Source organism: Leucobacter weissii, assembly GCF_017565745.1.
GTDB lineage: Bacteria > Actinomycetota > Actinomycetes > Actinomycetales > Microbacteriaceae > Leucobacter > Leucobacter weissii.
In genome coordinates this window covers 1-57671 of the sequence record NZ_JAGDYM010000003.1, presented here as the reverse complement: position 1 = coordinate 57671, position 57671 = coordinate 1, and the positions used below count along the sequence as shown (strand labels likewise).

Here is a 57671-nt window from a genome sequence, read left to right as displayed (position 1 = left end):
GGCGCCGGTCTGCTCCTCGCGTTCCGCAGGCACCGCTGGCTGCTCGGCTCGTACGCGATCCTCCTCGTGCTCTACGCGGCGGCGACGGGCCTGAGCGGGCCGGTCCGCGACTTCCTCACGGGCGGCTGGTACAGCGACGCGGCGCGGCTCGCGGCGCTGCTGCCCGTGATCGCGCTCCCGCTCGCCGGGGTCGCGGCCGCACTGCTGTTCGACCTCGTGGTGGACGGCCTCCGCGCGCTCGTGGGCACCTCCGGGGACGCCGTCCGCGGGGGGCGCCGCGACCTCGGCGGACCGAGCAGCGCCGCGCGGCGGATCCTGCCCGCCGCCGGGGGCGTGGCCGTGATCGCCCTGCTGCTCTTCGGGGGGCGCGGCGACGCCCTCGCGGAGCAGAGCGGCTGGATCTCGGATCAGCACGCGATCTCGGAGGAGTCGCCCCTGCTCGACCCCGACGAGTACGCCCTGCTGCAGCGGCTCGACCAGCAGGTGCCCGACGGGGCGCTGATCGCGGGGGATCCGTGGACGGGCACGGCCTTCGCCTCCTCCTTGGCGGGCCGCGACGTGCTGTTCCCCCACCTCTCCGGCAACTTCGGCGACGCGGCCGAGGCGCTCGCCGCCGACTTGCGCGACCTCGACGGCCCGGCGGCCTGCGCCCTGCTCGGCGAACTCGACGTGGCGTTCGTGCTGGACTTCCGCGGCCCCGTCCTGGTCAGCGACAAACCCGAGGTGGCGGCGCGCTTCGCGGGCCTCCGCGACGTGGGCGCCTCGCCGGCGCTCGAACCGGTGGACCGCGAGGGCGACGCGACCCTCTACCGCGTCGCCTGCTGATCCCCGCTCCCGGCCCTCTCCTTCCCTGAGCCCCCTCCCCCCACTCCCCCGTGCCCGGCACGCCGCCCCCCTGGTCTCTTTCCCGCGCCCGCGGCCGCGAGTGGACCCGAAGTGCCCTTTCGCACGTGGGGAAGGGGCACTTCGAGCCCACTCGCCGGCGGGATCATGCCCAGTAGCATGGATGCACGCGCGGAGTCCCGTGCGAACACGCACGCGGAGGGTCCATGGTGACAAAGACGCAGGCACCGGCACCGGCACAAGCGCGAACACGAGCGAGGCCGCTCAGACTCGGCCTGATCGGGCTCGGGATGATGGGGCGGCACCACGCGAGGGTCGCGCGTGAGACCGAGGGCGTGGAACTGGTGGCGCTCGCCGACGCGCTGGGCGATCCGCACGGGCTGGCCGGCGCGCTGCCGCTCTACGACTCCGTCGACGGCCTCATCTCCCACGGCGTGGACGCCGTCGTCGTGGCGGTGCCGACGCGCTTCCACGAGGAGGTCGGCCTCACCCTCGCCGCGGCGGGGGTGCACGCGCTGATCGAGAAGCCGGTGGCGCACTCGATCGAGGCCGGGCGCAAGCTGGTCGACGCCTTCGAGTCGCGCGGGCTCGTGGGGGCGGTCGGCCACATCGAGCGCTTCAACCCCGCGCTGATCGAGCTGCGGCGCCGGCTGCGGGCCGGCGAGCTCGGCGAGGTCTACCAGATCCACACCCGCCGCCAGGGGCCGTTCCCGTCCCGGATCGCCGACGTCGGCGTGGTCAAGGATCTCGGCAGCCACGACTTCGACCTCACGGCCTGGCTCGCCGGCGCGGACTACGTCGAGGTCGGCGCGCAGACGGCGTTCCGCAGCGGGCGGGAGCACGAGGACATGGTCGCCGTCTCGGCCAAGCTCGCCGACGGCACCATCACGAGCCACCTGGTCAACTGGCTCACCCCGTTCAAGGAGCGGGTCACGGTCGTGACCGGCGAGCGCGGCGCCTTCGTCGCCGACACGCTCACCGCGGATCTCACCTTCTACGAGAACGGCACCGTGGCGAGCGACTGGGACGCGGTCGCGAGCTTCCGCGGGGTCAGCGAGGGCACCATGACCCGCTTCGCCTTCGAGAAGCGGGAGCCGCTGAAGAACGAGCACGAGGCCTTCCGGGACCGCGTGCTCGGGCGCACCAGCGAGGCCGTGACCCTGCGCGAGGGGCTGCGCGTGCTCAGCGTCTGCGAGGCGTCGGTCGAGTCGGCGCGGAGCGGCCGCACGATCGCGCTGGGGCCCGACGATGGCTGAGCCGACGACGGCCGAGCCGCACGACGGCACCGGACCCGGGCGGGGCGCGCCAGGAGGAGACCAGGGCGGGTGCCGGATCAGCCCGCACGCCGTGATCGGCGCCGGAGTGGAGCTCGGCGCGCGCGTGCGGATCGGCCCCGGTGCCGTGCTGCTCGGCCCGTGCGTGGTCGAGGACGACGTCTTCATCGGCGCGGGCGCGCAGCTGGGCGCGCCGCCGGAGCTGAGCGATCGGCCGCAGAACGCCGCTTGGGAGGATCGCGACGGCCGCCCGGGCGACCTCCTCCACGCGGGCGTGCGCGTCGAGACCGGTGCCGTGATCCGCGAGGGCGCGGTGATCCATCAGGGGAGCCATCGCCCCACCACGGTCGGTGCGGGCGCCTGGATCCTGAACCGCGCCTACCTCGCCCACGACGTGAGGCTCGGGCCGGGCGCCACCGTCTCGGCCGGGGTGAGCATCGGCGGCCACTGCGTGATCGGCGCGCGCGCCAACCTCGGTCTGAACGCCGCGATCCACCAGCGCGTCTTCGTGGGCGCCGGCAGCATGGTGGGCATGGGGACGCCGCTGGCCAGGGATCTGCCGCCGCACGTCACCGCCTACGGCTCGCCCGCGCGCATCCACGGTGTGAACGCGGTCGGTCTGCGCCGTCAGGGCATCGACGAAGCGGAGATCGCGGCGCTGCGAGACGCCTACGAGGCCGGCGACCTGCTGCTCGAGCGCGCCGACCCCGGCCGGTGGAGCGGATCCCTCGCCGAGGATCTGGCCCAGTGGCGCGAGCGGGAGGATCGCCGCCCGGCCGCAGCCGCGCGGCCCTGAGCCCCGACCCGTCGCGCCGCGGACCCTCCGCGTGGCCTCAGCGCCCGTCGAAGGTCTTCCACCACTCCTCGGGCGAGACGATGCGCGGCAGCGCACTGCGGTACCGGGCCGCGAGGTCGTTCCACTCGCGCTCGATCCGCCGCGACGCGCGCCGGCTCTGCCGCCAGAGACGCCGGAACTTCGCGCGGTCGTGCCGGAACCACGTCTTGCCCGCACCGTCCGCCGTGCCGACGATCACGCTGCGGTGCCGCGGGACGACCCACCAGAAGGCGTCCCGCTTGGCGTATTCGACCTCGGGCGGAGCCGGGCGCGTCTCGTCGTCCCGGCGCAGCGCCTGGGCGAGCGCGGTGCGCAGTGTGAAGAGCGCGAGCCGCCAGCCCGCGGGGCCGGCCGGCTTCGGGCCGCGATGCGGCAGCGCACGGCCCTGCTCCGCGGCGGGCAGCCCGGGATCGTCCGGAAGGTAGACCCTCGTCTCGGGGTACTCGGCGGCGAGCTCCCTGGCTCGGGGCATCGCCGTCGCGAGGCTGCGGTGCAGCGCGTCGGGGCCCTCGAGCACCGCCTCCAGCCCGTCGACCGAGAGGCGCACCGCGTAGTACTGCATGTTGAACAGCTTCTTGATGTCCTGCCGTCCGTTGAACTGCACCAGCGCGCCGCCGCGGGGCTCCTGCGAGTGGAGCAGGCCGACCACCACGCGATTGCGCGCGTGGAAGAACGCCTGCCAGTCCTGGGTGTCGTCCTTGTCCTGCCAGGCGACGTGCCACAGCGCCACGCCGGGCAGCGACACCGTGCGGAAGCCGTACTCGCGCGCGCGCAGCCCGTACTCCGCGTCGTCCCACTTGATGAACAGCGGCAGCGCGAGGCCGATCGTCTGGATGATCCGCTTGGGGATCAGGCACATCCACCAGCCGTTGTAGTCGGCGTCGAGGCGCGCGTGCATCCAGCCCGTCTCGCGCAGCGCGCCGCGCCGGAAGTCGTGCCGACGCTGCTCGGGGAACGACGGCTGCCACATGAAGTCCCGCTGGCGCACGACCTCCGCCCAGGCGTGCATGACCGGCTTGTCGAGGAGATCGAACATGTGCCCGCCGACGATGGTGGGCTCGCGGCTGAAGCGCCCGAACTGCAGCGCCCGCAGCGCGCTCTCGGTCTCGAGCTCGATGTCGTCGTCGAGCAGGAGGAGGAAGTCGGTGTCGTCGAGGCGCAGGGTTTCCGCCATGGCGCGCGCGAACCCGCCCGAACCGCCGAGGTTGCCCTGCTCGATCACGGCGAGCTTCGCCCCGAGCTCCGCGGCGGCCGCGTCGAAGCCGGGCTCGTCGCGCACCTTGCGCGTGCCCTGGTCGATGAGCAGGACGCGGTCGACGACCTCGGCCAGAGCGGGATCGTCCGCGAGGCCGCGCAGCGTCGCCACGCAGTAGTCGGGCTTGTTGTAGGTGGTCATGCCGATGCTGAGCTTGCCATCGGTCACCGGCGGGGCGTCCGTGCGCCACTCGCCGCCCTCGAGGGCGAGCCCCTCGTCTCCCGCGATCAGCTCGAACCAGAGCCAGCCGCCATCGCCGAAGCGCGTCAGCGGCACCTCGAAGCGCGTCACCGCCTCGCCGTCGAGCGTGCGCGAGGCGACCCGCTGCTGCACGCCGTCCGCGGTGCTGCGGTAGAGGACGGCGCTGCCCGCGCCGCGCGTGCGCAGCTCGAGCGACACCTGCTCCACGACGGTCCAGCGCTGCCAGTAGGAGGCCGGGAAGGCGTTGAAGTAGCTGGCGAACGAGACGCGATCGCCCGCGCCGAGCACGGTGCCCCGCCGCGAGAACGAGCGATCCGCACGGGGCGTCGGCTCCGTCTCCTCGTACAGGGGCAGAACCTCGGGATCCGCGGACGCGGGGAAGACGACGTTCTGCAGCGTGGTGGACACGGCTCACGACCTTTCACAGCGGCCCCTCACGGCGTCAGGGTCGAGCCAAGCCTACCGGGTGACGGGGCGGGAACCCCGCCACCCGGCTCAGCTCGCTGGGGCTACCGGACGCGGAGGGTGAGCCGCTTCGACTGCGCCTGGGCCTGCGTGGCGGTCGCCGGGACGACCACGCGCAGCTTGTGGCTGCCCTTCTTCAGCTTCGGCAGGGCGATCGAGATCTTGCCCTTGCGCGACGCCTTCAGGGTCACCGTCTTCACGGTCCTCTTCCCGTCGAGCACCCGCACCTTGCCCGCCGCATGCACGCCACCGGCGCCCGGCAGCTTCACGGTCACGGCGACCCTGGCCTTCTGAGACCGCTTCACCGACTTCTTCGCGAGCTTCGCCGAGACGGCGGGCGCCGCCTTCGCGATCCGCACCGTCGTCTGCGCCCGGCCCGCGGCGACCGTGTCGCTGCCCAGGTACTCCGCCGTCAGCGCACGGGCCCCCGGCTTCACCGTCTTCGGCAGCGCCACACGGGCCGCTCCGGCGGCGGAGAGGTCCACGGTCGCGACGCTCGTGCCCGCGAAGAGGACCCGCACCTTGCCGGCGGCCGCCGCGCCGTCGGCGCGCACGGTCACGGAGGCGGTGTTCGCCTGACCGTACCTGAGCGACGTCTTCGCCGCGGTCACCGACACCTGCGGAGTCGCCTTCTCGGGCTCCGGCCCCACCGGCTTCTCGGCCACCGTCACGCTCACGACGGAGGAGGTCGAGCCGGTGAAGGCCGCGGGGTTCGCCGGCTCGAACACGGCGCGCAACTGATGCGTGCCCGCGGGCAGCGTCGCCGTGGCCGATGCGACGCCGGCGCTCGTCCCCGACGAGCCCAGCAGCGCGGAGCCGTTGAAGAACTCCACGGAGCCCGGGGCGGCCGGCGTGACCGTCGCGGTCAGCGACAGCGTCTCGCCCTCCACGCGGTCACCGCTCACCGCGAGCTGCGTGACCGTGTCCACCGCGGGCTTGGCGGCGATCGCCACGGACACCGGATCCGAGGTGGAGGCGGTGAACGCTCCCGGATCCGCCGGCGTGAACACCGCGGTCAGCGTGTGGCCCCCGGCCGTCAGCGAGGTCGTCGTCACCGACGCCGCGCCTCCGCTCACCGTCTCCGTGCCCAGCACCGCGGCGCCGTCGCGGAACTCCACGGCGCCGGCCGCGTCAGCGGGGGCGACCGTCGCCGTCAACGTCAGCGGCTCCCCCTCGACCCGCTCGCCGCTCGCCTCGAGCACCGTGGCCGTCGACACCGCCGGGCACTGGTTCGCGGCGCCCGGGGTCGCCACAGCGGAGAGCACCCACTCCCCCGTGCCCGCGGGGCACCGCTGCCACGACGGATTGCGGTGGCTGGTCCACGAGTACTCGTCGACCAGCGTCGTGCCGTCAGGCAGGTAGATCTTCACCGCATCATTCGCGCCCAGACCGAAGCCGCCCGGAATCGCATCGGGGTTGAACTGGTAGAACCCGCCCGGCTCGATGATCGTCGACACCGTCGCGATCGGCGTGGGCGTGTGGTCCGAGTCGTTCACGCGCCAGCCGTTGATGTCGATCGGCTGGTCGCCGATGTTGATCAGCTCCACGAAGTCGGGATTCGGGTTCGTCTTCACCTCGTTCAGCCGGATCGTGAACGGGTCCTGGCCGATCGTGAGCGCCACGGGCTCCGATGCGGAGCCCAGGTAGGCCGCCTCGTCGGAGGACGTGAACACGGCGGTGAGCGAGTGCTCCCCGGCCGCGAGCGCGCTCGTCCTCAGCGTCGCGGCGCCTCCGGCGACCTCCTGGCTGCCGATGACGTGGTCGCCGTCGCGGAACTCGACCGACCCCGCAGCGGCCGCGGGGCTCACGCTGGCCGTGAGGGTCAGCTCCTGTCCGGCGAAGCGATTGCCGGAGACCGCGAGACCGGTCGTGGTCTGCACCGTCTGCGCCTCTTCGAAGGCGCCCCCGAAGTCGAGCGTGTAGGCGTGCACGGGGAACTTCTGCACGTTCTTCGGCGAGAGATCCTGCGCCTCGGTGCCGTCGCCGTAGAGGTCGACGGTTCCCACGTCCTGCAGCACCCTGATCTGCGTGCCGTCGCTCAGGCCGGACGCGCCGGGCAGCGCCTCGTAGGATCCCGCCCAGCCGGCCAGATCCGGGGTCTGGGCCGAACGGACCAGGTTGGTGGCCCGTCCGTTCGCGTCGACCGAGCCGTCCCAGCCGTAGATCGCGAAGTCGCGGTCGTTGCCGTAGGATCCGGCCGCGATGAGGTACTTGCCGTCGTCGGTGTGCGTGAGGTCGCGGATCGCGCGGCCGCCGAGGTCGAGCAGGATCGGCTTCGGCGCGACGGACGCCGCGGTCGTGCGACCGCTGGCGACGAGTCCGGCGACATCGGTCACGGCCGCGATCACGGCCAGATTGTTCTGCAGGTTCCAGCTCGGCGCGTCCTGCGGGCGCACGACCGGGGAGCGGAACCCGAGCCACAGCGTCTGCCCGTCCGGGGCGATCGCCGCGCCCTCGACGTTCAGCGCGCGCGGGTTGTTCGTGACGCTCACGCCGGACTGGGTGCCCGCCTGGAGTGCGAAGAAGTTCGCGCCGTAGCCGTGGGCGTCGCTCGTGTCCCAGCCGATCAGCGACTGGCGGATGTTCTGGTTGTGCGCGACGTACTCCAGGACGGTGTCGGCGCCGGAGCCGGTGATCCTGGTCGCGATGACCGAATCCCGATCCGCCCGGATGTTGCCCTTGCGGGTGTTGCCGATCGAGCCGACCCAGTAGATGGTGTCGCCGATGCGGGCCGAGCTCTCGAGATCCCACTCCTCGCCCGACTTCAGCGCGGGCACCTGATTGGTGCCGGAGGCCGAGAAGTCGAAGGTCTTCACGGGCAGTCCGCCGTCCGGGCCGTAGAGCCGGATCCCGTTGGTGTCGTCGTCGGCGACGAGGAGGTAGCCGTCTCCCACCTCCTGCGCCGCGGAGGCGTCCGCGAGTCCGTGGTAGGCCGTGGCGCCCGCGGGCAGCGCGGCCGAGACCCGGTAGGTGAGGATCCCCGTCGTCGTGCGTCCGTCGGAGGCGGTGAAGGTCAGCGTCACCGAGGACGTGCCGACGCCGTGGGGCACGACCCTCACCGCGAAGCCGCCGTCGGCGTCGATCTGCCCCGTCACGTCGCTCGTCGCGATGACCTGGGCGTTGCCGACCGCGGTGGCCTCGACCGTCGTGGCCGAGGCGTCGCCGAGTCCGGCGACCCGCCCGGTGACGACCGGGTTGTTCGCTGCTCCGACGACGGCGCCGAAGACGGTCGCGTTGTCCCACTGCAGCGTGAGGTTCGGCAGCGCGGTCACCTGCAGCGGGGCGCTCGCGCTGCCGCTCGCGGCGACCGCCTCGACGGTCTTCGCTCCTCCTGCGGTGGATCCGGGAATGGTGGCCTGTCCGGTGAAGCCTCCCGCGCCGTCGGCGGTGAACTGTCCGAGCCCGATGACCGGGTCACCGGCCAGCCGAAGCTCGAACGACTCGTTCGGGGAGAAGCCGGCGACCGTGAAATCGAATGCGCTGCCGGCCGTGACGGGCTGCGCGGTGACGATCTGGATGGTGCGGTCACCGGGCTGCTCGCCGGTGTCCTCGATCTCGACCGTCTGCGCCGCCGAGGCCGAGGCGCTGAAGTCGCCGGCGAACATCGGGGTGAACTCGGCGGTGATCGAGTGCGTCCCGGCCGTCAGCGTCGTCTCGAGGCTGCCGTGTCCCGCGGTCGAGTGCGCGGTGCCGAGCACGGTGTCGCCGTCCTTGAAGGCGACCGTGCCGAGCGCGGTGCTCGGAGCCAGCGATGCGGTGAGCGTGATCGGCTTGCCGGTCTCGAGCTCGCCGCTCACCGCGAGCGCCGTCGACGACGCGGTCTGCGCGCAGGAGTTGGCCGCGCCGGGGGTGGAGGCGGAGGCGAGCGCCCAGGCGCCCGTGCCGTTCGCGCAGCGCTGCCAGGAGGGGTTGCGGTGCGAGGTCCAGGAGTAGCTGTCGACCGGATCGATGCCGCTCGGGGAGTAGATGCTCACCAGATCGCTGCTGCCCAGGCCGAAACCGCCGGGGATGCCGTCCGGATTGAACTGGTAGAACCCGCCGGGCTCGATCACCTGCGTCGCGGTGACGATGGGGGTCGCCGCGTGATCGGTGTCGGCGACGCGCCAGCCGTTGAGGTCGATCGGCTGGTCGCCGATGTTCACGAGCTCGACGAAGTCGGGGTTCGGATTCGAGCGGACCTCGTTGATCCGGATCGAGTCGCGGTCCGACTCGGTGACGTTCTGCGGCACGACTCCGGAGGCCGGCGCCGGCGTGACGGCCGAGGCCGCGGAGGCGCCCGCGAAGCCCGAGGCGATGAGCGCGAGTCCGGTCACCCCCGCCACGAGACTGCGGGCGAAGCGGGTCGTCCGTCCGTGGACGCGGAGTCCGGCTTCCGGGGTTCTGGGCGTCATTGGCATTCCTCGCTGTGAACGGGTGCTGGTCGGGAGCTTGCAGTGGAGCGCCGCGGACCGTTCCGGAGACGGGGCGCACCTGGTGACGACGCTAGTTCGCACGCGCCCGCCGCGGGGACTCGGGCGGCACCCTTCGCCCACTGTTCACCTATGGGCAACCTGCGGTTCGTCTTCCTTTTTCCTACGATTCAGAAACACGAGAACGGGGCCGGTTGCGATCTCACGATCGCACCGACCCCGTCCCGCGCGGCAGGTCTACTTCTTCTTCGAGACCTTCACCGTCTTCGTCTTCGCCGTCGCCGTGGCATAGCCGCTCTTGGTGCCGGTCACGGTCACCGTGATCCTCTTGCCCCGGTCCTTGGCCTTCACCTTGTAGCCGGACTTGGTGCCGTTGGAGACCGTCTTGCCGCCGACGACCCAGCGATAGCGGTTCTTGACGCCGCCGACCGTCCAGGAGGCGCTCGCCTTCAGCGTCTTGCCCGCGCGGGCCGTCCCCTTCAGCGACACCGAGCGCGCCGCGAAGGTCCCCGCGGCGACCGTGCGCGGGGCGACGTTCACGCCCGCGGCGACGTGGCCGTCCTTGCTCGCGGTCACCCGCAGCGACAGCTGCTTGCCGCGCGCGGAGGCGGGCACCTGGTAGCTCGCCGAGGTGGCTCCGGCGATGGCGCTGCCGCCCAGCAGCCACTGGTAGGAGACCTCGACCCCGCTCACGGCGACGCCGTTCGCGGCCCAGGACCCGGGGTTCGCCGTCACGGTGCCGCCGACGACGGCACGGCCGCCGATGCTCGGCCGCGTGCTGACAGCCAGCTCGGCCGCGCGCGGCGCCTCGCCCAGCTCGACGGTGACGGAGATCGAGCGGTAGCCCGCGGCGCTGCCCGTGAGGGTCACGGCGAGATCCCGGCCGACGTCGTCGGGGCGGATCGTGTAGGTCGCCTCGGTCGCTCCGTCCACCGGGCGGCCGTCGCGCAGCCACTGGTAGGCGGTGGCGACACCGGCGCGATCCCAGCGACCGGGCGCGACCGTGACCTCGGACCCGACCACCGGATCGCCGCTCAGCACGGGATCCGCGGCGAGCGAGAGCGTGCCGGGGCTCACGACGCCCGCGATCGTCACCGTCTCGGTGGCGTCGGCGTAGCCGATCTTGCTCGCGGTCACGGTGAGGGTGACGCGCCGGCCCTCGTCCGCGGGCCGCAGCACGTACTCGCGTCCGCGATGGGTCGCGGAGCTGCCCTCGACGGACCAGAGGTAGCTGACGCTCACGCCGTGCCGCGACCAGGAGCCCGGCTCGGCGGTGAGCGTGCCGCCCACCTCGAGCTCGCCCGCGACCGCGGGCGCGGTCTCGTTCTCGATGACGCCCTCGGTGACCTGCGCGGGGACCGACGCGGTCACGACGGTGTCCGCGTAGCCCTTGGCCGTGGCGACGACCCGCACCGTGAGGGTCTGACCGCGATCCTCGGCAGTGGGCTCGTAGACCGAGTCGACGGCCCCGGCGATCGCATCGTCTCCGCGATACCACTGGAAGGCGAGCGTCGGCGAGATCCCGCCCCACTCCCCGGCATCGACGCTGAGCGGCTCGCCCACGCGACCGGAGCCGCTGACGGCCGGGAGCACCGTGTTGGCGAAGGACCCGTTCGCGACCGGGTCGCTGGCCGCCGAGGTGGCGCGCGCCGAGAGGTAGCCGGCCTTGGTCGCGGTGACCGTGGCGGTGATGGCCGCCGTGTGGTCGCGGTCGGTCAGCAGATAGCTCGACCCCGTGGCCCCCGCGATCGGGACGCCGTTGCGCAGCCACTGCACGCTGTGGTCGGTGCCGGGCACCTGCCACTCGCCCGCGCTGACGGTGAGCGTCTCGCCGACGATCGCGGCGCCGCTCAGCTGCGGCAGCGCGGTGTTGGCGAAGCTGCCCTTGCCGATCTCCTCGGTCGCGGCCGACTCCGCCGGCTCCGGCCGGTAGCCGGTGGCGATCGCGGTCACCCGCACGGTGATCGTCTTGCCCAGATCGGCGGCGGTCAGGGCGTAGGCCGCGGCCGTCGCCCCCTCGATCTCCTCGCCGCCCGCGAGCCACTGGTACTGGTACGCGGTGCCGGGCACCGACCAGGTGCCCGTGGTGGCGTGCAGCGACTCGCCGACCCGGGCCGTGCCGCTGATGCTCGGGGCGTCCACTCCGGCGATATGACCGGCCTCGACGGCCGCCGTATCGGAGGACTCCGCCTGCGCGTCGGCGTACCCGTGGACGGTCGCGGTGACCCGGACGCCGATCCGCTGCTCGAAGTCGAGCGGCGTCAGCAGGTAGTCGCGGCCGGTCGCACCGTCGATCTCCGCGCCGTTCCGCAGCCACTGGTAGCTCGCCGCGGTCCCGTCGACGCTCCACTCGCCCGCCGAGGCGGAGAGGGTCTCGCCCACGCGGACGGTGCCGGTGATCTCCGGTTCGGCGGTGTGCTCGAACGCTCCCGCACTCACGGCCTCCGTGGCGTCGCTCAGCACGGCGACGGAGTAGTATCCCTCTCGCTCGGCCGCGACGCGCGCCGTGATCCTGGCCGCGTACTGGGCCGGGCGCAGCGTCAGCTCCGCGGAGTCGGCGCCGTCGATCCTGACGCCGTCGGCGAACCAGGCGTAGCTCAGCTCGACGTCGTCGATGCTCCAGGCCCCGGGGTCGACCGTCAGGTCGTGCCCCACCGTGGCCGTTCCGCTGATGGCGGGCGGCTCGGTGCTGGTGAAGTGATCCATCACGGGACCGGTCGGGCCGACGACCACCACGAGGGGATCGACTCCGCTGCGCGCGGCCGTGACGCGGACGGAGATCTCCGACCGGTGATCGTCCGCGCTCAGGGTGTACCCGATCGCGTCGGCCCCGGCGATCTCCTCGCCGTCGCGCAGCCACTGGTACTCGAGCGAGATGCCGGCATCGGCGCCCCAGAGATCGGTCTCGGGGTCTCCGAGCCCTGCGATGCTCAGCTCATCGCCGACATCGGCCGTGCCCCGCACGGAGAGCTCGGGCAGCACCGCGATCGGGACCTCGTCGGTGAACACCGCGGAACCGACCTCGTTGCGGTACTCCGCGCGCACCGTGGCCCCGTGCCAGGCGGCCCCGGCGGTCAGCTCGAGGCGACCGGTCGACGCGGAGGCGTGCTCCGCCGGGTCGATGGCGGTCCACTCCGAGGAGCCCGGTGCGCGGACCTGCCACGCGACGGACGGTGCGGGATTGCCGGCGGCCTCCGAGACGATCTGGACGGCGCTGCCGTCCGCCACGAGCACGGCGCCCGGCTGACGCGTGATCTCGGGCTGGAACCTCACGGAGAGGCCCGCGGGCTGCGAGGACACGGCGGAGGCGGCGTTGCTGACCCTCGCCCGGAACTCGGAGCCGTGATCCGCCGAGGTCGCGGCGAAGGAGAGCTGGGCGCCCGTCTCGCCGGCGATGTCCTCCCAGCCCTCGGAGGTGCGGCGCTGCCACTGGATGTCCGGGGTGGGACGGCCGGCCGCCTGCACCGTGAAGACCGCGGACTCGCCCGCCGTCACGGACGCGTCGCCCGGCTGCTCCACGATGCTGGGCGGAATCTGCACGAAGATCTCGGTCTCGGTGCTCGAGGCGCTGCCCTCGGAGTTGCTCGCGACCGCGCGCAGGCGGGCGCCGTGATCCTCCTCCTCCAGACCGAAGCGGTAGCCGGCGGCGGTCTCGTCCGGGATGTCCTCCCAGCCCTGCTCGCCGAGCCGCTGCCACTGGATGTCCGCGTCGGGCACCCCATCGGCCGCCACGTTGAGCGTGACGTTCTGCCCGGCGCGACCCGTGACCGTGGCCTCGGGTTGCAGCGTGAAGACGGGAGCGCCCCTGAACGCGAGCGTGCGCGCGTTGGAGTCGCCGCCCGTGTTGCGCACGGTCGCCGCGTAGTACCCGGTGCCGAGGTCGGGCACCGTGAAGGCGAGCTGGGTGCCGTTCGACGAGATCGAATCCGGTGCGATGCTCTGACCGCCGAGGCGCACGACGCTGTCTGCGCTGAAGCCGCGGCCCTGCAGCGAGACCTGCGTGCCGGCCTCGATGTCGGAGGGCGTCGCGCTCGTGATCGCCGGAGCGACGGCGGCCGGTGTCGTCGCCCGCACCTCGCCCACCTTGGCGTCGAGAAAGGTGACGCGCTGGCCGTCTCGGCTGTTGCCTGAGCCGTGACGCGCGCGGGTCGAGAGGAAGCCGCCGTTCTCGCCGTTGTAGCGGTACTGGATCTCGGCGGTGACCTCGAAGGCCGCCGTGGAGGCGACGCCGCCCGAGGCCGTCTCGGCGGCCGGGCGCACCGTCACCCAGAGGGTGCCGTAGGTCTCCGACTTGAGGCGGTCGTAACCGCCTCCGGCCGCCGACCAGAACACGCCGTTCATCGCCTGGCGGTTCTTCAGGTCGTTGGAGTCGTACCGCACCTCGTAGGTGTGGGCCTGCGTCAGCTTGCCGTCGACGAGCGGCACCTGATTGCCGAGCACGGTGAGGTTGTCGAGCGCCACCTGGTTGCTGAGGCCGCCGTCCGTGCGCGCGGTCGAGGAGGCGGAGACGCTGTTCGCCCGCACGACGGAGCCCGCCGGAGAGAAGAACGAGTTCCAGGGCGCCGGGAGATCGAGCTTGAAGTCGTCGCTGCGCACTTCGGACTTCAGCGCGTCGAGCGTGCGGGTGACCGTGCCGGTGTAGCCGCCCTCGGTTCCGCTGTTGCTGCCGTGGCCGGTGGTGTCGACGCCGCCCTGCGAGACGTTCAGCACGCTGTAGGGCCCGGCCTCACCGGCCGGGTTGATGACCGTCGGCGCGGTCCAGGTCATCGCCGAGGAGTTGTCGACGGTCAGCGAGACCTTCTGCTGGTTGCCCTGCAGCCCCTTCGCCCAGGCGTCCCCGCTCGCGGGAACGTCGGAGAGCTCGTACGGCGTCACGGTCACGTTCACCGGATCGGCCGTCTGGCCGGGCACCGAGACGACGACGCTCGCCTGGCCGGTCGCCGCCGCGTCGGGCAGCAGGAAGGTGGCGGAGACGCGGCTCTCCGCGACGCTGACGCGCGAGGCGCCGATCCGGTGGACCGTGCCGTCGGCGTCGGTGAGACGCACGGAGGTGGCGCCGGGGACGAGACCGGAACCGGTGATCGTCACCTGGGATCCGCCGATGCCGCTGCCCGGCGTGATGCCCGTGATGCTGAGAGGCACCGTGTCGTCGGCGTCGACCGTCAGCTCGCCCGCGTCGACGGAGCCTCCGACGGTCTCGACCAGGACGGGGTAGCGTCCTCCGCTGAGCCCCTCGGGCAGGCGGAACTCGACGCTCCGGCCCTCGGGATCGACGCGCAGCACCTCGGTGTCGGTGCCGGCGACGGTCACGCGCGTGCCGCCGACGACGAAGCCGGTGCCGTGCACGGTGACGGCCTCGCCGGGCTCAGCGGTGTCGGGGTCCAGGCTCTCCGCGACGGGCTGGAGGGCGCTCGGGGCCGACACCTCTGCGGCGGCGAACGTGGCGTCGAGGATGCGATCGTTGGCTCCCGTGCGCAGATCGGCGCTGCCGAGCCCGAGGATCGCCGAGGCCTTGGCCGTACCGCTGATGTTCGCGGTGACCAGCAGGCCGCCGGCCGCCGGGGTGCTCACCGTGACGGCCAGCGTGAGATTGAGGGTCGCGGAGCTGATGAGGCCCTCGTACTCGCTCACGTCCTCGGGATCGATGCCGAGGGCGGCTGCGATCCGAACGAAGTCGTTCTTGGTGAGGTTCACGGTGTGCGTGCGCGTGACGGGCGACGGCAGCCGGCCCTCGACGAGGGCGACGCCCTGGCCGAGCAGGGTCAGGCCCGCGACCTCGGTCTTCACGGAGGTGCCCCCGCCGACGCCCGCGACGGCCACGGTGTCCACGCGATCCGCGCGGACGATCTCGCCCACCTCGAGGACCGTTCCGGCCTTGTCGTTGAGCCCGTTCACGTCGACCACGACATCGCGGAGCTCGGTGCGCGCCTCGAGCCCGCTGGGGGTGCGCACGATGCGGTCGGTGCTGTCGCCGATGTCGATGCCGCGACCGGGCTCTTCGTCGACCTCGCCGTCCTCGGGATCGGTGAGCACGCCGTCGATCGGTCCGGCCGGGTAGCTCTTCTCGACCGTGGCGTTGCCGCTCGCGTCGGGCTGGGGAGCCGTGATGCCCGGCAGCTCGTACTCTCCGATATCGCCGAGCGGCACGGGCAGGTCGATCCTGCCGTTCAGCTGGCCGCTCGTCGTGCCGTCGAGCAGGATGGGATCCAGTCGCGCGGTGACGGGCTTGGTGGTGGCCGTGCCGCCGGTGGAGGCCTGGCTGCTGTCGGCCGTCACCGGGCTGAACGCCACCAGGGAGCCGAGGGAGAGCGCGCCGACCAGCGCGGCGGCCAGCGATCGCCGACCAGCGCGGCGCGCCGGGGGAAGCTGCGTGTGCGCGGCCTGCTCGGCGGCGGATCGCGCGGGGGTTTCGAACGTCATGTCCACTCTTTCGTCGTGACGGTGGGTCGATCCTGGGTGGTTTCGGCGCGCCGGGCGAGCGGCCGGGAGCCGAGGCTCCCGGCCGCTCGCGGATCAGCGCCTGGCGATCTTCTTGCTCGCGGTCTTGCTCGCGGCGGCGAACCCGGTCTTGGCGCCCTTCACGGTCACCGTGATGCGCTTGCCCGCGTCCTTCGCCTTGATCCTGTAGCCGACCTTGCTGCCGCGCTGCACGGTCTTGCCGCCGACCTTCCACACGTAGGTGGCGCGCACGCCGGAGGTCGACCACTTGACGGCGGCCTTCACGGTACGGCCCTGAGCGGCCTTGCCCGTGATCTTCAGGGACTTCGCCCTGAAGCTGCCCTTCTGCACGGTCTTGGTGGCCGGGCTCGTCGCCGTCGCCGTCTCGTACCCCGCGGTCGTCGCGGTCACGCGGACCGAGATCCGCTTGCCCGCATCGGCGCCGGTGGCGACGTAGCGCGCGCCGGTCGCCTTGGCGATGGCCTTGCCGTTCCGCAGCCACTGGTAGCGCACCGCGGAGGGGGAGACCGACCACTCGCCCGCGGTCGCCCGCAGCGCGCTGCCGACCCGCGCCGTCCCGGAGACGGTGGGCTGACGGTTCAGCTCGACGCCGCCGCGCACCGCCAGGTCCGCGCTGCGCAGCGTCACGATGCGATCCGCGTAGCCCTGTGCCGAGGCGGTCACCCGCACACCGATCAGGGTGCCGAGATCCTCCGCGGTCAGCGCGTAGCGCGCCTCGGTGGCCGTCGCGATCGGCTGGCCGTCGCGCAGCCACTGGTAGGCGACCTCCGCACCGGCGACGTTCCAGACGCCGGGGGTGGCGGTCAGCTCGGCGCCCACGCGCGCCGTTCCGGCCAGCTGCGGGGTCACGAGGCTGCTCAGCGCACCCGCGACGACCGGCCCGCTGTGCGCGGACTCGGCCTCGAGCGCGGGGTATCCCTCGACCGTGGCCGTGACCAGCACCGTGATCTCGGCTCCCAGGTGCGCGGGGGTCAGCGTCAGGGTCTCCCCGGTGGCCCCGGCGATCGGCGCGCCGTCGGCGAGCCACTGGTAGCCGAGCTCGGCCTCCTGGCTCCAGGTGCCTCCGTTGCTCCGCAGCGTCTGCCCCACGCTCACGGTGCCGCGCAGGGTCGGGAGCGTGAGGTTGGTGAAGGTGCCCGGACGCACCGGCTCGGTGCCGGCGGACTCCGCGCTGACCTCGGCGCCGTCCTTGCTCGCGGTGACCCGCACGCTCAGCACGGAGCCCTGATCGGCCGGCTGCACCTCGTAGGAGCGACCGGTGGCGCCCTGGATCTCGGCGCCGTCGCGCAGCCACTGGTACGCGAAGCTCAGACCGGACTCGTTCCAGGCGCCGCGATCGGCCTGGAGCGCGGCGCCGACCTTGGCGGAGCCGAGCACCTCCGGCAGATCGGTGTTGGCGAGGCTGACCGGGTCGTCGCAGCCCTCGGGCAGGTCGGAGGCGCCGGTCTTCGTGGCGACCTTCGCGCCCTCGGGGGTCTTGCAGATCTCGAACGAGTCGACGACCTTGCCCGACTCCCACTCGTAGGCCTGGTACTCGAGGCGGTTCCCCGCGACGGAGATGTTCTGGTAGGTGCGGACCCCCTCGTAGGCGGTCACGCGCTCCGCGCCGTTCTCGGTCCAGTCGTTGTTCTCGGAGGTGTCGAGCTTGTACGACTTGGGGCCGAGCACCGAGACCACGTAGACCGGGCCGTCCTGCAGGCCCTTCTTGCCCTCGACGTTGTTGCTGGCGAGATGCCCGCGGCCGTAGGTGTGGTCGTGGCCCTGCAGCACCAGGTCGACGTTGTGCTTCTCGATCGTGGGCAGCAGCAGGTTGCGCAGGTGCGTGTTGTCGCGGCCCTCGGAGGTCGAGAAGATCGGCTGGTGGATCGAGACGACCGACCACCGGCCGGGGTTCTCCTCGAGCACCCCGTCCAGCCACTCGGCCTGGATCTGGAACCAGTAGTCGAGGAAGTTGAAGTCCTCGGAGCAGGTGACGCCGGCGAGGTCGCCCGAGGAGGGCAGCAGATCGCCCGCCTGGGTGGTGCCGCCCAGGGTGACGAAGCGCACGCCCTGGTAGTCGGTGTAGTAGACGATGTCCTTCATCGACGCGGTCATCTTGCGCTGGTAGACGTACTCGCAGGTGCCCGGCTCAGCCGTGACGACGGGGCCGTTCTGCGGCACCGTGTAGCTCTGGCGCCAGGTCTTGCCGAGGTTGCCGTTGTGGTACTCGTGGTTGCCCGCGACCACCACCTGGTTCACCTGGGCGCCGGTCTCGGCGAGGCCGTTGAACCACTCGCCCCACTCGTCGTCCTTGTCGGCGTTGTTGATCTGGTCTCCGGCGTGGAGCACCAGCTCGGCGTCCTCCAGCCGTTCGAAGGCCTTCTTCACCGCGGGCTCCCAGCGGCGCCGCAGGTCGTTCTGGGCGTCGCCCAGGTAGACGAAGTCGAAGGCCTCGGCCTGGGCGGCTCCGGTGCGGAAGGTGTACTCGGGGCTCCAGCGATCGCCCGCCTCGGACTCGGTGCCGACGCGGTAGGTGTACGAGGTGGCCGGGGCGAGCCCCTCGAGCGTCGCGGAGTGCTTGCGCGAGTCGTACTCGCCCTCCTCCTTGCTCGTCGTGGTGTACACGTCACCGGTCGTCGCCTGGACGGTCGCCTTCTGAGCGCTGCCCGCCTCGGTCGGCCAGTACTCGACCGTGCCCGAGGTGACGGTGTCGATCGTGCGCCAGGTGATGTTCTGCGAGGTGGACGGCGTCGCCGTCGGGTTGAGGATCACGCGGTCGGGTGCGGCCTCCGGCTTGTAGGAGAGGAAGGGCAGGGGCTCTTCCGGCTCCTCCGGTTCGGGGTCGACCGGGCCCGGGCCGTTGCCGTCGCCCGGCTCGGGCAGTTTGGCGCCGTTGCGAGCCACCGCCGTGGCCGCGAGCTCCGTGTTGAAGGCCTCGCCGAGTCCGTCGGAGGCGATCTCCACGCGCTTGACGAACGCGGCCGCGGTGCCGATCGGCTCGAGCAGCAGATCGAGCTCGACCTTGCCGGTGACCACCAGTCCGCTGGCAGCGGCGGTGTCCGTCTCGGTCTCCGTCTTCTGCTCGACGGTGATCTCGACGACCACGCGCGCGTTGCCGACGAGCTCGGAGGGATCCTCGAAGTAGTCGCTGATCGAGACGTCGAGCCCCTCGAGCACGGCGGGGATGTCGGTGATCTCCTTGGCGTAGGTCTTGGTGATCGGCTCCGCGATGACGCCGTCCACGAGGCCGTCGGCCTCGGTGACGGGCTCGCCGAGGATCTTGAGCGAGCCGATGCGCGCCTCGGCCGTGGTGGGGGCGCTCTCATCGACCGGCGCGGTGACCGTGGTGGTGACCTGGGTCGCCTCGATCAGGTCGGTGACCTCGGCGACGGAGCCGATGCGGCCCTTGTCGTCGAGCGCCTTGTCGGTCAGCAGGAACGATTCGACGGTGGCCGTCGAGGTGATCCGCTCGGCGCCGTGCACGTTCTCGACCGTGACCGGTCCGAACCGGGTTCCGGAGGCGAGGTCGCCGATGCCGGAGCCGGTCGCGCTGCTGTCGGCCGGGTAGGTGGCGCGCAGGGTCCGGCCCGGAGCCGGAGTGCCCGTCTCGGTGAGGACGAAGCGGCCCGGCTCGCCGAGCTCGACGCCCTTGCTCAGCTCGCCGTTGATGAGACCCGCGAAGGTGCCCCCGCTGGCCTGCCCGGTGAGGATCAGGGCCACGGCGCCGACCTTGACCGGCGAGGCGAGCGCTGCGAGATCGCTGTCGACGGGCACGGTGGGCTGGTTCACGGTGAGCGTCGCGGAGTTGCTGGCGACCTCCTGGCCCGCGCCGTTGCTGAAGAGCGCGCGCACCTGGAGTCCGGTCCAGGCCGCCTCGGCGGGCAGTTCCAGGGTGCCCGTGAGCGCACTGGGGAAGGTCTGGCCGTCGATGTCGGTCCAGGCGCCGCCGAGCGCGGTGCGGAACTGCCACTGCACGGAGGGGGCCGGGTGGCCGCTGGCCGCGGCGGTGAACCGCGCCTCGTCGCCGGCCTCGATCGTGCGGTTGGACGGGTGCTCGGTGATGGTGATCGGCGCGGAGACGGTCAGCGCGCCTGCCTCGACCTCGCCGCCGCGGGTCTTCACGATCACGGGCAGATCGGCACCGGCGGCACCGGCCGGCACCAGGAAGGTCAGAGTCGTGCCGTCGGCCAGCACGGCCACGTCGGTGGCGCGGACCCCGCCCACGGTGACGGTGGTGGCGTCGGGCTGGAAGCCCGTGCCCTGCACGGTGATGAGGTCGCCGGCCACGGCGCTCAGCGGCGTCAGCTCGGTGACGGTGGGGGGATCGACCGGCTCGGCGGCGATCTCGGCGCCGCCGAAGGTCGCCTCCAGCAGCGTGTTGTCGGCGTGCAGCTCGACGTCGAAGAGCAGGCCCGCCGGGGTCTCCTCGTCGCCGGCGGAGACCGCGGCGAGATCGACCTCGACCTTGATCTCGACCCCCAGGCCCCCGGTCTCGGAGGTGGAGGCGGTCACGAAGAGCTCGGCGGCGAGGTTGGAGCTGCCGACCATGGGCGCGTACTGGTCGATGTCCTCCGGATCGACGCCGAGGCCGCGGAGCAGCGCGACGACGTCGTCGGTCGCGATGGAGCTCGACCGGGTGACCGGCTCCGCGAGCACGCCGCCCGGCGTGTCGATCTGCTCGCCGAAGAGGGTGAGTCCGTTGATCGCGGTGCTCAGCTCGAGTTCGAGACCGCCCGTCGACTCGGCCGTCGTCACGATGCTGTCGGCGGTGAGGATCTCGGCGTCGTCGCCCTTGAGGTCGAGCACCGCTGCGGCGTCATCGCTGAGCTCCTCGAGGTTCAGCACGGCGTCGTTGAGCGCGGTCGTGCTCGTGAGCCCGTTCGCATCGCGCTGGATCCGGTCGGTGCCGGATCCGATCCGCAGCCCGCCCTCGACGGCCTCCAGCCGCTCCGGCCGCTCCTCGAGCACCGTCTCGTAGTCCCAGCCGTACTTCGGCTTCCACTGCGTGCCGACGACGTCGTTCGCGCCGTAGGAGGCCTCGTTCAGCCCGTTGCCCTCCTGGTCGGCGACGGGGGAGGTCAGCCCCGGCAGCTCGTAGAGGCCGCGGCGCCCGAGGCCGTCGGCGATGCCCTCGACGATGGTGTTCTTGAGGGCTCCGGAAGCCCTGACGACCTTCACGTCGATCGGGTTGAGGTCGCCCGCCACCGGAACGGTGGCGATGTCGGCGATCTCGTCGGCGAGCGCCGGCGCCGCCGGCACCAGAGCCGTCACGGCGACCGCGGTGGCGGCGGCGACTCCGAGCAAGCGGGTGGCGGCGGAACGCAGCCGGTTCGAGAACAACGTCGAATGCTGTTTCATAACGCGCATCTTCTCCATCTGGGCGAGTGGGATCGCCTGCCCTGAAGCTGCGCAGACGACCGGAACGTAGACCGTGCGAAAGCAAACTGAGGTCGTCCGAACGAGAGGTAAACGAAAAGGAAACAGCGGGAGATCCGGGGCGATCCGGCCGGGTGCGACCGATCATCGGCCCAGGAGGAGAACCCCTGCTCTCCCTGGCGTTTCTCATCTCGGAGGGGTCCCGTGACTCCCGAATGATGCGATCTCATCCTGTGCGAAATGCACGCGTTCGGATCCGGCGCCACCGGTGCGTCGGATCCGGAACCGCGCTCGCTCCGGCCCCCGCGACCGCTCTCGGACCTTCCGATACCATCCCGTTGGCGCTAGTGTCGAATGGTGGGATGCCCCACGGTATCTTTCAAGCTGACGTTGAGGATGAGATTTTGCGCAAGGGATCCGCTGCCCGGAGGATCGCCGTGGCGATGTTCGCCGCTCTGGCGATCGTCCTGACGTCCGTCGTCCAGACGACCGCCACCGCGGCACCGGCCCAGGCCTGGAGCGCCACCAACTTCAACGCCGGCCGGATCATCGACGACGCGCTCTTCTACAAGGGCAACGCGATGACCACGTCCCAGGTGAAGTCGTTCCTGAAGAAGCGACTCGGCCGATGCACCATCGGAGACTCCGGCCGCAAAGCGGGCAAGACCTGGGGCAGCACGAAGATCGCCAAGGCGTGCCTGCGGAACTTCACGATGAAGACGAGCAGCCGCGCCTCCAACAGCAACTGCAAGGCGTACCGGGGATCGAAGAAGGAGAGCGCCGCTCAGATCATCACCAAGGTCAGCCGGGCCTGCGGGATCAGCCCGAAGGTGCTGCTGGTGATGCTCGAGAAGGAGCAGAGCCTCGTCACCGACTCCTGGCCGACGGTGCGCCAGTTCAACGTCGCGATGGGCTATGCCTGCCCGGACAGCGGGCCGAACAACTCGGCGAACTGCAACAGCAAGTACTTCGGCTTCTTCAACCAGGTCTACTGGGGCGCCTGGCAGCTCAAGCAGTATCGGGCCAAGCCCCAGAACTACAACTTCCAGCGGGGCGCGACCGTCAACGTCCAGTGGCACCCGAACGCATCCTGCGGAACCTCCAGGGTCAGGATCCAGAACCACGCCACCGCGGCCCTCTACACCTACACGCCGTATCGCCCCAACCAGGCCGCGCTCAGAGCGGGCTGGGGCACGGGCGATCGCTGCTCCTCCTACGGCAACCGGAACTTCTACAACTACTGGAACAGCTGGTTCGGGTCGGTGCGCAGCGGCATCAAGGTGACCGGGGCGATCAAGACCGTGCACCAGCGCAACGGCGCCGCCTACGGCGGCGCGCTCAGCCCGCGCAAGACGATCAAGAAGAACGGCGGCGGCTACGAGCAGCGCTTCGAGAACGGCGTCATCACCTACTCGAAGAAGCTCCGCAAGGCGTACGGCGTCTTCGACGACGGAACGACCGACCGGTGGGCCTCGCGCTACCTCGCCGCGGGCGGCGCCGCGGGCTCCTGGGGCTTCATCGCGGGCACCGTCGCGAGCCCGGGCCACCGCAACCTGAAGTTCCAGCGCGGCACCGCGATCTCCAACTCGACCGTGGGCGTGCGGTTCATACCCGCGCCCGTCTACCGGGCCTGGCTCGCGGGCGGCGGCCAGAGCACCTACGGATGGCCGAACGCGACCGCGCTCTTCCCCACCGGCACCTCGGCCAGTCAGCGCTTCCAGAAGGGCACGCTGATGGTCTCGGGAGGGCGCGTCCAGTGGCTCACCGCCGCGGAGACCGCCCAGTGGCAGCGGGCGGGCGGCCATGCCACCCTCGGTTTCTTCACCGGCCCGAGCGTCGAGGTCGGCACGAGGAGCTACCGCAACACCGAACGCGGGGTGCTCTACCGGACCTCGCCGGGAACGAGCGTGTTCGTGCCGAGCGGCGCCTACCGTTCCGCCTACAGCAAGGCCGGCGGCCTGGGCGGAGCCTGGGGCTGGCCCACGCAGAACGTCGCCAAGATCGGAGCGGGCAGCCGTCTGACCTTCCAGAACGGCGTCGCCGTGTACAGCAAGAAGGCCGGCGTCGTCTTCCTGACGAAGGCGGCCTACAACGACTGGCGCAAGAAGGGCGGCTACAAGGCGAAGTCGTCGCTCGGCTTCCCGACGCAGAGCACCCGCGTGGTCTCCGACGGCTCCTACCAGCGCTACGCGAAGCACGTGCGCTTCTTCGGGCCCCAGGCGACCGTGCTGCTCAAGCTCGATCCCATCGTGCGCGCCTATCTCAACGCCGGCGGTCCGAGGGGAGCCTGGGGATGGCCGACATCGGGCCTCACCCAGCTCTCGAAGACGAAGTCCCAGATCCGCTTCTCGGGCGGGATCGCGACCTACACGAAGAGCGGCGGGGTGAGGTTCGCCAAGGCCGCCGCCTCGCGCGCCGCGCAGACGCCGCCCGAGGCCCCGGTCGCACCCGCCGAGGATCCCGCGGAGGAGGCGCCGAGCGACACCTCCCCGGATCCCGCGGAGGTGTCCGCGCCGGGTGCGCCCGAGGCGCCCGAGAGCCTCCCCCAGGATGCGGAGACCCCGGCCGCTCGGCGCGACTGAGGACGCGCGCCCCGGATCGGGGACGCGAGTGCCGGGTTCGCCGCCCGCAAGCCCGGCATCCGCACCCCGGACTCCCGGGAGACCTCACACGGCCCGGTCGCCCGGCAGGCCGCCCGCGACGAAACGGCGGAACAGCACCCGCTTGAGGCTCGCCGGCATCAGCCGGTACGCGCCCTTCATCACCACGTTGCGCAGGTACTGAGCCGTCGTGATGAACCCGATCCGGCGCATCTCGCTCTGCAGCCGCCACTCGGTGCGCGCCTCGGCCCAGCCGCCGCGCCGCGAGAACGCTCCCGAGCCGACGCGGTAGCCGACGAGGGGATCCGGAATGTTCTCGACGCGGGCGCCGCTCACGATCAGCCGCACGCCGAGCCAGTAGTCCTCCATCTTGCCGAGCGGCTGATAGCCTCCGACGCGCTCCACCGCGGCGAGGCGGTACATCATCGTGGGGTGGTTGAACGGGTTGTGGGTGCGAGCGTGCTCGCGGATGCGCCGGGCGCCGACCGGGGGAACGCGCACGTCGCCGGGAGTCCCGTGATCCCGCTCGAACTCGGCCATGCCGGTGCCGATCAGGTCGTAGCCCTCCCGGATCAGGCGCCACTGCCGCTCGAAGCGCTCCGGCATCGACACGTCGTCGGCGTCGATCCGCGCCACGACCTCGTAGCCGCAGACCGCGAGCCCCGCGTTCAACGCTTCGGAGAGACCCCGGTTCTCCGGCAGGACGACGAGCCGCACCGGGACCGGACTCTCCTCGGCGAGGCGTCGGAGCTCCTCGGCGAGGTCCCCCGGCACGGGGCCGTCCTGCACGATGACGACCTCCGCGGGCGGCTGGCTCTGCTCCAGCACCGAGCTGGCGAAGGCGAGGCGCAGGAACCCCGCGTCGTCGCCCGCGTACACGGGGAGCAGCAGCGAGAACCCGTCGTCCCGGCGCTCCCGCGCCCCGCCAGTCTCCACCGCACCAGCCTACCCAGTACCCGCGCACTACCGGGAACGCCGGCGGCTCCGGATCCCGTGGAACGGACTCCGGAGCCGCCGGCGTGCCTCACAGCCGATCGCTACGTCACCTCACCCGAAGAGTGAACCGCTTCGACGTCGCCTTGGAGATCAGGAGGCCGCCCTGCAGTTGGACCCGCAACGCGTGCTTGCCCTTCTTCAGCTTCGGCAAAGCGATGCGCACCTTCCCCTTCTGCGACGACTTCAGACTCACCGTCTTGAGCACCTTCTTGCCCTTGAGGACGCGCAGCTTCCCGGTCGCGTACACGCCCGACGCGTCCGAGAGCTTGGCCGTGACCGTCACCTTGCCCCTCTGCTTGCGCGTGATCTTCGACTTCGCGAGCTTCGCAGACACGGACGCCTTGCCCTTGGCGACCTTCAGCTTCTTCGAGACCTGCCCGGCTGCGACGGTCTTCGTTCCAAGGAACTTCGCGACCAGCGACCGGGTGCCCGGCTTCACCGTCTTGGGCAGCGTCACGGTGTACTTCCCGGCGGAAAGCCTGCCGTTCTTCGCCAGCGTCTTGCCGTCGAAGGCCACCTGGACGTCGCCCGAGGCGCGTACGCCGTCGGCGGAGACGGTGACCGTCGCCGTATTCGACTGCCCGTAGCGTGGCGACGTACGCGCGAACTTCACCGAGATCGCGGGCACGACCGGCTCCGGCTCCACAACCGGCGCCTGCTCCACGGTCACCGGAATCGTGACCTCGGTGCCGGACTCCGCACCGACGACCTTCACCAGGACGTCGCCGGACACGTCGGACGGCACCGGCACCTTTACGAGTGCCTTCCCGTCGGTGAGCGACACCTCCGCGGGAGCGACCGACGACCCCGCGAAGCTCACCTTCACCGCGGTGTTGTCGGGGCTCCCCAGCGAGGTGAGGTTCAGGCCGCCATTCGTCTTCGTGTTCGCTCCGTCGACGTCGCCGATCCGGAACGACAACTCCGACCCCTGCCGTACGGCCGCGGACGGAACATTCTGCACCTCGACACCGCGCTTGGCGAAGTCCGGTGCGGCGTTCTCATGCGCCGTCAGGTAGGCCATCCAGGCATCGCGATCCACAAGACCCGAGTCGCGGGCGTCGGTCCCCTTCTTGAAAGCGGTGAAGTTGTCTCCGCCCTCGATCAGGAACGACGGCGCCGCCACGCGGAACTTCGCGGTGTCGGTGACGCGGGCGCCACTCACCCAGATGCCGGTGATGCGCTCGCCCTCGGGCTTCGAGGTGTCGAAGGTGTAGCGCACGTTCTTCGACACGCTCAGCGCGAGGAACGGACGGCTGGGCACATTGCCCGCCGCGTCCCGCTGCCACTGCTGCTCGAGCACGGACTTGAGATCCGCACCGGTGAGCGAGGTAGTCCACAGGTTGTTCGCGAACGGCAGCACGGCATTCGCCTGGGCATACGTGATCGTGCCCTTGCGGAGCTCGTCGCGCATGCCGCCCGGGTTCGAGATGCCGATCTCGGCGCCGCCCAGACGCGGCTCCTTCAACGATTCGACGAGGGAGTCGGCGACCAGACTGCCCAAGGCGGACTGGTTGGCGCGATCGTCGCGCTTGGCATCGGCTCCGCCGTAGCCGTCGACCCCGTAGGCGCCGCCCGTGTGTGCGGTCGTGATGTCCGCCGTCGCGGAGCCGACGGGCTTCTGCCCCTCGGTCGCCGCGTACGCGAGGGCCGCGTCCACGATCGTCTTCACCTGCGCCACGCGCGGGAACTCGGCGACCAGATCCGCCTCGGCGGCGGTGGTCCGCTTGACGTTCTTGGCCTCGTAGGAGAGGACGTTCTTCGTCGCGCGGTCGATCGTCAGCACGTTCTGGCCGATGTTCTCGCCGTAGTTGCCGGTCTGCAGAACCGCCCGCTTGGCGTCGCTTCCCTTGACGGGCCCGTCCCACGAGTACTCCTTGTGGGTGTGGCCGGTGAAGATCGCCGACACCTTCGGGCTGGTCTCGTTCACGATCTTCGCGAAGACACCGCCCTGAGCGAGTTCCTGGTCGAGCGTGGCGCCCTCCTTCAAGCCGGCGCTCGCACCCTCGTGGTACTCGGCGATCAGCACGTCCGCCTCGCCGTTCTCGGCGTTGCCGTCCGTGAGCTGCGCCGCGACACGGTTCACTGCGTCCACCGGATCGCCGAACTCGAGGTCCGCCACACCGGCCGGGCCGACGAGCGTCGGCGTCTCCGCCGTCACCGCGCCGATGATCGCCACCTTGAGCCCGTCGATCTCCTGGATCGAGTACTCCTTGAGCGCCGCCTTCTGGGTGCCCTTCTGGTACACGTTCGCGCCGAGGTAGTCCCACTTCGCGTTCCGCGCCTCGGGGGCGCCGATCACGCGACCGGTGAGATCGTCCATGCCGAGGTCGAACTCGTGGTTGCCCACCGCGGAGGCCTTCAGGTCGAGCGCGTTCAGCACGTCGATCGTCGGCTGATCCTTCTGCACGGAGGAGTTGAACAGCGACGCGCCGATGTTGTCGCCGTCGGAGAGGAAGAGCGTGTTGTCCTCGCCCTCCGCCTTGCGGAGCTGCTCGATCGTGCCGGCGAACTGCACCGTGGTGGTCTTATCGATCCGGCCGTGGAAATCGTTGATGTTCAGCAGGTTGAGCTTCACCGTCTCGGAAGGGCCCTCGCCCTCGCCGTTGGACACGCCGACGAGCACCGGATCGTGGTCGCTCGAGCGGTACGCCGAGTCATCGTAGAAGTCGGTGACGTTGTAGTTGTACCGGCTGTACTCGAGCGCGATCGCCTCGGGGGCGTTGATGTTCCAGATGTCGGCGCCCGTGACCGCCTCATCCGCCTGCTCCGAAGCGAAGATCACGTCGAGAGATCCGCTCTGCCCGCTGAAGGAGTAGCTGTACTTCCCCGTCTTGGCGCCCTGATTCACGTAGCCGGCCGCTTCGAGGATCCCGATCGGATCCTCCTTCGCGTAGGCGTTGAAATCGCCGACCAGGAACACCCGCTCGGTGCCGTGCGCCTGCTTCTGCGCGTCGGCGAAGGCGACGAGCGCCGTCGCCTGCGCCTTGCGGTCGCCGTTCCAGTAGCCTTGACCGTCGCCCGTGTCCTGATTCTCCGGCGACGGTGCCGGCGATCCCGAGCGCGGCCCGCTCTTGGACTTGAAGTGGTTGGTGATCACGAGGATCTTCGCCGCGTCGGGCGCGCCCTTGGCTTTGAAGGCCTGGGCGAGCGGCTCGCGGGCGTTCGAGAACGCCGCGTTGCCGGTGAGCACGACCGACCCGCCGACCGTCTCCGCCGTCGCGGAGCGGTAGATGTAGGCGTTGCGGATCACGTCCTCGGCGCTGGGCGCGGGGAGATCGGCCGCAGCGGGCGACGGCACGAAACTCCAGGTGCCCGGACCGGCCTTCGCGTTGAGCGCAGCGACCAGCTTCGAGAGCGCGTCGTCGCGATCCTTGCCGAACTTGACCGAGTTCTCGATCTCCTCGAGCGAGACGACGTCGGCGCCGAGCCCGTTGATCGCCGCGACGATCTTGTCCTCCTGGCGCTTGAGGTTGACGGCGTTGGCCGCACCGCGCGCGTCGCAGTTGGTGTTGACCGCGATCGGATTGCCGTCGCGGTCGTTGTAGAACGAGCATCCCGAGACCTGATCACCGGTGGTGGTGAAGTAGTTGAGCACGTTGAAGGTCGCGAGCTTGAGGTCGCCGCCGACCTCCTCCGGTTTCGGGGTGCGGGTGTTCTCGAACGAAACCGGCAGCTGCGCCTCGGGCGTCTGCCCGGTGATGTGCTGGGTCGGTTGGAAGCCCCACACGTCGAAGCGGTAGTCGAGGATCACCGGCCTGGTGAAGGCGACCTTCGCACCCACGCGCACCGGCTTGGTCTTGGAGAGGTAGGGCAGCGGAATCGCCTTGTTGGCGGCCGATGCCGAAGGTCCGTAGTTGGTCGACGCGCCGTCGTCCAGGACGACGCCGCGCGCGGCGTTGTCCGCCACCACGTCCTGGTACGCCTGCGTGCCCGGCTTCGCCGCCTCCGTCGGGGTGATGAGCGGACTCGTGCCGGTGGCCAGGCCGACCGTTCCGTAAGCGTTGGTGGAGTAGGTGTTGCTGACCGTGTAGTCGCCCTGCGGCTCGATCAGCATGCCCTCGAGGCTCTCGCGCTGCGCTTCGTTCCGCGGGAACGCGACCTTGGCGGGCTGCGGCGGCGTGACCGACTCGGTCAGCTTCTCGACGGCGGCGGCGTTCGCGGGAAGGATCTGGGTCAACGTGCCGGGGGTGGTGGCGCTGCTCGCCCGGTATTCGGCGATCACGCCGGTGACCTTCACGTAGTCGCCGACCGCGACCGTGCCCGCGGCGTTGCCGCCGTAGGCGAAGATCCCGTCCGACGCGGTGTGCGCGGCGAGGTCGATGTCGCCGCCGGTGCCCGGGGTCTGGATGTAGAAGCCGTTGAAGCCGCCGGTCGCATAGCTCGCGGTGACGACGCCTCTGGTCGTGACCGTGTTGCCGACCTCGGGCGAGGTCGCTCCGGTGCCCTGGATCTCGGCGATGGTCTTCTCGGCGCCCGGCTCGGGATCGGTCGGATCCGTGGGGTCGGTGCCGCCGCCCGTCGAGGCCGAGTTCTGCGGGGTGATCGTCGCGGAGAGCGAGAAGTCGTTCCGGTTGTCATCGGTGTCGACGCCGTCGGTGCGGTTGTTCGACCGGACATCGGTGTTGCCCGAGGGGGCGGTCGCGACCGTCCCCTCGAAGGTGTTGGAGGTTCCGTAGCCGAGCAGGTCCACCACGTTCGCGTCGCCGACGACGCTGCCGGTCGGGATCGTGAGCGCGCTGGTGCCCACGGCGAGGAGTACCGTGCCGGTGGTGCCCGAGGGGTTCAGGCTGCCGGACGCGTCGGGAGCCGGCAGCGCCGCGCCGTTGGCTCCGTTCGAGCCCCCCTGGACGAGGTAGTAGCCCTTCGCCTTGATCGTCCCCGTCAGCGCGGTCACGCCGGTGGTGCTGCCGGACCCCGTCGCCGAGCGATACTGCAGCGACGTGCCGGTGAGGCTGATGTCGCGATCCGTCGTGTTGTAGAGCTCGACGAACTTGTTCGTATAGGCCGCGCCGGCGCTGCCGCCGCTGAGGTAGGCCTCGTTGATGACGACGCCATCCCACGCGGTCGCCGCATTGGCTGCCGTGGCCCCCGGGACGAGGCCGGTGACGGCGACGGCCAGGCCCGCGGCTGCGGCCAGCAGGCCCCTGCCGAACCTCGCCGAGAATGATTGCTCAGACATGTGAATCCTCATGCTCCCCTGATCGGTCGAGCGGCAGCGGAATCCGCGCACGCGAGGTCCAAGCTAGAGGCGCCGCGGAACCGTTCGGTGATCGTTCGGTGACGACCCGATTGCGGGGAGGAGAATAGGAGATGGCCGAGAGGCCAACGACAGGTGAAGCGCTCCGCTCAGGCGCGCGGCGCCCCGTCGAGGCGCTCGACCACGTCCAGCGCGTCCGCGGGCACGCCCGCCCCCGCCAGCACGCGCGCGTTGGCGCGCGGGCGGGTGCGGAGGCCGTCGCGCCATCCCCGGCGCAGGCAGTCGCGCAGCTGCGCACGATCCGCCGAGGCCCGCATCGTGCGCGCCCAGCGGCGCGCCGACGCGGCCTGGTACAGCAGCGACTCCCACCAGCGGAGCGCCCGGCTGAAGCGGAACACCCACAGCTTGTTGCGCACCTCGTAGTAGAAGCGCGGTCCGGGATCCTGGTCGCTCGATCCGCGGATCCTCGTCTTGTGCGTCACCACGGAGCCGGGCACGTAGAGGCCGCGGGCACCGCGCAGCAGACGCGCCGAGAACTCGAAGTCGTCGTTCCAGAGGAAGTAGTCGGCGATCGGCAGGCCCAGCTCGCGCACGCGGGCGGCTCGGAGGAACGCGGACACGAACGAGATGGAGCGGATCTCCATCGCACCGACCGCCGCCGCGCGCTCGCGCTCCGCGCGGCCGGCCCCGATCTTGGCCTTGGGCGTGTTCATCGGGTGGTCCTCGCCGTCGGTCCAGACCACGCGCGAACCCATCACCGCGAGGTTGTCGGGGCCGGTCTCGCGATAGCGCGCGTGCGCGGCGAGGGCGCCGGCGAGCGCCTCCGGCCCGGGCACCGTGTCGTCGTCCATCACCCACACCCAGTCGGTGCGCGGGTCGGCGACCGCCGCCGCGACGCCCACGGCGAAGCCGCCGGCGCCCCCGGTGTTCTCGGAGAGCCTGATGAGCCTCGCCCGCTCGCCCCAGTCCGCGAGCCGCTCCTCCGCGAACTCCGCCGAGCCGTCCTCGGAGGCGTTGTCGACCACGATCAGCCGATCCACCGGCCGCGTCTGCGCCGCCAGCGCCGCCAGCGCCTCGCCCAGCAGCGCCCGGCGGTTGTAGGCGACCATCACCGCGGTCACGCGCGCATCTGTACCCCGTTCAGTCACGTCAGCAAGTGTAGTGGCCGCACGGATCGGAGGTCGCGGCCGCAGCGCATCAGGATCCGCCGAGCCGATCCAGGATCGCCTGCTCGACGCGATCCCCGAAGCGGAGCGTCCAGGTTCGGGTGAGATGGTGCCGGTCGCGGTAGACGATCACGTTGCCGTCGACCACCGCGCAGGTCTCGCCCGGGCAGAGATCCTGGGCGACGTCGACGAAGTCGAAGCCCGCGAACTCGGAGAAGTCGTGCGGCTTCTCGTTCGCGTAGAAGTCCGATCGCGGCCGGGCGCACGCCTCGGGCCCCTCCGCCTCGATGCAGTCCGGGACGTCGAAGGCGAACCGCGGGTTCTCGCGGATGCCGACCACCGGGATCCCGGCGTCCGCGAGCACGCCGAAATACGAGCGGTAGCTCCTGCCGACGATGTCGGTGTCGCCGGACTTCCGCGTGGCGATCGTGACCACGAGATCCGGCGGCGAGTCGAGCAGCTCGTCGAGCACGGCCCGGGCCCAGACCGCGCAGGACGGGTCGGATCCCACCTGCCCCTCGTCGGGGTCGCCGAAGAGGCACGCGCTCTTCGTCATCGAGACCACCCTGGCATCGACCTGCTCGGCCGCCCGCCGCACCACGTCGATCCACTGGGCGGAGTGCGAACCGCCGACCACCGCGATGGTACGGGCGCCGTCGATCACGCCCGACTCGCAGGCGATCACCTCCTCGGCCCTGAGCCGCTGGTGGCAGCCGTTGCGGTACACGTCCGGCTGATCCTCCCGGATGAGGAGGAAGTCGGGCACCAGACGATCCACCGGGATGTCGCCGCCGATGACCGCCGTCTCCACCTCGTGCTGGGCCGCGCGCAGTTCCGCCTCCGACACCCGCTGCCAGGTGGCCAGGGCGGCGAAAGCCGGCGCGGCGACGAGCGCGACCGCGACCAGCGTCGCCACCGCGGAGGCGCCCAGGCGCTTCCAGTTGCGCAGCGGAAGCTCGACGAACCGCGTGGTCAGATAGGCCAGCACCGCCGAGAGCAGCAGGATGAGGAGACCGCCGAGGATCCCGACGTGCTCGCCGAAGCGGTACCGGTACATCACGAGGATGGGCCAGTGCCAGAGGTAGAAGGCGAAGGAGGCGTCGCCGAACCAGACCAGCGGCTTGGCCCGCAGCGGCCACGGCGCTCGCTCGCTGGCGGCGCTCACCATGATGAGGATCGCCGCGGCCACGGGGACGAGCGCGACCCAGCCGGGGAACAGCCGCGACACGTCGAGCAGGGCGCCGAGCGACACCAGCATGACGAGGCCGAGCCAGCCGAGCAGACCGGCGAGGCGCCGGTCCGCGAGCCCGCGCGTCATCACGAGGAAGAGGATCGCCCCCGCCAGGAACTCCCAGGCCCGCGCGGCCGTGTTGAAGTAGGCGGCCTCCTGATCCGCGGCCGTGTACCAGACGGAGAACGCGAACGACGCGGCGAAGGCCAGCCCGAGCAGCACGAGCGCGGTCGCCTTAACCGGCCAGCGGCGCCAGGCCGCGAGGCTCACCGCGAGCAGCAGCACGAGCGGAACCGCCAGGTAGAGCTGCACCTGCACCGAGAGCGCCCAGAACTGCTGGAACGGCGAGGCGCGGAGTCCCTGCTGCAGATAGTCGGCGTCGGAGGAGATGAGCAGCCAGTTCTCGAAGTGGAACAGGGCGGCGAAGCCGTGCGGGAGCGCGTATTCCCAGGCGTTGCGGGGCATGAAGAGGACGGCGGCGATCACCGTCCCGATGATCACCACGACGGCCGAGGGGGTGACCCGGCGCAGCGTGCGCATCCAGTAGGCGACCAGGCCGCCGACCCGCTCGCGCACGGTGCCCGCGACGCCCATACGCATCAGCGACTTGGCCGCGAAATACCCCGCCACCACGAAGAACACGTCCACTCCGCCGGAGACCCGGCTGAACCAGATGTGGTAGACGGCGACGAGCAGGGCCGCCAGGGTGCGGAGCCCCTGGACGCCCGCGAGATAGTCCGGCAGACGAGACGACTGGCGGTCCCCCGGAGGGAGCACCCCTGCGTACTGCGTGCGAGACATCGCCGCCCAGTCTAACGGTGCCGCCGTGCGGCGTCATCCCGAGGGGCCGGTCAGCGCTCCTCCGGCTGCGGCGAGGCCTCGGCCACGGCCTCGGTCACCATCCCGTAGATCTCCGAGTAGTCGGGCATCGCGGGATCGACCTCGGGCGGCGTCAGGTCGAGCGTCACGGGAGTGTGCTCCCGCGCCTTCGCCGCGAGGTCGACGAAGCGGCCCAGCATCGACTCGGGGATGTCCGTCTCGACCAGGCTCTTGCCCGCACCCGCCACCTCCTGGAAGCGGAGCAGCACGTTGCCCGGGTTCATCTGCGCGAGGATCGCGGCCTGCAGCTGTCGCTGCCGCTCCATCCGGGCGTAGTCCCCCGTCGCCGAGCCGTAGCGGGAGCGCGCGAACCAGAGCGCGTCGAAGCCGTCCAGGTGCTGCTCCCCCGGCTCGATGTAGCCCTCGACGCCGTTGCCCCACTGATCCCCGCCGATGGGCAGCCGCTCGTCCACCGTGACCGTCACGCCGCCCAGCGCGTCGATCAGCTTCTCGAAGCCCGCCATGTCGATCAGCACGAAGAACTGCACCTCCAGCCCGGTCGCCCCCGAGACGGCGTCCTTCGTCGCCTCGATGCCGGGCGAGGATCCGCTCGACTCGGCGTCGGGATAGAGCTCCGGCTGGAAGAACTCCACCTCCGCGTACACGCCGTTGAGGTAGCAGTTGCCCACGTTGCAGCCGTTGTCGATCCCGAAACCGCTCGGATGCAGCTCGTGCATCGGCGAGTCCTCCGGGAACGGCATGTTCTCGAGCTCCCGGGGCAGCCCGATGATGGCGGACTGGCCGGTCTCGGCGTCGACGCTGACGAGCGAGATGCTGTCGGGGCGCAGACCCTCGCGATCCTCCCCCGCGTCGGCGCCGAGGAGCAGTATGTTGTAGCGCCCGTCCACCGGATCCACCGCGGGCGCGCCGTCGCCGAAGATGTCGCTGATCGCCCCCCGGGCCGCGCCCACCGTCATCGTCGCCCAGGCGGCCCCGGCCACCGGCACGAGCGTGAGCAGCACCGACAGCATCGCGACGGGCACCCGCCACCCCGGAGACAGCCGCACCAGCCTCGCGAGGCGCAGCGTATCGAAGCCGATCACGAGCCAGAGCACCGCGTAGCCGACGATCAGCGCCTGCACCGCGAGCAGTGCGATCGGATTGGTGAACACGGTCAGGGTGAGCTCGCGCGCCCAGAGGAACCCCGCGAGCGCCAGCAGCAGACCCAGGACCAGGACGATGGTCGCGGCGACGCCGAACCGCCCCAGCCTCCTGCTGCCCGCCAGCAGCTGGGCGCTGCCGGGGAGCAGGAAGCCGAGCAGCACGAGCCAGCGCGCCCGCTTGTTCATGAGCGGGGGCGAATCGGAGTCGGGGTGGCGCAGCGGGCGCTCGAGGTCGACGCTCACGAGGCGTACCCCCTCGGATTCGCCGATTGCCACGCCCAGACGTCGCGGCAGGCCTCGGCGAGGCTCCGCCTGGTCCTCCATCCGAGCTCTGCGTTCGCCTTCGACGGATCCGCGACGGTCTCGGCCACGTCTCCGGGCCGCGGCGGAGCGATCCGGTACGGGATCGTGCGCCCGGAGGCCGCCTCGAACGCCCGGATCACCTCGAGCACGCTGGAGCCGGAGCCGGAGCCCAGATTGTAGACCTCGACGCCGGGCGTCAGCCCCTCCAGCGCGGCGACGTGCCCCTCGGCCAGATCCATCACGTGGATGTAGTCGCGCACGCCGGTGCCGTCCGGCGTCGGATAGCCGTCGCCGAACACGCTGAGCTCCTCCCTGACCCCCACGGCCACCTGCGCGATGAACGGCATGAGGTTGCCCGGGATCCCGGAGGGATCCTCGCCGATCCGGCCGGAGGCGTGAGCTCCCACCGGGTTGAAGTAGCGGAGGAGCACCGCCTCGAGCTCCGGCCTCGCCGCCTGGACGTCGCGGATGATCTGCTCGTTCATCGCCTTCGAACGGCCGTAGGGATTGGCGAGGCCGACCCCGACCGGATGCCGCTCGTCCTGCGGGACGTACTGCGGAAGACCGTAGACGGTCGCGCTCGAGCTGAACACGAGCTTCGTCACGGATCGCTCCTCCAGCAGATCGAGGAGGTTCAACGTCGACGCGACGTTGACGCGATAGTACCGGCCCGGCTGGGCCACCGACTCGCCCACGGCCTTGAGCCCCGCGAGATGGACGGCCGCCTCGAACTCCGCGCGCTCCCCCGCCGCGGCGAGCGCGGCCGATGTCGCAGCGCGATCCGACAGATCCGCCTCCACCACGACGATCCCGGCGCCGGTGAGCTCCTCGATCCTGCGCACCGCCTCGATGCTGCTGTTCGAGAAGTCGTCGAGCACCACGACCTCGTGCCCGCTCTCGAGGAGGGCCAGTCCCGTGTGGGAGCCGATGTACCCGGCCCCGCCGGTGAGGAGTACGCGCATGCACACCAGAGTATGGGGGCGGGGCTGTGCCCGGACTGAAACCCGCCGATGTCAGCGCCGATCCGCACACGCGCCCGACGCGGGCGACGGGGCCGGTCTCGGGGAACCCGCAGTCTCGGAACCTGAGAGTTTCGTAGTATTGGTCTATTCGGATCGGCAGACACTGAGGAGGATCGTGGCCACGCTCACCCTCATCGGAGAACCGTTCGCGGACGCCGACGCGGCGGCGCACGCCGAAGCGACCCACGAGCTGACGCGGGCCGTCGCCGCGACCGCGCCCCGCGGCTGCAGCGCGCGCCTGCTGATCGCCGCCGAGCACGAGACGCCCCTCTTCTCCTCCGCCCGCGTGCGCGTGGAGAAGCTCCCCCTCCGGGCGGCGACCCTGCCGTTCCTGTGGCGGACGAGCCTCACCGCCCGGCCGCTCGACGGCGAGTTCGTGCACGCGCTGACCCCGCTGGTGCCGCTGCGCGCACGCGGCGATCACGACGGCTCGCAGACCTCCGTCACCATCCCGCACGCGCTCGGCTGGCTCGCGCCCGAGGCGATGGGCGCGTCCCTCGCGCGGCAGTACCGGAGCTTCGTGAAGCGCGCCGTCAAATACGCCGACGTGCTGGTCACCCCCACCCACGCGACCGCGACGGCCCTGCAGGAGCGCTTCGGAGGCGGCCTCGCCGTGCAGGTGGTCCCCGTCGCCGCGCCCTCCGGATACCTGCGCCCCGCCGACGCCGACGCGCGCCGCGCGACGCTCGGACTGCCCGAGCGGTACCTCGCGACCACCGCGACGGCCGACGCGACCGGCCGGCTCCAGTGGCTGTTCGACGCGCTGCTGGCCGACGAGTCGCTGCCACCGCTCGTCGTGCTCTCGGGCTCCGTGCCCTGCGCCGTGGCCGAGGGCGAGAACGAGAGCGCTGGCGATGGCGCACCGGCGGACACGGCGCGAGCCGGCGCGGAGCGGTCGGGCGCCGCAGCCGCGAACGGCGCCGCGTCTGGCGAGCCCGCCAAGCCGAGCGGGCCGCGAGACGCCGATGCCGGCCCGGCCGTCCCCGAGGCGCTGCGCCACCGCGTCCGCATCGTGCGACCGCGAGAGGTGGCGGACATCGGGACCGTGCTCTCGGGCGCGACGCTGCTCGCGCTGCCCCAGGCGCTCCTCGGCGCCGGCTACGAGGTGCTCGGCGCGCTCGAAGCGAATGTCCCGGTGCTGCACGCCGACTGCCCGGTGGCCGCGGAGCTCTCGCTCGACGCGGGGGTCCCGGCGCCCGACGCGGCGGCGTTCGCGCACGAACTCTCCCGGCTGATCCGCGACGACGCCGAGCGGGCGCGGCTCGGCGTGCTCGCCGGCGATCGCAGCCGCAGCTTCAGCTGGACGAGCACCGCGATGTCGCTGTGGGAGCTGCACGCGAACATCTAGCGCCCCGCGCCGCAGATCCGTTTCCTGAATCGCGTGCGGAGTCGGCGCATCGCGAGGCGAAGCGGCGAAGGCCTGCCGCTGGCACGTCGAGCGCGTGCGCCGCCGCGAGGCGTCGGGCGCGGGAGCGCCCGCGAGTCGCCTCGCAACGCGATGCCGTGCTGTCGTGCAACCGCGCAGCGCGCGGGCCGGGGAGCGCGTTCAAGGCGCGGGACACTCGTCCGCGCGTCGACGGGGAGGGGTCCGGGCGCGCTCTGCTCAGGACTCGGCGACGCGCGCCTGCAGTGCGCGGTTCTTCTCCTCGACGAGCTCCTCGAGGCCCGCGGCGTAGGCCGCGAGCGCCTCGGCCAGCGCCGGGTCCTGCGCGCCGAGGATCCGCGCGGCCAGGAGCCCCGCGTTCTTGGCGCCCCCGATGCTCACGGTGGCGACGGGGATGCCGCCGGGCATCTGGACGATCGAGAGCAGCGAGTCGAGTCCGTCGAGCCTGGCGAGGGGCACCGGCACGCCGATCACGGGGAGCGTGGTCATCGACGCGACCATGCCCGGCAGGTGGGCCGCCCCGCCGGCCCCCGCGATGATGACCCCGAGCCCTCGGCCGGCCGCCTCGCGCGCGTACGCGACCATCTTGTCCGGGGTGCGGTGCGCGCTGACCACCTCGACCTCGTGCGGGATGCCGAACTCGCGCAGCACCTGCACCGCGTCGCTCATCACCGCGAAGTCGCTGTCGCTGCCCATGATCACGCCGACGCGCGCGGCGCGCGCTCCCTGCTCGCTCATGCCTCGATCCTACCCCGCACCCCTCCCCGCCTTCCCCCGCGCTCGCCTCCGCCCCGCGCCGCTCCCCAGCCTCCCGCTCGCCTGCGCCCCGCGCGCTCCCCGCCTCCCGCGCCCCGCCCCGCGCCCCGCCGCTCCTCAGCCTCCCGAGCCCCGCCCTCGCGCTCTCCTCCACCCCGCGCTGCTCCCCAGCCTCCCGCGCCACCATTGGACGCGAAGTGCCCTTTCAGCGGCCGCGAAGGGGCACTTCGCGTCCACTCGATGGGTGACGGGAGACAGGGAAGAGGGAGAAGGAGGGAAGGGAAGGGAAGGGAAGGGAAGGAAGGAAGGAAGGAAGGAAGGCGGGGGACGCGCGGCGGCGGGGCATCCGCCGAACGAGAAAGGGACTGGAGGATCAGTCGAAGAGCGCGGCGGCGGCGCGCGCCTCGGCGAGCACCGCGGCGGGATCCTCACCCGTCACCGTGACGTGCCCGACCTTGCGGCCCGGGCGCGGCAGCTTGTCATAGCTGTGCACCTTGGCCCGGGGATGGGCGGCCAGCGCCTCCGCGTAGCGCACCGGCATGGGGCCCTCCGTCGGGCCGCCCAGCACGTTGATCATCACGGCCGCGGGCGCGGTCATCGCCGTGTCGCCCAGCGGCAGGTCGGCGACGGCGCGCAGATGCTGCTCGAACTGGCTCGTCACGGAACCCTCGATCGAGAAGTGGCCGGAGTTGTGGGGTCGCATCGCGAGCTCGTTCACCAGCACGCGGCCGTCCCGCGTCTCGAACATCTCCACGGCGAGCACGCCGGTCGCTCCGACGCCCTCGGCGATCGCCCGGGCGATGCGCTCCGCCTCGTCGGCGGTCGCCGGATCGTCGAAGGGGGCCGGAGCGATCACCTCGGCGCAGACGCCGTCGCGCTGCACGGTCTCGACGAGGGGCCAGGCGCGGGTCTCGCCGGAGGGGCGGCGCGCGACGAGCTGCGCGAGCTCCCGGGTGAAGTCGACCAGCTCCTCGACGAGCAGGTGCCCGCCGCGCCCGTCCTCGGCGAGCGCCGTGAACCAGTCGCGCACCTCGTCGGCGCGCGAGACCACCCGCACCCCCTTGCCGTCGTAGCCGCCGCGCGCCGTCTTGACGACCGCGCGGCCGCCGTGCGCCTCCACGAACTCCTGCAGCTCGCGCTCGTCGGCGACCGCAGCCCAGGCGGGCACCGGCACGCCGAGCGCGTCGAGCCGCTGCCGCATCAGGATCTTGTCCTGCGCGTACTGCAGCGCGTCGGGGCGCGGGTGCACGGCGACGCCGCGCGCCTCGAGTTCGCGCAGGATCGGCTGCGGCACGTGCTCGTGGTCGAAGGTGACGACGTCGACGGTCTCGGCGAAGGCGTACACGGTCTCGGGGTCGCGGTAGTCGCCGACCGCGTCGGCCGCGCGCTCCGCGCTCATCCCCGCGCTCTCGGCGAGCACGCCGATGCGCAATCCGAGGTGGATCGCCGGCGGCACCATCATGCGGGCGAGCTGCCCGCCGCCGATGACGCCCACTCGGATGATGCCGTTCTCGCCTGCAGCCATGCCCTCCATTCTGTCGTACCTCGCTGCGCGGCGCGGGGATCCCCGCCCCGCGCCCGCGACTCGGGCCGGAGATTCGCGCTCCGACGGCGGGATCCAACGGCCGAGGCCTGTCCGGGCGGAGAGGTCTGCCGGGAGCTGCGGCGCGACCCTACGCATAGTTGACGAGAATCAACCATATGGGTATAGTTGACGACGATCAACTTTCGCGCGGGCGGAGACCGCTGCCGCGTCCGGCCGACGCACCGGCCGAGACCGCTCCGCGCGCCCGTGCTCGACCCCGACTCGACGAAGGATCCCCTCCCGCAGATGCCACGCACCGCACCCGACCGCACCACCGCACCCGACCCGACCAAGCCGTCCCGCACGACGCCGACGCCGGGCGCGACCGCCGCCGCACCCGCGGCCAGGGGCGGCTCCTCCCAGCCCACCGGCGAGCTGCTGCAGGGCCGCGCCAAGACCCTCGCGCTCACGGGCATCTTCATGAGCATGTTCGTGTCGATGCTGGCGATGAGCGTGGTCGGCACCTCGATGCCGATCATCATGGCCGATCTCGGCGGCACGCAATCCGCGTTCACCTGGGTGGTGATCGCGACCTCCCTCTCCTCGGCGATCTCGACACCCATCTGGGGCAAGCTCGCCGACCTCACCAGCAAGAAGATGCTGCTGCAGACCGCGCTCGTCGTCTTCACCGTCGGGTCGATGCTGGCCGGCACCGCGCAGGATCCCAGCTGGCTGATCGCGTTCCGCATCATCCAGGGGATCGGCGTCGGCGGGCTCGGGGCGCTCGGCCAGATCGTGCTGGCCGAGGTGGTGAGCCCGCTCGAGCGCGGCAAGTACATGGGCATGATGGGCGCGATCATGGCGGTCGCGACCGTGGGCGGCCCGCTCATCGGCGGGCTCTTCACCGACACCCTGGGGTGGCGCTGGAACTTCTACGTCGCCGTCCCGGTCGCGGTGGCCGCCATCGTCATGCTGCAGCTCACCCTGCGGCTGCCCACGCTGAAGCGCCGGATCCGGGTGGACTACGCGGGCGCGGTCCTGATCTCCGCCGGCTTCTCGAGCCTGCTGATATGGGTGACGATGGCCGGCTCGTCCTTCGACTGGTGGTCGTGGCAGACGGCGCTCATGGTCGGCGCCGGCGTCGTGCTCCTCGGGGCCGCGATCCTCGTGGAGCTGCGGGTCGAGGAGCCCCTGCTCCCCCTGACCCTGTTCGCGAACCGCACCTTCACGCTCTCGGTGCTCGCGAGCCTCGCCGTCGGCGTCGCGATGTTCGCGACCATGGTCTACCTCGGCCAGTACATGCAGCTCGCTCGCGGCCGCTCGGTCATCGAGGCGAGCCTGCTCACCCTGCCCATGGTGGCGGGCACCCTCGTCTCCTCGACGGTGGTCGGCCAGCTCATCACCCGCACCGGCAGGTGGAAGGGCTACATGGTGGCCGGATCCTTCGCGCTGCTCGCGGGCCTGCTCATGCTGGGACAGCTGCGCTACGACACCGCCTACTGGTACGTGGGGGCTGCCATGCTGATCCTCGGCTGCGGCATCGGCATGACCATGCAGAACCTCGTCCTGGTCGTGCAGAACACGGTGGCGCCCACGCAGATGGGCGCCGCGAGTTCGGCGGTCACCTTCTTCCGCACCCTCGCGGGCAGCGCCGGCATGTCGGTGATGGGGACCCTGCTGGCGCACAAGGTCGAGGACTTCATCGGGGAGGGGCTCGCGGAGCTCGCGCGCACCGATCCCGCCGCCGCGGCCGGCGCCGACCGTCTCGCCGGCGGCGCCATCCCGAAGCTCTCCGAGCTGCCCGAGGCGCTGAGGATCGTGGTCGAAGCGGCGTACGGGCACGCCATCGGAGACGTCTTCTTCGTGGTCGCTCCGCTCGGGATCCTCGCGATCATCGCGATCGCACTGCTGCCGAACACCCCCCTCGGCACGAAGAACAACGCTCAGCGCCTCGCGGATCTGCAGGCGGGCGGATCGGGCCCGGCGCAGCCGGGAGCCGCGGTGTCATGAGCCCGCCGCGCACGAGGGAAGGGCTCCCAGGATGACGCACGACCCGAACGAGGCGACGGGGATCCCCGGGATCATCGGCGAGTTCTCGCAGGCGTTCGCCTTCGCACGGGTTCGCTGGGCCCGCTACGCGGAGGAGATCCACGCCGATCTCAGCGGCGTGGACATGATGACGCTGCAGGTGATCCAGCGCAAAGGGCCGCTCACGGCTACGCAGCTGCGGCAGCTCCAGCACACCGACAAGGCGGTGGTGAGCCGGCAGCTGAGCAAGCTGCGACGGCTCGGCCTCGTGGTCGCCGAGCCCTCGGCCGAGGATCGCCGCGCCGCGCTGCTGACGACCACTCCCGAGGCCCGTGAGCGGCTTCACGAGCTCCACCGCCGGATCGCCGAGGACTACCGCAGGCGCTTCGCGGAGTGGAGCGAGGAGGATCTCGGTCTGCTGCGCGAACTGCTGCGGCGCTTCAACGCCTCGGGGTGAGCCGTCAGTTCGAGCAGGCCAGCAGCAGTGCCTCCTCGCTCAGATCCTCGCGCAGGATCTCGGCGTCGACCTCCCCGTCCACCATGACGATCACCCGGTGGCAGATCTCGACGAGCTGCTCGTGATCGCCCGACACCACGACCACGGCGGCCCCGTTCCTGGCCCGCTCCACGACGCGCTCGAGCAGTTCGTGCCCGGCCGCCGGGTCGACGCCCTGCGTCGGCTCGTGCACGATGAACACGCGCGGGTCGAGCTGGTCCCACTTCGCGAAGACGACCTTCTGCTGGTTGCCGCCGCTGAAGGAGGCCATGGTCCGCTCCGGATCGGCCGGGTGCAGGCGCACCTCCCGCAGCCGCTCGCGCGCGTACTCGGCCTCCGCGCGGCCCCGCAGCCGCCCCGCGCGGAAGAAGCGCGGGAGCAGCGGAAGGGTCAGATTCTCCCGGGCGGTGCCCTCCGCCCAGCAGCCGTCGCGCAGGCGGTCGGCCGGAAGGCGGCCCACACCGGCCCGGATCGCGTCGGCGGGATGCCGGAAGCGCCGCTCCGCCCCGTCGATCTCGAGCGACCCGGAGACGGGGGCGATCTCCCCGGCGAGCAGCGCGGGGATGGTCTCGTGCCCCATGCCCAGCAATCCCGTGATCCCCACGATCTCACCCTCGCGCACCTCGAGCGAGAGCCGGGACACTGCCCCGCCGCCGAGCTCCCTGGCGCGCAGCACCACGCCGCTTCCCGCGAGCTCGGGCGGATCGGGGAAGAAGTTCGCCACCCTCGCGCCGAGCATGTGCTGCACGACGAGACCGTGATCGAGCTCGTCGATCGGGCCGGTGTGGGCGACGCGCCCGCCGCGGAGGATCGTCGCCCGGTCGCAGGCGGCGAACACCTCCTTGAGCCGGTGTCCGATGAAGACGACCCCGGCCCCGGTCGCGGCGATCCTGCGCATGAGCGCGAGCACGACCTCGGCCTCCGCGCGCCCGAGCGTCGCCGTCGGCTCGTCGAGGATGAAGACGCGCCCGCCGTGCTCCGCCTCGAGCACGTGCAGCGCGCGCACCACCGCGAGCATCGCGATGTCGGCGGCGCTCAGCTCGGCCACCTTGGCGTGCAGCGGGACGTGAAGCCCCAACTGCCGGAAGAGCTCCTCGTATCCCGCCGCCTCCGCCGCCACGCGCACCGGCCCGAGCAGCCGCGCTCCGTAGCTGGTGCTGGCGCCGAGATTCTCCAGCACGGTCATCCCGGGCACGAAACCCGCGTCCTGATGCACCACCGCGATCCCGTGTGCGCCGGGGTCGCGCACGGGCAGATCCAGTTCGCGCCCGAAGGTCGACACCGTCCCCGCCGCCGGGGTGTGCACGCCGGTCAGGCACTTCACGAGCGTGCTCTTGCCCGATCCGTTGAGGCCGAGCAGCGCGTGGACCTCGCCGGGCCGCACGCGCAGCGAGACCTCGTCGAGCACGGTCACGCCGTCGAAGCGCATCGTCAGGCGCGAGACGTCGAGAGCGGCCTCGGGAGCGGTCATGACGCCCGCCTCCTCCGACGGTCGGCGATCTTCGCCGCCGTGACCGCGACCATCAGCGCGACGCCGTAGAAGACGTTGGTGACCCAGGTCGGGGCGCCGAGCACCTGCAGGCCGGTGATGCCGACGATCAGGAGGTACACCGCGATCAGCGTGCCGAACGCGTTGAAGCGCCCGAGGACCATCGCCGTCGTGCCGAGGAAGGCCGCTGCCAGCGGCTGCAGCATGAACTGCGCTCCGACGCCGGGGTCGACCGAGCCGAACCAGCCGAGGAACACCTGGCCGACCAGCGCGGCCAGCACGCCCGAGGCCAGATAGGCCCCCACGCGGATGCGCTCGACCCGGATCCCCGCGAGTCGGGCCGCCGCCGGATTGCCGCCGATGAAGAGCAGATATCGCCCGAGCGGCGTCTTCTCGTAGACGTACCAGAGCACGACGGCGAGCCCCCAGGCGAACCAGGCCGCCGCGGGGATGCCGAGGATGGGCGCGCGCACCACCCCGACGAGCTCGGCGGGGGCGCCGGAGATGATGCTGGACCCGGTGACGAAGTAGCAGAACCCCGCCAGCGCGGAGTAGGAGCCGAGCGTCGTGACGAAGGAGTCGACCCCCACCCTGACCACCAGGAAGGCGTTCAGCGCGCCGACGGCGAGCCCGAGCAGCAGCGCGACGAGCATGCTCGCGAACAGCGGAAGACCGGCTTTCGAGAGCACGATCGTGACGGCCGCGCTCGCCACCATGGTCTGGGCGATCGAGAGGTCGAAGCCGCCGCTGCGCAGCACGACCGTGGCGACGAGCGCCAGGAGCAGGATGATCGACTGCGAGTTCAGCATCCCGGCGATGAGCCCCCAGGAGCGGAACTGCGGGATCGCGGCCAGGCAGAGGAGGAAGAGCCCCAGCAGGATCAGGACGAGCACCCAGTTCGCCGGGTTCCATCTCCTCCTGCCGCTCGGCGGCGGAGCCTCGGCGGCCTGCGCCGCAGCGGTCGGTGCGTGCGTCTGTTCGGTCGACATGTCGGGACCCCTCCTCGTGCCCGGATCGGCGGCGCGCGCCGCTCAGCCCTGCCAGGCGTCGATGAACGCGGACTGGAAGTCGACGTACTCCGGCGAGACCGAGGCGAGGCTCCCGTCGCCCACGTTCTCCCGGGTGACCAGCCTGGTGGGGATCACGTAGCCCGGGGAGGGCTCGCCGAGGATGGCCCGCGCGACCTCGTCGAACGCCGCCCAGCCGATCCATCCGGAGGGCGCCATCGCGAGCGTGCCCTGCTGATCGGTGCCCTCGGAGATGAGCTGGAGGCTCTCCGTGATGCCGTCGTGGGCGAACACCGTGATCGGACGCCCGGCGGTGGCCACCACGGGCGAGACGAGGGGGATCGCGCTGTCCCACACGGGGACCACGTAGTCGATGTCGGGATTGGTCTGCAGCTTGGTCTGCAGCTGGTTGCCGAGATCATTGGCGATGTTCGCCGGGTCGAGGTCGATGACCTCGACCCCGCACGCCTCGGCGCAGAACTCCTCGGTGGCCGCCTCGAAGCCCTTCGTGGCGAGATCCCAGACGTGGACGGGGCTCGACTGGATCACCACCGAGTTCGCGGTGCAGCCGGAGTCGGCGAGCACCCACTTGGCCATCAGCTCGCCGTCCGCGGTGTAGTCGGCCGTGAGGTTGCCGAAGGTCCCGGCCTCCACCGGCTCATCCGGGTCGCCGTTGAGGGTGCTCAGCACTCGGATGCCCGCCGCCTCCGCCGCCTTGAGGTCCTCGGCGACCACCGACGGCTGGATCGCCATGAGGATGATGCCGTCGGCACCCTGGGCGATCGCCTGGTTGATGCCCTCGCTGTAGCGGCTGGTCGAGTTCTGACCGTCGAACACGGTCACGTCGACGCCGGCCGCCTCGCCCGCCTCCTCGACCCCGGCGGCCATCTCCGTCGAGAACTGATTGTGGCTGTTGGTGAGGTGCCAGATGCTCGAGCCCGCGAGGGAGTCCAGATCGAGCGGGGACTCGGGCGCGACGAGCGCGCTCGGCTGCAACCCCTCGTCGACGGCCGGCTGCACCTGGGCGAGGCAGTCCTGGTCGCCCCCGGCGGCGGTGCCGCCCGGCTCCTCATCGGCCTCCCCCGACGTGCATCCGCTGAACGTCAGCGCGATGGCCGCGGCCCCGGCCATCGCTGCGACGACACCCTTGGGTGCGTTTCGAATCTGCATGCGCTCTCTCCTTGCCTCGTTGCATCGGGTGCGCGGCACGCTGGGCCGCGCTGAACCCGAGTGAAGCGGAGAATGCGGAGGATCGGAATGCCGCCGGCGAAGAATCAACCGAAGGAATGAGGCGGATCTCATCCCTTTGGCAAGCCGATGGGACGATGCGCGCCGACCGCCGGGGAGCAAGCATGGTTCCAGGTCCGAACGGAGCGGTTCAGCAGCTTCGGGCGGGCTGCTTCAACGGTCGGAGCGAAGCCGTCCGATCGCAGACGACACCGAGACGAGGATCGCATATGGCATATCGAGTATCCGTGGACACCGGCGGCACCTTCACCGACGTCGTCGTCGCCGATGACGAGGGCGCCCTGCACATCGGCAAGGCGCTCACCACCTACCGGCGGGCCTTCGAGGGCATCGAGCAGGCGCTGCAGCAGATCTCGGCCGAGCTGGGCCTGACGGTGCGGGATCTGCTCGCCGCCTCCTCCCATTTCGCCTACGGCACGACCCGGTCGACCAACGCGATCGTCGAGAACAAGACCGCCCGGACGGCGTTCTTCACGACCGAGGGCTTCCCCGACATCCTGCTGCTCCGCGAGGGCGGCCGGCTCGGCGGGGCGTTCTCGCCGCGCGAGTATACTCCGCCCTACGTGCCCCGCTATCTGAGCTACGAGATCGGCGGACGCATCGACAGCGACGGCGACGTGCACCGCCCGCTCGACGAGCAGAGCGTCATCGCCGCGATCGAGGGCGCTCGGGCGCAGGGCGCGGAGGCCGTCGCCGTCACCCTGCTCTGGTCGACGGTCAACCCCGAGCATGAACTGCGGGTCGGGGAGCTGCTCGAGGAGCGCTTCCCCGAGGCCAGCTACACGCTGAGCCACCAGCTCAACCCGATCGTGCGCGAGTACCGCCGGGCCTCGTCCACCGCCATCGACGCCTCGCTGAAGCCCCTCATGCAGCAGTTCCTCGGCGAGCTCGCCGAGGATCTCGACGCGGCCGGCTTCGCGGGCCGCCTCCTGCTCTCGACCAGTTTCGGCGGGTCCTGGCCGCTCACCCGGATGGTGGACCGCCCGATCTACAGCGTCGGCTCCGGACCGTCCATGGCTCCGATCGCCGCGTTGGAGGCGGGCCGGTCGACCCTCGGCGAGAGCGCCCCCGACCTCATCGTCTGCGACACCGGAGGCACCACCTTCGACGTCGGCCTGGTCAGCTCGGGAAACATCCACTACAGCGTCGACACCTGGCTCGGGGAGAAGTGGACCGGGCACATCACCGGCACCAAGTCCGTCGACGTCCGCTCGATCGGCGCGGGCGGCGGATCCATCATCAGCGTCGACGAGGGGGGCCTCGTGCGGGTCGGCCCCGAGAGCGCCGGGGCGGACCCGGGCCCGGCCTGCTACGGGCGGGGCGGGGGACTGCCGACCGTGACCGACGCCGCGCTCGTCCTCGGCTACTTCGATCCGGAGGGGTTCATCGGGGGCAAGCTCGCCCTCGACGTCGAAGCCGCGCGCACCGCGATCGAGCCGGTGGCGCGCCGCCTGGGTCTCGGCGTCGAGCAGGCGGCCAAGGGCGCCCTCGTCATCGCGACCCAGAACATCGTCTCGGCGATCCGGGAGATGACGATCTCGCAGGGGCTCGACCCGCGCGGCCTGACCATCGTCGCCGGGGGCGGTGCGAGCGGCGTGAACATCGTCCAGATCGCCCGCGAGCTCGGCGTCGGGCGCGTCGTGCTCCCGCGCACGGCGGGCGCGCTCTCCGCGGCGGGGGCGTTGAACGCCGATGTCATCAGCGACTTCGCGGCGAGCTGCTTCACGCCGGCCGCGGCGTTCGACTTCGCGGGGGTGCGCAGCGCGATCGAGGATCTCGATGCGCAGGGCGCCGAGTTCCTCGACGAGATCGCCGGCCTCGAGCCCAACGCGGTGCGGCGGCGCTACTCCGTCGATGCGAGGTACCCCGGCCAGGTGTGGGAGCTCGAGGTGGAGGTGCCGCCGGGGGGCCTGGCGGACGAGGCGGCGCTGCGCGAGCTCGAAGCGGCCTTCCACGCCGAGCACCTGCGCGTCTTCCAGGTGAACGATCCGAGCCAGCGGCCGGAGTTCCTCGTCTGGAAGGAGCGCGTCACCGCCGAGCTCGACCGCCCGAGGGTCGCACTCCGCGAGGCCGGCGGAGCGGCGCCCGCGCCGGTGCGGGTGCGAGAGGTGGGGTTCGCGATGGGCAACCGCGCGGACACGCCCATCTACCGCGGCGAGCACCTCGCCGCGGGTGCGCGCATCGAGGGGCCGGGGATCGTGCTCGAGCCGACCACCACGCTGGTGCTCGACCCCGGGGCCGAACTCGTCGTCGCCGACAGCGGCGACTACATCATCAACGTTGGAGTGAACGAGACCGTGAGCGAGCTCGCGGACACGAAGGAGGCTGCGCGATGAGCACCGACCCGATTCTCATGGCCGTCATCTCGAATCGCCTGGACAGCATCGTCCGGGAGATGGAGAACACCCTGCTGCGCACCGGCCGCAGCGGCGTGCTCAACATGGCCCGCGACTTCTCGTGCGCCATCACCACCGGCGAGAACGAGCTGCTCTCCTCGGCCGAGGGCCTGCCCTGCCACATCTTCGGCGCCCACCTGATGACCGATGCGATGACCTCGCTGCATCCGGATCTCGCCGACGGCGACGCCTTCCTCCACAACGACCCCTACCGGGGCAACTCCCACGCGGCGGACCACACCATCCTGGTGCCCGTGTTCTTCGAGGGCGAGCACATGTTCACCGCGCTGGCCAAGGCGCATCAGGCCGACATCGGCAACTCCGAGCCGACGACCTACATGCCGTTCGCGAAGGACGTGTACCAGGAGGGAGCGCTCATCTTCCCCTGCGTGCGCATCCAGAGGGATCGCGAGGACGTGGCGGACATCATCCGCATGTGCCGCTCGCGCATCCGGGTGCCGGATCAGTGGTACGGCGACTACCTCGCGATGGTCGGGGCGGCCCGCGTCGCCGAGGCCAGGCTCAAGGAGCTCTGCGACCGCTACGGACGAGCGGTCGTGAAGGAGTTCATCGCCGACTGGCTCGACTACTCCGAGCAGCGCATGATCCAGGCCATCTCCGAGCTGCCGAGCGGCTCGGCCCTCGGCTTCGGCCGCCACGACCCGGTCGAGGGGATCCTCCCCGACGGCATCGAGATCACGGTGAAGATCGAGGTCGACTCCGCGGCGGGCCGGATCGGCGTCGACCTGACGGAGAACATCGACTGCATCCCCGCGGGGGTCAACGAGTCGGAGGCCTGCACGGTCAGCAACGTCATGGCGGGGGTGTTCAACTCGCTGCGACCGGGCGTGCCGGCCAACTCCGGCGCGTTCCGGCGGCTCGATCTCACCCTTCGCGAGAACTGCATCGTGGGCACGCCGAGGTTCCCCCACTCCACCTCCGTGGCGACGACCAACGTGGGCGACCGGCTCACGGTGACCACGCAGAAGGCCATGGCCGACGCCTGGGCCGGGTTCGGCGCGGCGGAGGGGGCGACGGGTCTCGGACCCGGGTTCTCGGTCGTCTCCGGCGTCGACCGGCGCTTCGACGGCGAGCCCTACGTCAACCAGGTGTTCCTCGGATCCCAGGGCGGACCGGCCCACGCCGAGATCGACGGCTGGGTCACCTACGGACTCGCGGTGGCCGCCGGGCTCATGTTCCGGGACAGCATCGAGCTGGCCGAGCTGAAGTACCCGTTCCGCGTCGGCGAGCTGCGCATCCGCCGGGATTCGGAGGGTGCGGGGCGCCGACGCGGCGCCCCCGGCGCGACCGTGCGGTTCGGCCCGAAATGGGATCCGATGGAGGCGGCCTACGTCACCGACTGCGTCGTGTTCCCGCCGCGCGGCACCCAGAACGGGCTCGATGCCGCCGGCAGCCGGGCCTTCATGCGCGACGCCGCGGGCGCCGAGCAGGCGATCGCGCCGCTCGGCTCGCTCACGCTGCAGCCGGGCGAGGAGATCGGCCAGCACTCGACGGGCGGCGGAGGGTACGGCGCCCCGTTCGAGCGCGAGCCGGAGCGGGTCCGCGCCGACGTGCTCGCCGGCTTCGTCTCGTTCGACCGGGCGCGCGAGGTCTACGGCGTCGCCTTCGAGGAGGAGGAGCTCCACGTCGGACTGCGCGTGGACGAGGCGGAGACGGCGCAGCTGCGGGCGGGCGGTCCGCGGCGCTGAGAACCGCCGGTGGCTCCCCGGGCACGGCCCCGGGGAGCTACCCTATTGGGGATGACACAGGTGTTCACTGGAGCGGAGCAGGGGCTCGCCCTGGAGGTGCTCAACCTCGCCACCACGCCGATCGCCGTCTTCGAGCTGCGGGACGACGATGAGAACCGCCTGCGCTTCGTCGCCGGCAATCGGCGGTTCGCCGAGATCTTCGACGACAGCAGGCTTCGCAGCGGCCGCTCCATCCCTCGTCTTCTCGACAGCATCACCCGGGTCGTGGCGCGGATGTCGGCCTCCGATGAGCCGGCGTCGGTCGTGGTGCCGGACGAGGCGGGCACCGGCTACCTGCGCATCGTGCTGCAGATGCCGGAGCGCGACGAATCATCGGGACCGAGGCGGATCGTGGCCGAGTTCCAGCGACTCGACGAGAACGAGTCGGACTGGCAGGATCTGCGCTCCCAGGTGCGGCAGCTGCAGGACCTGGCGGACAACTCGACCGCGCTCATGTACGTGAAGAACCCCCGCGGGGAGTACACCATCGTCAACCGCTACTTCGCGTCCCTCTTCGGCCGCCCGGCGTCGGAGATCCTCGGCAAGACCGACCACGACCTCTTCGACGCCACGAGTGCCGACGTGTACCAGGAGCACGATCGCACGGTTCTCGAGAGCGAGACCGCCCGGGAGGTCGAGGAGCCCTTCTCGCAGATGGGGGGCGAGACCGATCCGGACGCGGATCGCCGCTGGCTGTCCATCAAGTTCCCCCTGCTGGACGACTCCGGAGTCCCCTACGCCCTCGGCGCGATCTCCACCGACATCACCGCTCGGAAGCGGGCGGAGTCGGCTGCCACCCAGGCCATGCACGAGGCGGAACGGGCGAACCGCTCGAAGAGCGCCTTCCTCTCGCGCATGAGCCACGAGCTCCGGACCCCGTTGAACGCCGTGCTCGGCTTCGCGCAGCTGCTCGGCGAGTCCGAGCTCGCGCCCGAGCACCGGCAGAACGTCTCGTACATCCTCGAAGCGGGGCAGCATCTGCTGACCCTCGTCAACGACGTGCTCGACATCTCGTGGCTCGAGAGCGGCGCCCCCGGCATCACGACCGAATACCTCCCGGCGAGCATCCCCATCCATCAGGCGCTGGAGATCATCCGGCCGCTCGCCAAGCAGCACGACATCGAGATCGCGAGCGATCTCCACGGAGCGATCGACATCAGCCTGAAGGCCGACCCGAAGCGTCTCAAGCAGGTGTTCTTCAACCTGCTCGGCAACGCCATCAAGTTCAATCGGCCGCACGGCGCGATCCGGGTCAGCACGAAGCAGATGGACGGCACCCTGCGCTACCTCATCACCGACACGGGCAACGGGATCCGCCCCGAGGAGATCGACTCCCTGTTCGCCCCGTTCGAGCGGCTCAGCAACGCCGTGGGCATCGAGGGCTCCGGCCTCGGACTGGCGCTCAGCCGGGCCCTCGTGGAGGAGATGGGCGGCCGGATCGGCGTGCTGCACACCGCCCCGGGGGAGGGAACGAGCTTCTTCGTCGACCTTCCGATCGCCGACGCCGACGCCGCCCAGGTGATGCCGATCGCGGAGTCGGACTACGAGCCCGGCGACGAGCGGCTCCTCGAGACCGCCCGCGTCGTGCAGATCGAGGACACCCCCGCGAACCTGCTGCTGCTCCAGGAAGTGCTCACCCGGATGGGGGTCCGCGATCTGCACAACGCCGCCTCGGGATCCGAGGGACTCGACCTGATCCGCCGGGTCAGGCCCCACGCCGTGTTCCTGGATCTCAACCTCCGCGACATGTCGGGCGCCGAGGTGATCGCGGAGCTCGCCAAGGACGGCGAGCTGCGCGGCATTCCGATCATCATCCTCTCGGCGGACGCCACGCCGGCGCGCATGGCCGATCTGCGCTCGCGGGGCGCCTTCGCCTATCTCACCAAGCCCTTCGACATGCGTCTGCTGAAGTCGACGCTCGTGAACGCGGTGCAGGTGCGATCATGAGCGCCTACCGCATCGTGATCGCCGACGATCATCCCGTCTACCGCGAGGGCCTCGCGCGCAACTGGTCGGAGACCGAGGAGTTCAGCGTGATCGGGCAGAGCGGCGACGGCCGCCACGCGCTCGCCATGATCCTGCGGGAGCAGCCCGACGTCGCCGTGCTCGACCTGCGACTCCCCGGTATGGACGGACTCGCCGTGCTCGAGCAGCTGCGCGACCGCGAATGCCCGACGCGGGTGCTCATACTCACCGCCTACGTCGACAGCGCGACGGTGTTCCGGGCGTTCTCGCTCGGGGCGCGCGGCTTCATGGAGAAGGTCGCCTCCTCCCAGGAGATCGCCGACACCATCACCGCGATCGCCGAGGGACGCACGGTCATGACGACGGTCACGCAGGACATCATCGCAGACGAGCTGCGCCTGCGGGAGACCAAGGACGCCCGTCCGCCGCTCACGAGCCGGGAGATCGAGATCCTGCGCCTCGCCGCCGAGGGGAACTCGTCGCAGCAGATCGCGCTGTCGCTCTTCATCTCGGTCGCCACCGTGAAGACGCACCTCCAGCACATCTACGAGAAGCTCGAGGTGAGCGACCGAGCCGCCGCCGTGGCGCAGGCGCTCCGCAACGGGGTGCTCTCCTGACCGCCGGCCGGGTCGCCCTCGGCGCCCGTGCGGTCGGCGGGGCGCGCCGCGTCGCGCCCTACAGCCCCGAGTAGGCGTGCAGGCCCTTGAAGAAGACGTTGACGATCGCGAAGTTGAAGATGACCGCGGCGTAGGCGACGATCGACAGCCACGCCGAGCGCGTGCCGCGCCAGCCGCGCGTGGCGCGCGCGTGGATGAAGCCGGCGTAGAGCACCCAGATCACGAGCGTCCACACCTCCTTGGTGTCCCAGCCCCAGTAGCGGCTCCAGGCCGCCTCTGCCCAGATCGAGCCCGCGATGAGCGTGAAGCTCCAGAACACGAAGCCGATGATCGCCATGCGGTAGGCGAAATCCTCGAGCCGGTTCGAATCCGGCAGTCCGCCCAGGAAGCTCATCGTCCCGGGTCCGCTCCCGGCGAAGTTCTCGCGCCTCGTCTGCAGCAGCTGCAGCACCGAGAGCCCGAAGGAGAGGGTGAGGAATCCGACGGCGAGCACCGCGACGAGGATGTGGATGACCAGCCAGTACGAGTCGAGCGCCGGCATGAGCGGCACGATGCTGACGTAGAAGTTGATCTTCGTGAGGCCGAGGAAGAGCACCGCCAGACCGGTGACGAGCGCGCCGAGGAAGCGGAGGTCGACGAAGAACTGCACCAGCAGGAAGATGCCGACGATCGAGAGGGTCGCGGTGAGCGCGAACTCGTACATGTTGGCGAACGGCACCCGCTCGGCCGCGATACCGCGGAGGATCGTGGCCGCGAGGTGGAAGAGGAAGCCGAGCACCGTGAGGGAGAATCCGATGCGCAGCGCCCGGCTGCGGGGGGCCGTCCGCACGGTGCCGGAGCCGGCGGAGCCGACGGCCGGGCGGACGAGCGTGGTCGTCCCGCCGCCGGCCGCACCGGTCGCGGTCGAGGCCGCGGGCTTCCGCGCCCCGCCGTTCGCGAGTGCCGCCGAGGAATCGCCGCTGCGATTCGCCAGATCGACCGCGTAGAACACGAACGCCAGCGAATAGACGACCATCGCCGAATACAGCGCGAGCACGGAGTACTCTTCCAGTGTTTCCAGCATGGCCACTCAGCTTAATCCGGTTTCGTCGCAAATTGCTGGGAGACGCGGAGACGACCGCGCCGGGCTCAGCGCCCGGGCACGACCAGGGCGAAGGGGTAGCGCTCGGAGCGCGCGAACCGCGATCCGTCGCCCGGCCGCCCGTCGTCGGGATCGCCGCTCAGGAACCGGTCTCCGGTCTCGTAGTCCGGATCCGCGGAGATCACGACCCGGCCTCCCGCGTTCACGAGCGTCGCCTCGCCCAGCGCAGCCAGCCCGGGCAGCAGGAGGTCCTCCAGCGAGGCCACCAGCACGTCCGCGCAGACGACCCCCGCGAAGCGGTCCCCGAGCATCACCGGCAGCGAGGACGTCACCGTGATCTCATTCGAGCACAGGTAGTCGACGAACGGCCCGGCGACGTGGCGTTCGTGCGTCTCGGCCGGCACGCGGTACCACTCGAGCCGGTTCAGGTCGATGGCGGCCTGGCCGGGGCCGAAGGTGGACGAGGCCAGCAGGCTGCGATCCGGCCCCTGCCACCAGGCGAGCGGATTCCCCTCCGCGACGACCTCGTCGTCCGCGCAGTAGCCGGCGCCGTAGAGCGCGCGGTCCCCGGTCTCCAGCACGGCGTGCACGTCGGAGGCGATGAGCGCCACCAGCTGCGTGCCGGTCAGCGGACCGCTCGCGAGCCGTTCCGAGAGCTGCTCGCGGAGGCGCGGCAGCCAGGCCTCGAGCGGCGCGAACACGCCGTCGAAGAACTCGTCGACGCGGGCGAGCAGCTCATCGCGCGATCGGACGCTCGTCTCCTGGATCACGCGACCTCCCCCGTGATGCTCGTCTCGACAGCCGTGTCCCGGTATCTTTCAAGTGTCGCACGAAGATCGCCGCCCGCGGGCTGCGCCTTCAGCGCCGAGCGGAGATCGCCGAGCCACCGCACCGAACCGCGGATGCTCCTCCGCACCACCGCGCGCGCCGCCTCGACGTCGCCGGCTCGCGTCGCCTCTATCTGTTCGAGCAGGGCGTCGTGGCTGAAGTGGCGCTGCGCGATGTCGATGTCCTGCAGCGCGAGCAGCGGCGTGAACTCCGTCTGGATGCGCACGTGCTCCGAGGTGAGGCGAACGGACTGGCTCAGCGACGCGAGCTCGAGCTGCATGTCGGTGATGCGCCTGCGCCACGGCCCCGCGGGCAGCTCCCTGGCCTCCACCAGCACCCGGTGCACCACCTCCAGCTCATCCGCCGTCGCGCGCAGGCAGGCGTACTCGGCGCACGCTCCCGCGATCACCTCGTAGAGCACTCCGAGATCGGCCAGCGCCACGCGCGGGGTCTCCATGAGCCTCCGCGCGTTCACCTCTTCGACGACCCCGGGGCTCGAGCTGACGAAGCTGCCGCCCCCGCGGCCCCGTCGCGTCTCGATCAGCCCGCGGTGCCGGAGCGATCCGAGCGCCTCGCGAACCGTCACGACCGCGACGCCGAGCAGCTGGGAGAGCTCGTTCTCGCTGGGCAGGCGCTCCCCTTCGATGAAGGCGCCCGTGGAGATGGCCTGGAGGAGCCGCGCCTCGACGAGCTCCGCGCGGCCCTCGTCCCCGATCGGCGCGAACGCGGCCGTGCGGAGGCGGCTCGACGCGGAGCCCTGGGGAAGCGCGATCACGTCCGACACCGAGCGGCTCCCTTCCGTCGTCTTCCTCCGAGTCTGTCACGTCGACCCGGCGGGCGGCTGAGACGATCCGGAGCGTCCCGCCCGCGAGGGTCACGCGACGTAATCGAATCGTGATGCGGATTTCGCCGCCCAGAAACAAAACATCTAACACCCTATGTTAATGTTTCAGGAATTCCGACACCGCCGTTGAGGAGAAGAACGTCACCATGGCCCAGCACAGCCCCATGACCGACACGTCGACCGCCGCAGTCTCGCTGCGCGGGATCGGCAAGCAGTTCGGCGACCTCACCGCGGTGAAGGATCTCGACATCGACATCCAGCCGGGCGAGTTCTTCTCGATGCTCGGCCCGTCCGGCTCGGGCAAGACCACCGTGCTGCGCATGATCGCAGGGTTCGAGGAGCCGACCTCCGGTCAGATCCTGCTGCACGGCGCCGACGTCACCCGCGCGGCTCCGTTCGACCGCGAGGTGAACACCGTCTTCCAGGACTACGCGCTCTTCCCGCACCTCTCGATCTCGGAGAACGTGGCCTACGGCCTCACCGTGCGCGGCATCGACCGCGCGCAGAAGCGGCGCCTCGTGGACGCGGCGCTCGAGCAGGTGAGACTCGGCCACGTCGCCGGTCGGCGGCCGTCCCAGCTCTCGGGCGGCCAGCGGCAGCGCATCGCCCTCGCCCGCGCGCTGATCCTCCGCCCCAAGGTGCTGCTGCTCGACGAGCCCCTCGGCGCCCTCGACAAGCAGCTGCGCGAGCAGATGCAGATCGAGCTGAAGCAGATCCAGCGCGAGGTCGGCATCACCTTCATCTTCGTCACCCATGACCAGGAGGAGGCGCTGACCCTCTCGGACCGGGTCGCGGTCTTCAACGGCGGCAAGATCGAGCAGGTGGGCAGCCCCCGCGAGGTCTACGAGTTCCCGCAGACCGCGTTCGTCGCCGGATTCCTCGGCGTCACCAACCTGATCTCCCCCGAGGCCTCGCAGCAGCTGCTCGACGACGGGCGCCTCCACAGCCTGCGCCCGGAGCGCGTGCACCTCGCCGAGCTCGCCGCGGGGGTCGAGCCGGGGACCGTCGCCGTCGCCGGCACCGTCGCCGAGACCGTCTACGCGGGAGCCCACACCCGCTACCTGGTCGACACGGAGATGGGCCTCCGCATCATCTCCGAGAAGCAGAACACGCACACCCCCCGCACCGAGCCCAGCGTGCGGCGCGGCGACCGGGTCAGCCTCCGCTTCCAGCGCGACCACGCGACCGCCGTGCCCGACGAGGCCAAGGTGCCCGTCGGCTGAACGCCCACCCCGCGCGCGGCCGGCGCACCCCGAACCCGACTCAACACCCATCACACAAAGGAGTAGCAGATGATGAAGAAGATGGCGGCGCCTGCCGCGATGGCGGCGGCCCTCGCCCTCGCCCTGACCGGTTGCGCGAGCGACGGCGGCGGCGAAGAGGGCGGAACCGGCGCACTGCAGATCGACGTGCCCGAGATCCCGATGATCGAGGAGCTCGGCGAGAACGAGAGCGAGGTCAACATCGTGGCCTGGTCCGGCTTCGTCGAGCCGGCCTGGTCCGACGAGTTCACGGCGCAGACCGGCTGCACCGTCAACCGCAAGATCGCCGGCACGAGCGACGAGATGGTGCAGCTCATGCGCACCGGCAACTACGATCTCGTCTCGGCCTCCGGCGACGCGAGCCTGCGGCTGATCGTGGGCGGCGACGTGCAGCCGCTCAACCAGGAGCTGATCCCGAACTTCGGCGACGACATCGTCGAGGGCATGCAGGGGCAGATCTACGACACCCTCAACGGCGTGCCCTACGGCGTGCCGATCGGCCGCGGCGCCAACATCCTCCAGTACAACGAGGACGAGGTGACCGAGGCGCCGACCAGCTGGGACGTGGTGTGGGAGGAGGATTCGCCCTACGCGGGCAAGATCATCGCCTACGACGCGCCGATCTACATCGCGGACGCCGCGGTCTACCTGATGGCGCACCAGCCGGATCTCGGGATCACCAACCCCTACGCGCTCGACGAGACGCAGCTCGCCGCCGCGGTCGATCTGCTGAAGCAGCAGAACGCCATCATCGGCGACTACTGGGCCGATCCGGTGAAGCAGATCACCGCGTTCAACCAGGGCGACGTCGTGGTCGGCACCTCCTGGGAGGTGCTGCGCAAGCTCTCCGAGAACCCGAGCCTGCAGGGCCTCCTGCCCTCCGAGGGGTCGACGGGCTGGTCCGACGCGTGGATGCTCTCCTCCAAGTCGAAGAACCCCAACTGCGCCTACGCGTGGATGGACTACACGTCGGCCGCCGAGGTGAACGGTCAGATCGCGATGAACTTCGGCATGGCCCCCGCCAATGCGGCGTTCTGCGACACCAGCGACGAGGCGGCGGAGCACTGCGAGCTCTTCAACGCGGAGGACGAGGAGTACTTCTCGAAGGTCTGGTTCTGGACCACGCCCATCGAGCAGTGCATCGACGGACGCACCGACGTCACCTGCACCAACTTCCAGCAGTGGACGGATGCCTGGCAGACCGTGAAGGGCTGACCCGAAAATCCTCGGACTTTCGGGTCCGATAGGCACTGCTCATGGTCAGAGGCCGCCAGGCCGATGACCCGGCAGGATCCGCTCGCCGTCCCGCGGCAGCGGATCCGGGCCCCCCCCGGGGGGGGGGGGGGGGGCGGCCCCCCCCCCCCCCCCCCCCACCCCCCGCGCAAACAGCAAGAAAGGTGACCC

Annotated in this window: 31 protein-coding genes (1 of these 31 running past the window's edge); 13 read left to right on the top strand and 18 right to left on the bottom strand. The window is 71.2% G+C overall.

The genetic code is table 11. From position 1 onward, the window contains the following. The 3 genes from J4H92_RS01250 to J4H92_RS01240 all read left to right on the top strand — a co-directional run. Positions 1–825, top strand: the end of a protein-coding gene (locus J4H92_RS01250; protein WP_208095217.1) for a DUF6541 family protein. 1257 nt of this gene lie to the left of the window's left edge; the window shows 825 of its 2082 coding nt (coding positions 1258–2082); the start codon falls outside the window, past its left edge; the stop codon is at positions 823–825. A 224-nt stretch (positions 826–1049) separates the two neighbouring features. Continuing rightward, the gene (locus J4H92_RS01245) at positions 1050–2099 is read left to right on the top strand and encodes a Gfo/Idh/MocA family protein (protein ID WP_208095216.1); all 1050 of its coding nucleotides are present in this window, start codon (positions 1050–1052) and stop codon (positions 2097–2099) included. Beyond that, positions 2092–2913: a DapH/DapD/GlmU-related protein gene (locus tag J4H92_RS01240; protein WP_208095215.1), complete on the top strand. Its 822-nt coding sequence runs from the start codon at positions 2092–2094 to the stop codon at positions 2911–2913. Before J4H92_RS01245 ends, J4H92_RS01240 begins: the two co-directional genes overlap by 8 nt. Before the next feature lie 37 nt (positions 2914–2950). On the opposite strand, the gene J4H92_RS01235 is transcribed toward J4H92_RS01240, so the two are convergent. The 4 genes from J4H92_RS01235 to J4H92_RS01220 all read right to left on the bottom strand — a co-directional run bounded on the left by J4H92_RS01235 (position 2951) and on the right by J4H92_RS01220 (position 21078). Next, positions 2951–4816 (bottom strand): glycosyltransferase, encoded by a 1866-nt coding sequence (locus J4H92_RS01235; protein ID WP_208095214.1) that lies wholly within the window; start codon positions 4814–4816, stop codon positions 2951–2953. A 101-nt stretch (positions 4817–4917) separates the two neighbouring features. Continuing rightward, positions 4918–9264: a DUF3616 domain-containing protein gene (locus J4H92_RS01230; protein ID WP_208095213.1), complete on the bottom strand. Its 4347-nt coding sequence runs from the start codon at positions 9262–9264 to the stop codon at positions 4918–4920. Positions 9265–9519: 255 nt separating this feature from the next. Further along, positions 9520–15702 carry an IPT/TIG domain-containing protein gene (locus J4H92_RS01225; RefSeq protein WP_208095212.1) on the bottom strand — a complete coding sequence of 2061 codons (6183 nt, stop codon included), beginning with the start codon at positions 15700–15702 and terminating at the stop codon, positions 9520–9522. A gap of 93 nt (positions 15703–15795) precedes the next feature. Next, a complete protein-coding gene (locus J4H92_RS01220; protein WP_208095211.1) occupies positions 15796–21078 on the bottom strand; it encodes a fibronectin type III domain-containing protein in 5283 nt (1760 codons plus the stop codon). A gap of 461 nt (positions 21079–21539) precedes the next feature. On the opposite strand from J4H92_RS01220, the gene J4H92_RS01215 reads away from it, so the two are divergent. After that, on the top strand, positions 21540–23678 hold the full coding sequence (locus J4H92_RS01215; RefSeq protein WP_424960857.1) for an LGFP repeat-containing protein: 2139 nt from the start codon (positions 21540–21542) through the stop codon (positions 23676–23678). A gap of 84 nt (positions 23679–23762) precedes the next feature. Here J4H92_RS01215 and J4H92_RS01210 read toward each other — a convergent pair whose 3' ends face one another. From J4H92_RS01210 to galE, 6 genes are all read right to left on the bottom strand, one after another. After that, positions 23763–24632: a glycosyltransferase gene (locus J4H92_RS01210; RefSeq protein ID WP_208095209.1), complete on the bottom strand. Its 870-nt coding sequence runs from the start codon at positions 24630–24632 to the stop codon at positions 23763–23765. A gap of 106 nt (positions 24633–24738) precedes the next feature. Further along, positions 24739–29871 carry an ExeM/NucH family extracellular endonuclease gene (locus J4H92_RS01205; RefSeq protein WP_208095208.1) on the bottom strand — a complete coding sequence of 1711 codons (5133 nt, stop codon included), beginning with the start codon at positions 29869–29871 and terminating at the stop codon, positions 24739–24741. Positions 29872–30038: 167 nt separating this feature from the next. Further along, a complete protein-coding gene (locus J4H92_RS01200) occupies positions 30039–31037 on the bottom strand; it encodes a glycosyltransferase (RefSeq protein WP_341782958.1) in 999 nt (332 codons plus the stop codon). A 49-nt stretch (positions 31038–31086) separates the two neighbouring features. Further along, entirely contained in the window at positions 31087–33087 is a 2001-nt protein-coding gene (locus J4H92_RS01195; protein ID WP_208095207.1) for an acyltransferase family protein, read from the bottom strand. Between the two features lie 50 nt (positions 33088–33137). Next, positions 33138–34511 carry an LCP family glycopolymer transferase gene (locus tag J4H92_RS01190; protein ID WP_208095206.1) on the bottom strand — a complete coding sequence of 458 codons (1374 nt, stop codon included), beginning with the start codon at positions 34509–34511 and terminating at the stop codon, positions 33138–33140. Next, complete coding sequence (gene galE, locus J4H92_RS01185) at positions 34508–35533, bottom strand: UDP-glucose 4-epimerase GalE (RefSeq protein WP_208095205.1); 1026 nt, start codon at positions 35531–35533, stop codon at positions 34508–34510. The genes J4H92_RS01190 and galE overlap by 4 nt, the downstream gene beginning before the upstream one ends. 175 nt (positions 35534–35708) lie before the next feature. Here galE and J4H92_RS01180 point away from each other — a divergent pair, with 175 nt between their 5' ends. Then, positions 35709–36941 carry a glycosyltransferase family protein gene (locus J4H92_RS01180; RefSeq protein WP_208095204.1) on the top strand — a complete coding sequence of 411 codons (1233 nt, stop codon included), beginning with the start codon at positions 35709–35711 and terminating at the stop codon, positions 36939–36941. Between the two features lie 255 nt (positions 36942–37196). Here the strand turns inward: J4H92_RS01180 and purE are convergent, their stop codons facing one another. Beyond that, positions 37197–37715: a 5-(carboxyamino)imidazole ribonucleotide mutase gene (gene purE, locus J4H92_RS01175; protein ID WP_208095203.1), complete on the bottom strand. Its 519-nt coding sequence runs from the start codon at positions 37713–37715 to the stop codon at positions 37197–37199. Positions 37716–38106: 391 nt separating this feature from the next. After that, positions 38107–39258 (bottom strand): 5-(carboxyamino)imidazole ribonucleotide synthase, encoded by a 1152-nt coding sequence (locus J4H92_RS01170; RefSeq protein ID WP_208095202.1) that lies wholly within the window; start codon positions 39256–39258, stop codon positions 38107–38109. Between the two features lie 306 nt (positions 39259–39564). Between J4H92_RS01170 and J4H92_RS01165 the strand changes: the two genes are divergently transcribed. Both J4H92_RS01165 and J4H92_RS01160 read left to right on the top strand, forming a co-directional pair. Beyond that, entirely contained in the window at positions 39565–41268 is a 1704-nt protein-coding gene (locus J4H92_RS01165; RefSeq protein WP_208095201.1) for a DHA2 family efflux MFS transporter permease subunit, read from the top strand. Between the two features lie 31 nt (positions 41269–41299). Further along, complete coding sequence (locus J4H92_RS01160) at positions 41300–41743, top strand: MarR family winged helix-turn-helix transcriptional regulator (protein ID WP_208095200.1); 444 nt, start codon at positions 41300–41302, stop codon at positions 41741–41743. 4 nt (positions 41744–41747) lie between these two features. On the opposite strand, the gene J4H92_RS01155 is transcribed toward J4H92_RS01160, so the two are convergent. From J4H92_RS01155 to J4H92_RS01145, 3 genes are read right to left on the bottom strand one after another with little or no spacing between them, the layout of a single operon-like run. After that, positions 41748–43253, bottom strand: coding sequence for a sugar ABC transporter ATP-binding protein (locus J4H92_RS01155; RefSeq protein ID WP_208095199.1), 1506 nt, complete (start codon positions 43251–43253; stop codon positions 41748–41750). Further along, the gene (locus J4H92_RS01150) at positions 43250–44260 is read right to left on the bottom strand and encodes an ABC transporter permease (RefSeq protein WP_208095198.1); all 1011 of its coding nucleotides are present in this window, start codon (positions 44258–44260) and stop codon (positions 43250–43252) included. The genes J4H92_RS01155 and J4H92_RS01150 overlap by 4 nt, the downstream gene beginning before the upstream one ends. Positions 44261–44302: 42 nt before the next feature. Beyond that, positions 44303–45448: a sugar ABC transporter substrate-binding protein gene (locus J4H92_RS01145; protein ID WP_208095197.1), complete on the bottom strand. Its 1146-nt coding sequence runs from the start codon at positions 45446–45448 to the stop codon at positions 44303–44305. Between the two features lie 287 nt (positions 45449–45735). Between J4H92_RS01145 and J4H92_RS01140 the strand changes: the two genes are divergently transcribed. Genes J4H92_RS01140 through J4H92_RS01125 form a run of 4 tightly spaced genes read left to right on the top strand, consistent with a single transcriptional unit; the run spans position 45736 to position 52252 of the window. Further along, entirely contained in the window at positions 45736–47862 is a 2127-nt protein-coding gene (locus J4H92_RS01140; RefSeq protein ID WP_208095196.1) for a hydantoinase/oxoprolinase family protein, read from the top strand. Then, complete coding sequence (locus tag J4H92_RS01135) at positions 47859–49631, top strand: hydantoinase B/oxoprolinase family protein (protein ID WP_208095195.1); 1773 nt, start codon at positions 47859–47861, stop codon at positions 49629–49631. The genes J4H92_RS01140 and J4H92_RS01135 overlap by 4 nt, the downstream gene beginning before the upstream one ends. A 51-nt stretch (positions 49632–49682) precedes the next feature. After that, on the top strand, positions 49683–51617 hold the full coding sequence (locus tag J4H92_RS01130; RefSeq protein ID WP_208095194.1) for a hybrid sensor histidine kinase/response regulator: 1935 nt from the start codon (positions 49683–49685) through the stop codon (positions 51615–51617). Further along, positions 51614–52252, top strand: a complete 639-nt coding sequence (locus J4H92_RS01125) for a response regulator (RefSeq protein WP_208095193.1) — start codon at positions 51614–51616, stop codon at positions 52250–52252. The genes J4H92_RS01130 and J4H92_RS01125 overlap by 4 nt, the downstream gene beginning before the upstream one ends. Positions 52253–52310: 58 nt before the next feature. Here J4H92_RS01125 and ccsB read toward each other — a convergent pair whose 3' ends face one another. The 3 genes from ccsB to J4H92_RS15660 all read right to left on the bottom strand — a co-directional run bounded on the left by ccsB (position 52311) and on the right by J4H92_RS15660 (position 54945). Beyond that, positions 52311–53315 carry a c-type cytochrome biogenesis protein CcsB gene (ccsB, locus tag J4H92_RS01120; protein ID WP_208095192.1) on the bottom strand — a complete coding sequence of 335 codons (1005 nt, stop codon included), beginning with the start codon at positions 53313–53315 and terminating at the stop codon, positions 52311–52313. A 65-nt stretch (positions 53316–53380) separates the two neighbouring features. Next, a complete protein-coding gene (locus J4H92_RS01115) occupies positions 53381–54103 on the bottom strand; it encodes a cache domain-containing protein (RefSeq protein WP_341782957.1) in 723 nt (240 codons plus the stop codon). After that, a complete protein-coding gene (locus J4H92_RS15660; protein ID WP_341782956.1) occupies positions 54100–54945 on the bottom strand; it encodes a FadR/GntR family transcriptional regulator in 846 nt (281 codons plus the stop codon). Before J4H92_RS15660 ends, J4H92_RS01115 begins: the two co-directional genes overlap by 4 nt. A 206-nt stretch (positions 54946–55151) precedes the next feature. Between J4H92_RS15660 and J4H92_RS01105 the strand changes: the two genes are divergently transcribed. Both J4H92_RS01105 and J4H92_RS01100 read left to right on the top strand, forming a co-directional pair. Further along, on the top strand, positions 55152–56228 hold the full coding sequence (locus J4H92_RS01105) for an ABC transporter ATP-binding protein (protein WP_208095191.1): 1077 nt from the start codon (positions 55152–55154) through the stop codon (positions 56226–56228). 69 nt (positions 56229–56297) lie between these two features. Then, positions 56298–57482 carry an extracellular solute-binding protein gene (locus J4H92_RS01100; RefSeq protein ID WP_208095190.1) on the top strand — a complete coding sequence of 395 codons (1185 nt, stop codon included), beginning with the start codon at positions 56298–56300 and terminating at the stop codon, positions 57480–57482. Positions 57483–57671 lie beyond the last annotated feature (189 nt).

Bases quoted from the DNA above. Each gene is read 5' to 3' on its own strand.
- J4H92_RS01160 (WP_208095200.1), top strand. From the start codon at position 41,300: ATGACGCACGACCCGAACGAGGCGACGGGGATCCCCGGGATCATCGGC.
- J4H92_RS01225 (WP_208095212.1), bottom strand. From the start codon at position 15,702: ATGACGTTCGAAACCCCCGCGCGATCCGCCGCCGAGCAGGCCGCGCAC.
- J4H92_RS01125 (WP_208095193.1), top strand. From the start codon at position 51,614: ATGAGCGCCTACCGCATCGTGATCGCCGACGATCATCCCGTCTACCGC.
- J4H92_RS01240 (WP_208095215.1), top strand. From the start codon at position 2,092: ATGGCTGAGCCGACGACGGCCGAGCCGCACGACGGCACCGGACCCGGG.
- J4H92_RS01100 (WP_208095190.1), top strand. From the start codon at position 56,298: ATGATGAAGAAGATGGCGGCGCCTGCCGCGATGGCGGCGGCCCTCGCC.
- J4H92_RS01105 (WP_208095191.1), top strand. From the start codon at position 55,152: ATGGCCCAGCACAGCCCCATGACCGACACGTCGACCGCCGCAGTCTCG.
- J4H92_RS01195 (WP_208095207.1), bottom strand. From the start codon at position 33,087: ATGTCTCGCACGCAGTACGCAGGGGTGCTCCCTCCGGGGGACCGCCAG.
- J4H92_RS01145 (WP_208095197.1), bottom strand. From the start codon at position 45,448: ATGCAGATTCGAAACGCACCCAAGGGTGTCGTCGCAGCGATGGCCGGG.
- J4H92_RS01135 (WP_208095195.1), top strand. From the start codon at position 47,859: ATGAGCACCGACCCGATTCTCATGGCCGTCATCTCGAATCGCCTGGAC.
- J4H92_RS01215 (WP_424960857.1), top strand. From the start codon at position 21,540: ATGTTCGCCGCTCTGGCGATCGTCCTGACGTCCGTCGTCCAGACGACC.
- J4H92_RS01140 (WP_208095196.1), top strand. From the start codon at position 45,736: ATGGCATATCGAGTATCCGTGGACACCGGCGGCACCTTCACCGACGTC.
- purE (WP_208095203.1), bottom strand. From the start codon at position 37,715: ATGAGCGAGCAGGGAGCGCGCGCCGCGCGCGTCGGCGTGATCATGGGC.
- J4H92_RS01155 (WP_208095199.1), bottom strand. From the start codon at position 43,253: ATGACCGCTCCCGAGGCCGCTCTCGACGTCTCGCGCCTGACGATGCGC.
- J4H92_RS01150 (WP_208095198.1), bottom strand. From the start codon at position 44,260: ATGTCGACCGAACAGACGCACGCACCGACCGCTGCGGCGCAGGCCGCC.
- J4H92_RS01165 (WP_208095201.1), top strand. From the start codon at position 39,565: ATGCCACGCACCGCACCCGACCGCACCACCGCACCCGACCCGACCAAG.
- J4H92_RS01130 (WP_208095194.1), top strand. From the start codon at position 49,683: ATGACACAGGTGTTCACTGGAGCGGAGCAGGGGCTCGCCCTGGAGGTG.
- galE (WP_208095205.1), bottom strand. From the start codon at position 35,533: ATGCGCGTACTCCTCACCGGCGGGGCCGGGTACATCGGCTCCCACACG.
- J4H92_RS01205 (WP_208095208.1), bottom strand. From the start codon at position 29,871: ATGTCTGAGCAATCATTCTCGGCGAGGTTCGGCAGGGGCCTGCTGGCC.
- J4H92_RS01230 (WP_208095213.1), bottom strand. From the start codon at position 9,264: ATGACGCCCAGAACCCCGGAAGCCGGACTCCGCGTCCACGGACGGACG.
- J4H92_RS01170 (WP_208095202.1), bottom strand. From the start codon at position 39,258: ATGGCTGCAGGCGAGAACGGCATCATCCGAGTGGGCGTCATCGGCGGC.
- ccsB (WP_208095192.1), bottom strand. From the start codon at position 53,315: ATGCTGGAAACACTGGAAGAGTACTCCGTGCTCGCGCTGTATTCGGCG.
- J4H92_RS01245 (WP_208095216.1), top strand. From the start codon at position 1,050: ATGGTGACAAAGACGCAGGCACCGGCACCGGCACAAGCGCGAACACGA.
- J4H92_RS01220 (WP_208095211.1), bottom strand. From the start codon at position 21,078: ATGAAACAGCATTCGACGTTGTTCTCGAACCGGCTGCGTTCCGCCGCC.